The 57,474-nt window shown below is 62.7% G+C and carries 50 protein-coding genes and 1 tRNA gene (2 of these 51 running past the window's edge); 24 read left to right on the forward strand and 27 right to left on the reverse strand.

Going from position 1 to position 57,474, the window contains the following annotated elements; genetic code table 11:
- Positions 1–1,070: the 5' portion of a sn-glycerol-3-phosphate ABC transporter substrate-binding protein UgpB gene (gene ugpB / locus GC125_RS01900; RefSeq protein WP_151983605.1), read on the reverse strand. Its footprint begins 244 nt before the window's first position; 1,070 of the gene's 1,314 nt are visible here — the first part of the coding sequence; its start codon is at positions 1,068–1,070; its stop codon lies off the left edge, out of view.
- A 298-nt stretch (positions 1,071–1,368) separates the two neighbouring features.
- Here ugpB and GC125_RS01905 point away from each other — a divergent pair, with 298 nt between their 5' ends.
- On the forward strand, positions 1,369–2,340 hold the full coding sequence (locus GC125_RS01905; protein WP_151983607.1) for an ABC transporter substrate-binding protein: 972 nt from the start codon (positions 1,369–1,371) through the stop codon (positions 2,338–2,340).
- A gap of 98 nt (positions 2,341–2,438) precedes the next feature.
- On the forward strand, positions 2,439–4,106 hold the full coding sequence (locus GC125_RS01910) for an ABC transporter permease (RefSeq protein ID WP_151983609.1): 1,668 nt from the start codon (positions 2,439–2,441) through the stop codon (positions 4,104–4,106).
- A 47-nt stretch (positions 4,107–4,153) separates the two neighbouring features.
- On the opposite strand, the gene GC125_RS01915 is transcribed toward GC125_RS01910, so the two are convergent.
- Together GC125_RS01915 and GC125_RS01920 are read right to left on the reverse strand one after the other, a co-directional pair.
- Entirely contained in the window at positions 4,154–5,197 is a 1,044-nt protein-coding gene (locus GC125_RS01915) for an ABC transporter ATP-binding protein (protein ID WP_151983611.1), read from the reverse strand.
- Positions 5,198–5,374: 177 nt separating this feature from the next.
- Positions 5,375–6,259 (reverse strand): LysR family transcriptional regulator, encoded by an 885-nt coding sequence (locus GC125_RS01920; protein ID WP_151983613.1) that lies wholly within the window; start codon positions 6,257–6,259, stop codon positions 5,375–5,377.
- Between the two features lie 95 nt (positions 6,260–6,354).
- On the opposite strand from GC125_RS01920, the gene GC125_RS01925 reads away from it, so the two are divergent.
- The 3 genes from GC125_RS01925 to GC125_RS01935 all read left to right on the forward strand — a co-directional run bounded on the left by GC125_RS01925 (position 6,355) and on the right by GC125_RS01935 (position 10,614).
- A complete protein-coding gene (locus GC125_RS01925) occupies positions 6,355–7,194 on the forward strand; it encodes an SDR family oxidoreductase (protein ID WP_151983615.1) in 840 nt (279 codons plus the stop codon).
- Between the two features lie 211 nt (positions 7,195–7,405).
- Positions 7,406–8,860 carry an aldehyde dehydrogenase family protein gene (locus GC125_RS01930; RefSeq protein ID WP_151983617.1) on the forward strand — a complete coding sequence of 485 codons (1,455 nt, stop codon included), beginning with the start codon at positions 7,406–7,408 and terminating at the stop codon, positions 8,858–8,860.
- Positions 8,861–8,871: 11 nt separating this feature from the next.
- Positions 8,872–10,614 carry a thiamine pyrophosphate-dependent enzyme gene (locus GC125_RS01935; RefSeq protein WP_151983619.1) on the forward strand — a complete coding sequence of 581 codons (1,743 nt, stop codon included), beginning with the start codon at positions 8,872–8,874 and terminating at the stop codon, positions 10,612–10,614.
- Here the strand turns inward: GC125_RS01935 and GC125_RS01940 are convergent.
- Entirely contained in the window at positions 10,572–11,525 is a 954-nt protein-coding gene (locus tag GC125_RS01940; protein WP_151983621.1) for a LysR substrate-binding domain-containing protein, read from the reverse strand. The two genes, GC125_RS01935 and GC125_RS01940, sit on opposite strands and share 43 nt — an antisense overlap.
- Positions 11,526–11,619: 94 nt before the next feature.
- Here GC125_RS01940 and GC125_RS01945 point away from each other — a divergent pair, with 94 nt between their 5' ends.
- The 3 genes from GC125_RS01945 to GC125_RS01955 all read left to right on the forward strand — a co-directional run bounded on the left by GC125_RS01945 (position 11,620) and on the right by GC125_RS01955 (position 15,323).
- Positions 11,620–12,366, forward strand: a complete 747-nt coding sequence (locus tag GC125_RS01945; protein ID WP_126012087.1) for a class II aldolase/adducin family protein — start codon at positions 11,620–11,622, stop codon at positions 12,364–12,366.
- 62 nt (positions 12,367–12,428) lie between these two features.
- Positions 12,429–13,382, forward strand: a complete 954-nt coding sequence (locus GC125_RS01950; RefSeq protein WP_199864403.1) for a TAXI family TRAP transporter solute-binding subunit — start codon at positions 12,429–12,431, stop codon at positions 13,380–13,382.
- A 9-nt stretch (positions 13,383–13,391) separates the two neighbouring features.
- Positions 13,392–15,323 carry a TRAP transporter permease gene (locus GC125_RS01955; RefSeq protein ID WP_151983625.1) on the forward strand — a complete coding sequence of 644 codons (1,932 nt, stop codon included), beginning with the start codon at positions 13,392–13,394 and terminating at the stop codon, positions 15,321–15,323.
- Between the two features lie 465 nt (positions 15,324–15,788).
- Here the strand turns inward: GC125_RS01955 and GC125_RS01960 are convergent.
- Positions 15,789–15,875 (reverse strand) — tRNA-Leu (locus tag GC125_RS01960).
- Between the two features lie 958 nt (positions 15,876–16,833).
- Between GC125_RS01960 and GC125_RS19880 the strand changes: the two genes are divergently transcribed.
- From GC125_RS19880 to GC125_RS02005, 9 genes are all read left to right on the forward strand, one after another.
- Positions 16,834–17,247: a DUF2325 domain-containing protein gene (locus tag GC125_RS19880; RefSeq protein ID WP_199864665.1), complete on the forward strand. Its 414-nt coding sequence runs from the start codon at positions 16,834–16,836 to the stop codon at positions 17,245–17,247.
- Positions 17,248–17,472: 225 nt separating this feature from the next.
- Positions 17,473–18,774 carry a polyhydroxyalkanoate depolymerase gene (locus GC125_RS01970; protein WP_151983629.1) on the forward strand — a complete coding sequence of 434 codons (1,302 nt, stop codon included), beginning with the start codon at positions 17,473–17,475 and terminating at the stop codon, positions 18,772–18,774.
- Positions 18,775–18,923: 149 nt separating this feature from the next.
- The gene (locus tag GC125_RS01975) at positions 18,924–19,373 is read left to right on the forward strand and encodes a DUF2852 domain-containing protein (protein ID WP_151983631.1); all 450 of its coding nucleotides are present in this window, start codon (positions 18,924–18,926) and stop codon (positions 19,371–19,373) included.
- A gap of 150 nt (positions 19,374–19,523) precedes the next feature.
- On the forward strand, positions 19,524–20,288 hold the full coding sequence (locus tag GC125_RS01980) for a M48 family metallopeptidase (RefSeq protein ID WP_151983633.1): 765 nt from the start codon (positions 19,524–19,526) through the stop codon (positions 20,286–20,288).
- Positions 20,289–20,340: 52 nt separating this feature from the next.
- Positions 20,341–21,030, forward strand: a complete 690-nt coding sequence (locus GC125_RS01985) for a phosphoribosylanthranilate isomerase (protein WP_151987440.1) — start codon at positions 20,341–20,343, stop codon at positions 21,028–21,030.
- Entirely contained in the window at positions 21,027–22,247 is a 1,221-nt protein-coding gene (gene trpB / locus GC125_RS01990) for a tryptophan synthase subunit beta (RefSeq protein ID WP_151983635.1), read from the forward strand. Before GC125_RS01985 ends, trpB begins: the two co-directional genes overlap by 4 nt.
- Before the next feature lie 84 nt (positions 22,248–22,331).
- The gene (gene trpA / locus GC125_RS01995) at positions 22,332–23,171 is read left to right on the forward strand and encodes a tryptophan synthase subunit alpha (RefSeq protein WP_151983637.1); all 840 of its coding nucleotides are present in this window, start codon (positions 22,332–22,334) and stop codon (positions 23,169–23,171) included.
- A 204-nt stretch (positions 23,172–23,375) separates the two neighbouring features.
- Positions 23,376–24,386 carry an acetyl-CoA carboxylase, carboxyltransferase subunit beta gene (gene accD / locus GC125_RS02000; RefSeq protein WP_151983639.1) on the forward strand — a complete coding sequence of 337 codons (1,011 nt, stop codon included), beginning with the start codon at positions 23,376–23,378 and terminating at the stop codon, positions 24,384–24,386.
- A 31-nt stretch (positions 24,387–24,417) separates the two neighbouring features.
- Positions 24,418–25,761 (forward strand): bifunctional folylpolyglutamate synthase/dihydrofolate synthase, encoded by a 1,344-nt coding sequence (locus GC125_RS02005; RefSeq protein WP_151983641.1) that lies wholly within the window; start codon positions 24,418–24,420, stop codon positions 25,759–25,761.
- 61 nt (positions 25,762–25,822) lie between these two features.
- On the opposite strand, the gene trxA is transcribed toward GC125_RS02005, so the two are convergent.
- The 12 genes from trxA to GC125_RS02065 all read right to left on the reverse strand — a co-directional run bounded on the left by trxA (position 25,823) and on the right by GC125_RS02065 (position 43,374).
- Positions 25,823–26,146: a thioredoxin gene (gene trxA / locus GC125_RS02010; RefSeq protein WP_151983643.1), complete on the reverse strand. Its 324-nt coding sequence runs from the start codon at positions 26,144–26,146 to the stop codon at positions 25,823–25,825.
- Positions 26,147–26,220: 74 nt separating this feature from the next.
- The gene (gene addA, locus GC125_RS02015) at positions 26,221–29,754 is read right to left on the reverse strand and encodes a double-strand break repair helicase AddA (protein ID WP_151983645.1); all 3,534 of its coding nucleotides are present in this window, start codon (positions 29,752–29,754) and stop codon (positions 26,221–26,223) included.
- A complete protein-coding gene (gene addB / locus GC125_RS02020; protein ID WP_286165331.1) occupies positions 29,751–32,921 on the reverse strand; it encodes a double-strand break repair protein AddB in 3,171 nt (1,056 codons plus the stop codon). Before addB ends, addA begins: the two co-directional genes overlap by 4 nt.
- 13 nt (positions 32,922–32,934) lie before the next feature.
- Positions 32,935–33,675 (reverse strand): nucleotidyltransferase family protein, encoded by a 741-nt coding sequence (locus GC125_RS02025; protein WP_151983649.1) that lies wholly within the window; start codon positions 33,673–33,675, stop codon positions 32,935–32,937.
- Complete coding sequence (gene tsaE, locus GC125_RS02030) at positions 33,665–35,185, reverse strand: tRNA (adenosine(37)-N6)-threonylcarbamoyltransferase complex ATPase subunit type 1 TsaE (protein ID WP_151983651.1); 1,521 nt, start codon at positions 35,183–35,185, stop codon at positions 33,665–33,667. Before tsaE ends, GC125_RS02025 begins: the two co-directional genes overlap by 11 nt.
- Before the next feature lie 12 nt (positions 35,186–35,197).
- Complete coding sequence (locus GC125_RS02035; protein WP_151983653.1) at positions 35,198–37,744, reverse strand: sensor histidine kinase; 2,547 nt, start codon at positions 37,742–37,744, stop codon at positions 35,198–35,200.
- A 225-nt stretch (positions 37,745–37,969) separates the two neighbouring features.
- Positions 37,970–39,394: an adenosylhomocysteinase gene (gene ahcY, locus GC125_RS02040; protein WP_151983655.1), complete on the reverse strand. Its 1,425-nt coding sequence runs from the start codon at positions 39,392–39,394 to the stop codon at positions 37,970–37,972.
- A 145-nt stretch (positions 39,395–39,539) separates the two neighbouring features.
- A complete protein-coding gene (locus GC125_RS02045; protein WP_151983657.1) occupies positions 39,540–39,827 on the reverse strand; it encodes an HPr family phosphocarrier protein in 288 nt (95 codons plus the stop codon).
- Position 39,828: 1 nt separating this feature from the next.
- Positions 39,829–40,230 (reverse strand): PTS sugar transporter subunit IIA, encoded by a 402-nt coding sequence (locus tag GC125_RS02050; protein WP_151983659.1) that lies wholly within the window; start codon positions 40,228–40,230, stop codon positions 39,829–39,831.
- Between the two features lie 107 nt (positions 40,231–40,337).
- Positions 40,338–40,817: an HPr kinase/phosphorylase gene (locus GC125_RS02055; RefSeq protein ID WP_151983661.1), complete on the reverse strand. Its 480-nt coding sequence runs from the start codon at positions 40,815–40,817 to the stop codon at positions 40,338–40,340.
- A 5-nt stretch (positions 40,818–40,822) separates the two neighbouring features.
- Complete coding sequence (locus GC125_RS02060; protein WP_151983663.1) at positions 40,823–42,613, reverse strand: sensor histidine kinase; 1,791 nt, start codon at positions 42,611–42,613, stop codon at positions 40,823–40,825.
- 47 nt (positions 42,614–42,660) lie between these two features.
- The gene (locus tag GC125_RS02065) at positions 42,661–43,374 is read right to left on the reverse strand and encodes a response regulator transcription factor (RefSeq protein WP_151983665.1); all 714 of its coding nucleotides are present in this window, start codon (positions 43,372–43,374) and stop codon (positions 42,661–42,663) included.
- Between the two features lie 381 nt (positions 43,375–43,755).
- On the opposite strand from GC125_RS02065, the gene GC125_RS02070 reads away from it, so the two are divergent.
- From GC125_RS02070 to GC125_RS02085, 4 genes are all read left to right on the forward strand, one after another.
- Entirely contained in the window at positions 43,756–45,366 is a 1,611-nt protein-coding gene (locus GC125_RS02070) for a phosphoenolpyruvate carboxykinase (protein ID WP_151983667.1), read from the forward strand.
- A gap of 107 nt (positions 45,367–45,473) precedes the next feature.
- Complete coding sequence (gene arfB / locus GC125_RS02075) at positions 45,474–45,905, forward strand: alternative ribosome rescue aminoacyl-tRNA hydrolase ArfB (RefSeq protein ID WP_151983669.1); 432 nt, start codon at positions 45,474–45,476, stop codon at positions 45,903–45,905.
- Positions 45,898–46,554 (forward strand): alpha-ketoglutarate-dependent dioxygenase AlkB family protein, encoded by a 657-nt coding sequence (locus GC125_RS02080; RefSeq protein WP_151983671.1) that lies wholly within the window; start codon positions 45,898–45,900, stop codon positions 46,552–46,554. The genes arfB and GC125_RS02080 overlap by 8 nt, the downstream gene beginning before the upstream one ends.
- 44 nt (positions 46,555–46,598) lie before the next feature.
- The gene (locus tag GC125_RS02085; RefSeq protein WP_151983673.1) at positions 46,599–47,675 is read left to right on the forward strand and encodes a phosphatase PAP2 family protein; all 1,077 of its coding nucleotides are present in this window, start codon (positions 46,599–46,601) and stop codon (positions 47,673–47,675) included.
- Here GC125_RS02085 and coaA read toward each other — a convergent pair.
- The 7 genes from coaA to hisB form a co-directional block, all read right to left on the reverse strand.
- Entirely contained in the window at positions 47,662–48,654 is a 993-nt protein-coding gene (gene coaA, locus GC125_RS02090) for a type I pantothenate kinase (protein WP_151983675.1), read from the reverse strand. The genes GC125_RS02085 and coaA overlap by 14 nt on opposite strands.
- A complete protein-coding gene (locus GC125_RS02095; RefSeq protein ID WP_151983677.1) occupies positions 48,651–48,986 on the reverse strand; it encodes a phosphoribosyl-ATP diphosphatase in 336 nt (111 codons plus the stop codon). Before GC125_RS02095 ends, coaA begins: the two co-directional genes overlap by 4 nt.
- Positions 48,987–49,115: 129 nt before the next feature.
- Entirely contained in the window at positions 49,116–49,892 is a 777-nt protein-coding gene (hisF, locus tag GC125_RS02100) for an imidazole glycerol phosphate synthase subunit HisF (protein ID WP_151983679.1), read from the reverse strand.
- On the reverse strand, positions 49,889–50,632 hold the full coding sequence (hisA, locus tag GC125_RS02105; protein ID WP_151983681.1) for a 1-(5-phosphoribosyl)-5-[(5-phosphoribosylamino)methylideneamino]imidazole-4-carboxamide isomerase: 744 nt from the start codon (positions 50,630–50,632) through the stop codon (positions 49,889–49,891). Before hisA ends, hisF begins: the two co-directional genes overlap by 4 nt.
- Positions 50,629–51,279 carry an imidazole glycerol phosphate synthase subunit HisH gene (gene hisH, locus GC125_RS02110; RefSeq protein ID WP_151987442.1) on the reverse strand — a complete coding sequence of 217 codons (651 nt, stop codon included), beginning with the start codon at positions 51,277–51,279 and terminating at the stop codon, positions 50,629–50,631. Before hisH ends, hisA begins: the two co-directional genes overlap by 4 nt.
- Before the next feature lie 2 nt (positions 51,280–51,281).
- Positions 51,282–51,779, reverse strand: a complete 498-nt coding sequence (locus GC125_RS02115; protein ID WP_151983683.1) for a DUF2628 domain-containing protein — start codon at positions 51,777–51,779, stop codon at positions 51,282–51,284.
- A gap of 34 nt (positions 51,780–51,813) precedes the next feature.
- Positions 51,814–52,434 (reverse strand): imidazoleglycerol-phosphate dehydratase HisB, encoded by a 621-nt coding sequence (gene hisB, locus GC125_RS02120; protein ID WP_151983685.1) that lies wholly within the window; start codon positions 52,432–52,434, stop codon positions 51,814–51,816.
- A gap of 197 nt (positions 52,435–52,631) precedes the next feature.
- Here hisB and hslV point away from each other — a divergent pair, with 197 nt between their 5' ends.
- The 3 genes from hslV (at position 52,632) to GC125_RS02135 (ending at position 55,656) form a co-directional block, all read left to right on the forward strand.
- Positions 52,632–53,192 (forward strand): ATP-dependent protease subunit HslV, encoded by a 561-nt coding sequence (gene hslV, locus GC125_RS02125; protein ID WP_151983687.1) that lies wholly within the window; start codon positions 52,632–52,634, stop codon positions 53,190–53,192.
- A gap of 56 nt (positions 53,193–53,248) precedes the next feature.
- Positions 53,249–54,553 carry an ATP-dependent protease ATPase subunit HslU gene (gene hslU / locus GC125_RS02130; protein ID WP_151983689.1) on the forward strand — a complete coding sequence of 435 codons (1,305 nt, stop codon included), beginning with the start codon at positions 53,249–53,251 and terminating at the stop codon, positions 54,551–54,553.
- A 137-nt stretch (positions 54,554–54,690) separates the two neighbouring features.
- Positions 54,691–55,656, forward strand: coding sequence for a DUF1402 family protein (locus tag GC125_RS02135; protein WP_151983691.1), 966 nt, complete (start codon positions 54,691–54,693; stop codon positions 55,654–55,656).
- Positions 55,657–55,756: 100 nt separating this feature from the next.
- Here the strand turns inward: GC125_RS02135 and GC125_RS02140 are convergent, their stop codons facing one another.
- The 3 genes in view from GC125_RS02140 to mltA are tightly spaced (each overlapping or abutting the next) and all read right to left on the reverse strand, a layout consistent with a single transcriptional unit that may run on beyond the window.
- A complete protein-coding gene (locus GC125_RS02140; RefSeq protein ID WP_151983693.1) occupies positions 55,757–56,116 on the reverse strand; it encodes a helix-turn-helix domain-containing protein in 360 nt (119 codons plus the stop codon).
- The gene (locus GC125_RS02145) at positions 56,113–56,706 is read right to left on the reverse strand and encodes a Smr/MutS family protein (RefSeq protein WP_151983695.1); all 594 of its coding nucleotides are present in this window, start codon (positions 56,704–56,706) and stop codon (positions 56,113–56,115) included. The genes GC125_RS02140 and GC125_RS02145 overlap by 4 nt, the downstream gene beginning before the upstream one ends.
- A protein-coding gene (mltA, locus tag GC125_RS02150; RefSeq protein WP_151983697.1) for a murein transglycosylase A crosses the window boundary here: on the reverse strand, positions 56,703–57,474 show its 3' portion. It continues 329 nt past the right edge of the window; only the last 772 of its 1,101 coding nucleotides appear in the window; its start codon lies beyond the right edge, outside the window — the gene reads right to left on this strand; its stop codon occupies positions 56,703–56,705. The genes GC125_RS02145 and mltA overlap by 4 nt, the downstream gene beginning before the upstream one ends.

The raw sequence follows: 57,474 nt of genomic DNA on the forward strand, positions 1-57,474 counted from the left end.
CCAAGATCGTAGGCAGCCTGCGTGATCGGCAGATAGCCCGAATACTGATGCCAGTCAGCCTGGACCTCAGCCGACGACAGGTAGGAGAAGAAGTTGGCGACGCCGGCGTATTCCTCTTCTGCCTTGCCCTGCAGAACCCACAGCGTCGCACCGCCGATGATCGAGTTCTGCGGAGCGCCTTCGACGTCCTCATAATAGGGCAGCATGCCGTAACCGACTTCGAACTCGGTTGCATTCTCCACGACACCGGCGCGCGAGGCGGACGAGTTCATGTAGATGGCGCATTCCTGGGCGTAGAATTTCGGCGGGGCATCGTCACCACCAACCGGGCCGCCATACTGGAAGATGCCTTCTTCCTGCCAGCGGGCGAGATTTTCCCAGTGACGGTTCTGGAGGTCGCCATTCACGGCAAGTTTGGTGCCGAGGCCGCCGAAGCCGTTCTCCATCGTTCCGATCGGCTGGTTATGCCAGGCGGAGAGGTTTTCCAGGTGGATCCAGGAAATCCAGCCGGTCGTGAAGCCGCAAGTGGCCGCACCCGATTCGATGATCTGCTGGGAGAACTGCTCGAGCTCTTCCCAGGTGCGCGGCGCCTGCTCGGGATCGAGCCCGGCCTCTTCGAAGACGTCCTTGTTGTAGTAAACGATCGGAGTCGACGAGTTGAAGGGCATCGACAGCATGTTGCCGTCCGTGTCGGTGTAGTAGCCGACGACCGAAGGCAGGAAGTCGGCGGGATCGAACTCCTCGCCGGCATCGGCCATCAGTTCGTAGACCGGATAGACGGCGCCTTCGGCAGCCATCATGGTGCCCGTGCCGACTTCGAAGACCTGGACGATATGCGGCTGCTCGTTGGCGCGGAACGCCGCGATGGCTGCGGTCATCGTTTCGGGATAGGTGCCCTTGTAGGTCGGGACGACCGTGTGCTCGTCCTGGCTCTCATTGTAGGCAGCGACGATTTCTTCGAGCTTTGCGCCCAATTCGCCACCCATCGCATGCCACCACTGGATTTCCGCGGAGTTGGCTTGCGTCATGCTGGTCGACAGCAGCAGTGCTGCCAGAAGTGCTTTCTTCATGGTTCTCTCCTGGACCCTGCGCGCCGAGACAGCCGGCGACGCTGGGGCAGCGATAGAGCCGAAGCATGACAGTGGGTTGAACCTGAAATGACGCTTGGGTGACAGTGCGACAGTCGGCCGAGACGGCATTTCGACATCCCGACACAGGAGAGTTCGTCATTCGCGCAATGATCGCACGCCTGAGTGCGGCGGCGGCATCTGCTGCAGCGTCACGCAACCGTTATAGAGCGCCACTAGAAGAGCCGCAGTCGGACGGGGCCCTCATGCCGCGCCTCCCTTGCACAACGGAGCTTTGAACATGCGCACACTTCTCGCCGCCCTGGTGCTTGCCGCCGCATCATCGTCCGCCCTCGCCGCCGAGGGCACGCTTGTTCTTTATACGAGCCAGCCGAACACGGACGCGCAGCAGACGGCCGATGCATTCATGGCCAAATATCCGGACGTGACCGTCGAATGGGTGCGCGACGGAACGCCGAAGATCATGGCGAAGCTCGCCGCAGAGATCGAGGCCGGACAGCCGCAGCCAGATGTGCTTCTGATCGCCGATATCGTCACGATGGAAGGTCTCAAGGCCGATGGACGCCTTCTCGAATTCCCGGAAGCCGAGATCGAAGGCATTGATGAAGCGCTCGTCGACGCCGACCGCACCTATTTCCCGACCAAGCTGATCACCACCGGTATCGTCTACAACACCAATGCACCTATGGTGCCGACGAGCTGGCTCGATCTCACCAAGCCGGAAGCGGCCAACATGGTCGCGATGCCGAGCCCGCTGACGTCGGGTGCAGCCATGATCCACACCGTGACGCTCAGCGGAAACCTGGACAATGGCTGGGATTTCTACAGTGCCCTGGCGGAAAACGGCGCGCAGGCATCGGGCGGCAATGGCGACGTTCTGCAGGCCGTTTCGGGCGGTGACAAGCTTTACGGCATGATCGTCGACTTCATGCCCATCCGCGAAAAGGCCAAAGGCGCTCCGGTGGAATTCGTGTTCCCGACCGAAGGCGTGTCGGCCGTCACCGAGCCGGTCGCCATCCTGTCGACCGCACAGAACCCTGAGGCGGCCAAGGCCTTCGTGAACTTCCTGCTTTCCGAAGAAGGCCAGTCGCTCGCGGTCCAGCAGGGATACATTCCCGCACGGGCTGACGCAGGTCTGCCCGAAGGCTATCCGGACCGGTCGACCATCAACGTGCTGCCCTACGACGCCGCTGCCGCCCTTGCCGACGACGCGGCGAACAAGGAACGCTTCTCCGAACTGATGGGCCAGTAAAGCATCGCCTGCGGCAGATGCTGGAACGTTCGAACCGATCAGCCAGACAAGCCGTGCCCCCGCTTACGCTTCGCACGCGGGGGACGGCAACTGCCGACATGGCCGGGCCGTCCATCGCGGCATTTCTCGTCGTCTGCGTCATCCTCGTCCTCGGCCTTTTGCCGATTGCGCGGATCGTCCTTGCGGCCATCGCGCCGGGCTTGGTGTTTGATCTTTCGATCATCGGCGAGCAATGGACGCGGCCGGTAACCCTGCGCGCCATGTGGAATACGCTCGACACCGCCTTCTTCGGTGCCGTCATCGCGCTTCTGATCGGCGGGCCTTTCGCCTTCGCCGTGGCGATGACGGACCTGCCGACGCGGCGTTCGCTCGGGTTCCTGCTGCTTCTGCCACTGATCATCGCCCCGCAGGTGACGGCGCTTTCCTGGCTGCACATGACCGGCCCGTCCAGCACCCTCCTCAATATGCTGGGGCTCGCCCCGGCGCCGGGCACGCCGAACCCGATCCTCGGTCGACAGGGCATTATCCTCCTCTTCGGCGTGCAGCATGCGCCCATCGTCTTCATCACGCTTCGAGCCGGCCTTATCGGACTGCCGGGGGATCTGATCGAAGCCGCACGCGCCTCCGGTGCAACTCCGTTGCGCGCATTCTACACGATCGTTCTTCCCCTGATGCGGCCGTGGATTGCCGCAGCCGGCGCGCTCGCCTTCGTCTCCGGGATCGGCAATTTCGGCATCCCGGCGCTTCTGGGACTGCCCGTCAACTACCTGACCTTGCCGACGCTCATCTACCGCCAGATGTCGAGCTTCGGGCCTGGCGTCCTGCCGGAGATGGCAAGCCTTTCGGTCCTCATCGGCGTGCTCGCTCTTTTCGGTATCCTGGCGCAATCTCTGGCGATGCGCGGCCGCGCGACCCGGTACGGTCAAGGGCGAGTGGCCAACATCAGTCTCGGGAAATGGCGCTATCCCGCTGCCGGTCTTGCATGGGTGCTTTTGACGGTCGTGCTTCTCATGCCGGCGCTCGCGCTTTTGACGACATCGCTCGTGCCGGCCTTCGGCGTTCCGCTGACCTGGCAGACCATGACCTTTGCCAATTTCGAAGAAGTGATCCTGCGGCAGGCTTCCACGATCCGGGCGTTCCGCAATTCCGCGATGCTCGCTGGTACCGCGGCACTGATCCTGGCGGCGATCGCCATTCCCATTGCAATCGTTCTGGAACGTTTTAGCAGCCCGTCACGCCGGATCCTTCAGGGGATCGCCGAACTTCCCTACGCTCTGCCGGGCATCGTGCTCGCCATTGCCTGCATTTTGCTTTTCCTGCGCCCGTTGCCGATGATCGGCAGCCTTTACGCAACGGCCTGGATCATCCTGATCGCCTATCTCATGCGGTTCCTGACGCTTGCCATGAAGCCGGTGGCCAATGCCGTGACGCGCATTCCGCTGGAATTCAACGAAGCAGCGGCAACCTGTGGAGCCTCGCCACTGCGCCGGCTCCTGACCATCACGGCGCCGCTTGCAGCGCCTGCCGCCGTCGCTGCCGCGCTTCTGGTGTTCATGAGCGCCTTCAACGAGCTCACCGTGTCAGCGTTGCTGTGGTCGAGCCGAAACGAGACGCTCGGCGTCGTTCTGTTCAGCCTCCAGGAAGCGGGACTCGGGCCGCAGGCCGCCGCGATTGCCGTCGCTACCGTCGTCGTGGTGGTTGCCTTGCTTGCCGTGCTCGACCGGCTGGCGACAAGACTGCCACCAGATGTCCTGCCCTGGCGTTGAGGCTGCGCTTCAGCCTGGCAGTTTTGCGCAGTGCAACGGTTATCGCCTCAGCGCGGGATGATCCACGCATCGGACACCGCGACCCGAACGTTCGAACCCGGCATCGGCGGCTCGGTGCAGTCAATGACCACCTGCTCACGCTGCCCCGGGATCTCGAGAGACACTTCAAAGACCGGTCCACGATAAATGGACGATACGACGCGCGCTGGTATACCTGTCTCGGCAAGCGATAAGGCTTCGGGGCGCAGGAGGACGCGGACCTTGCGGCCGCCGATATGACCGGCGGAGCGCGCGGAAATCCGGTGCCCGCCGATCTCGATGTCCGCCGTGCCCTCTCCAGCCGATAGCCACGTCGCATCGAGGCGGGCGCCGCGGCCGACGAAGCCTGCCACGCTCTCGTCGACGGGGGCGCGATAGATCTCCGTCGGCGCCGCACATTGCAGGATGCGGCCGGAGTCCATGACGGCGATGCGATCAGACAGCGCCAGCGCTTCCGACTGGTCGTGCGTCACGTAGACCATGGTTGCCGCCAGGCGGTGATGAATGTCGCGGAAGACATCGACCATGCTGGCGCGCAGATGCATGTCGAGATTGGCAAGCGGTTCGTCGAAAAGAATGATCCGCGCCTCGGCCACGACGCAGCGCGCCAGCGCCACCCGCTGGCGTTGGCCACCGGAGAGTTCTTCGACGCGCCTCTTGCCGAAACCGGCAAGACCGACGGTCTCAAGCACCTCGGCAACGCGCCGTGCGCTCTCCGCGCCCGTCACGCCTCGGGTCGCAAGCGGATAGGTGATGTTGGCTTCGACGTCCATGTGCGGCCAAAGCGCGTAGGACTGGAACACGACGCCGACGCCGCGCCGTTCCGGCGGCACATGACCATCCCGATCGGCAACCGTCTGCCCGTCGAACTTAATGGTTCCCTCATCGGGTCTGTCGAAACCCGCGATCAGCCGCAGCATCGTCGTCTTGCCGCAGCCCGACGGACCAAGCAACGAGGTGAAGGATCCGGCAGGCAGATCGAGGCTGATCGTGTCGAGCGCGCGTTCGGTTCCGAAGCGTCGGGTAATGCCGGCAAGGCTGATATGGACCATCAGCGCTGCATGCCAGCCTTTTGTGACAGTCGAGCGACACCGACGTTAACCCCCGCCGCCGAAATGGCCAACTCCATTGCAAGGCGCGGGACTGGCGCAATCTGGATCGGCGAGGAGCGAGCAAGATCCGACGCAGTAAGGTAACACCAGCCCGAACGCCGACGGTTTGTCGGCTGGTCACCGGCGCCGGATTTCAGAGATCAGAGCGCGCAGCGTGACGGAAGCTGCGCGCTGTTTTGGGTAATAAAGGCAAATGCCGGGGAATGATGCGCACCAATCGTCGAGAACCGCCGCCAGCCGTCCGGCGATCAGATCAGCCGATGCCGCCTGCTCTGTAACATAAGCAAGGCCGCACCCGAGACGCGCCGCCTCCAGCGCCAATGCGTTGTTGCCCAGTGTCAGCATTCCGGTGACCGGGACAGTCATCTCATTGCCGTTGCGCGCGAATTCCCATTGGATCACCCGGCCGGACGGCTTGCGGGCGCGTATGCAGACGTGATGCGCTAGGTCCGCAGGTCGCTGCGGCGCGGGGTTCCGTTCCAGATAATCCGGCGCACCCACCACGATGAATCGCTGATCGGGCCCAACCGGCACCGCGACCATGTCGCGTGGCACGTCCTCTGCCAAGCGGAGGCCCGCGTCGAAACCCTGGGCCACGATGTCGGAGAGCTGGCCATCCTCCACAAGATCGATCTCGACACCGGAATACCGGCGCTGCAAGCGTGCGACGACCGGTAGGAGAAGCGCGAGCCCGGATTCCGCGCCGTTGATGCGCAACAAGCCGCCCGGCTCGGCGCGGCGTGTCGTCATTTCGGTCATCGCGCTCTCGATCTCGCGGAGAGCGGGCGTCGCACGGGCCAGAAAGGCGGTTCCGTCTTCCGTCAACGCCACGCTGCGGGTGGTGCGATTGAAGAGCCTGACACCCAGACGTGACTCCAGCCCCGCCACCTGACGGCTGAGGGTCGAGGGTGGCATATCCAGCCGCATGGCTGCGGCGCGGAAGCTGCCTTGCTCCACGATTTCAACCAGCAGGCGGATTTGCGACAGGGTCAGATCAGTCATTGTGCCACCGGATGCACCACCAGATGCCGGATTATACCGATTATCGGAGGGCGGTCACGGTTGTAGTCAGGGTCAGTCTCGAAAAAGGATCACCCATGACCATCGCTTCACGAACCGTCCTGATTACCGGCACGTCCTCCGGCTTCGGCGAGGCAGCCGTACACCGCTTCGCAGCCGAGGGTTGGAACGTCATCGCTACGATGCGCAACCCTTCTGCGGCACCTGCATTCCCCAAGAACGTACTGGTCATGCGACTGGACGTACAGGATCGGTCCAGCGCCGAAACGGCTATCGCCGAGGGTATCGCGCAGTTCAGCGCTATAGATGCGCTTGTGAACAATGCGGGCTTTGGCCTCCACGGCTTCTTCGAGACCACGCCACGCGAAAAGATGCTTGAGCAGTTCGAGGTCAATGTCTTTGGATTGATGGATGTCACACGTGCCGTGCTGCCGCTGATGCGTGCACAGCGGCATGGCGTGATCGTGAACGTCACCTCGGGGGCTGGCGTCTTCGGACTACCGATGATCTCGCTTTACGCAGCCTCGAAATTTGCCGTTGAGGGGTTCTCCGAAGCCCTGATGCATGAGGTCGCGCCGTTCGGCATCGCCGTGAAGCTCGTCGAGCCGGGTGGGGTTCGGGAAACCCGCTTCGGGCAGCGCGCCGGTGCCGAAGCGTCCGGGGCTCTGGACGTTGCGGACTACGCACCCCTGGGCGAGCGTGCAGCCCAGGTGTTTGCCGCGATATCCGATAGCCGCAGCCATGGCAGCTCGGACGAAGTTGCCGATGTCATCTTTGCCGCGGCTACCGATGGCAGCAAGCAACTGCGCTATGTCGCGACCGAAGGCATCAAACCTTGGGTCGAAGCCCGGCGCAGGGATGGCGAAGAGGCTTATATCGACATGATGCGCGCGGCGGTCGGATTGGGAGCGCTCTAGATCCCAGGGCGCTTGTTCTAGCATCAAATGGCAAATCTAGCTGGTGCCCAACCACCGTTCGCCGCGGGCACGAGGCCAGGCATCGATGGGCCTCCACCGCCAATTCAAGCGACGTTTTATACCCTCAGCAGTATGAAAGGGGAGGGATCTATATATTTGACTGATCGTTCCCGACACGCAATTCCTCTCCTGTCATCAGGGAGGCAATCTTATGGAGCGGATCACTCAGGCCGAGCGCATGCTCATCGGCGGGGAACTGGTCGAGGGTGGAGGCGGTGAATGGTCGACTTCGGTCAATCCAGCCACTGAAGAACCGATCGGCCGCGTGCCCGTTGCGACCCGCGATGACGTCGAGCGCGCCGTGGTCGCCTCAGAGAAGGCGTGGCCCGAATGGGCGGCGCGCACGCCGATGGATCGCGCCCAGGTCATGAACCGATTTGCCGACGCGATTGCGGCCCGGGCTGACGAGATCCTGCGCGTCGAGGTGACGGATACCGGCAACACGATCCGTCCGATGCGGATGATCGACGTTCCGACTGCGGTCGAGTCCCTGCGCTACTATGCCGGCCTTGGTCCGGATCTCCGCGGCGAAACGATTCCCGCCACGCGCGATCATATCCATATGACGATGCATGAGCCCTATGGGGTCGTGGCGCGCATCGCGCCATTCAACCATCCCGTAATGTTCGCCGTTGCGCGGACTGCCGCAGCATTGGCAGCCGGCAACGCCGTGATCGTCAAGCCGCCGGAGACGTCGCCGCTATCGGCCATGATCCTTGCCGAGATCGCCAAAGAGGTTCTTCCGGCCGGTCTGTTCAATATCGTCACCGGCGACGGGCGCGGCGCCGGCGATGCCATCGTTCGGCATCCGCGCATCAAGCGCATCGCCTTCATCGGATCGCCGGTCACGGGCCGCGCCATCCAGCGCGCCGCAGCCGAGGTGACGGTCAAGCACATCTCATTGGAGCTCGGCGGCAAGAACCCGATGATCGTCTTTCCCGACTGCGATCCGGAGAAGATTGCGGATGCAGCGGTCGCCGGCATGAACTTTTCCTGGCAGGGGCAAAGTTGCGGATCGCTGAGCCGGCTCCTTCTGCACGAGGACATTCACGACCGGGTGCTCAAGGCGGTGGTCGAACGGGTGTCGGCGCTTAAGCTCGGCGATCCCTTGAGCGAAACCACGGATGTCGGACCGGTCAATTCCGAGGTCCACATGAAGCGTATCCTGGAGCATTGCGCCGCCGCTGATGCCGATGGAGCGCGCAAGATGCTCGGCGGCGGAAGGCCGGCGGGCAAGCAATTCGAAAAGGGCTATTGGGTCGCCCCGACCGTCTATGCCGACATCACACCAGCGCACCGGCTTTGGCAAAACGAAGTGTTTGGCCCGGTGCTCGCCGTCAGCAAATGGAAGTCCTTCGACCAGGCCGTGGAAATGGCCAATTCCACCGAATACGGGCTGACCGGGGCGATCTGGACCAACGATATCCGCGATGCGCTCCGCATGGCGCGCAAGGTCCGCTCGGGTCATTTGTGGATCAACGGGGCGAGCATGCACTTCCTCGGCGTCCCATTCGGCGGGATGAAAACCAGCGGCGTCGGTCGAGAGGAAGGTCGCGAAGAACTTTACAGCTACACCGAGACGAAAACCATCAACATCATGCTCTGACGGGATCCGCCATGCAGGACAAGACACAGAACCAGACGCCTGAATGGGGCTCCGACGTGATCGCTGAGACGCTGCGCGCGCTCGACATGCGCTATATCGCGCTCAATCCGGGCGCCAGCTATCGCGGCATTCATGACAGCCTGGTCAATTTCACCAGCGACGACCCGGAAATTCTCCTTTGCATCCACGAGGAAGCAGCTGTCGCGATCGCCCACGGCTGGGCCAAGATCACGGGCCGGGCCATGGCCGTCGCTCTTCATTCGAATGTCGGGCTGATGCACGGGTCCATGGGGATCTTCAACGCGTTCTGTGACCGGGTGCCAATGATGGTGATCGGCGCGACGGGACCACTCGATGCTGCCAAGCGGCGGCCTTGGATCGAGTGGATTCATACCGCTCAGGACCAGGGCGCGCTGGTGCGCGATTTCATCAAGTGGGACGATCAACCCGGCAGCGTCGCGGCGGCACGCGAAGCCTTGCTCCAGGGCACAGCGATCGCGGAGACCGCGCCGCGCGGCCCGGTCTACGTCAATATCGATGCGGCGCTTCAGGAAGAAAAGGTCGGGACGGCCCTCGCTCCGATCGATGTACGACGCCGCGGCGCACCCGTGTCGACGGACCCGGCCGCTGAGCTCGTTGCGTCGGCTAAGGCAATGCTTGGAGATGCCAAAAGCATCGTGATGCTGATGGGTCGCATGTCGCGCGATCTCGACGACTGGAACCGCCGCGTCGCGTTGGCCGAGCATCTCGGGGCCCGCGTCATCACCGACTTCAAGACCGGATCCACATTCCCGACAACGCACGCGGCGACCATTGGCAAAGCAGGCTATTTTCCAGATGCCGATGCAAAGGCTGCGCTTGCGGCGGCCGACGTGATCGTCAATTTCGACTGGCTGGATTTCGGCGGAACATTACGGTCGGTCTTCACCGATGGCGTCGTGTCCGCCAAGATCATATCGGCATCGCTCGACAGTTACGCGCATCGCGGCTGGTCGAAGGATGGCGGCGCGCCGTTTCCGGCAGACATCGCCTTCATGAACGAACCGGACCGAGTGATCGCGGCGCTCGCTGCGGCCTTCGGCCTGGCCAGAGCGACCTTGCCTGGCCTTCCGTCACAACCGGAACTGCCGACAGGCGATATCCTGACGCCACAGGACATCGCCGCCCTTCTCCGTTCCAAGCTCGACGCTCACAAGCCCTGCCTCATCCGCGGACCGCTGAGCTGGACAGGAGCGGACTGGCCGGTGGATCATCCGCTCGGGGCGCTTGGCTACGACGGTGGCGGCGGTATCGGCTCGGGCTGCGGCATGGCCGTGGGCGCGGCGCTTGCGCTGCGCGACACCGAAAGCGACCGTCTGCCGTTGGCGGTTCTCGGCGACGGGGATTTCCTGATGAATGCCTCCGCACTCTGGACCGGTATCAACAAGAAGGTTCCGCTTCTCGTCATCGTCCTCAACAACCGGTCGTTCTACAATGACGAGGTGCATCAGGAGACCGTGGCGAAGCACCGTAGCCGTCCTCCTGAAAACAAGCATGTCGGCATCGTGATGAACGACCCGGATATCGACATCAGCGCCATTGCGCGCGGGTTCGGAGCTTTCAGCCCGGGACTGGTTCGTGGCGCGGACGCACTGCTTCGAACGATTGACGAGGCACTTGCCGTCGTTGCGGATGGAGGAACCGCGGTCATCGAGATCGATACGGCGAAAGGCTATGCGCCTTCCATGGTCGGGGCTCTGCGAAGCGGCTCCTGACCCTTCAATCCGCGGGTCAGCTCTTCCATCAGCGATACCTGGAAATGGGAGAGCTGCTTGCCCCTTCGCCTGACGAGATAGACCGGGACGCGCAGTTCCATCCCGGGTGTCATGATCACGCGCAACGTTCCCACATCCAACTCGTCGGATACAGACGAGCGAAACAAAAAGGCAGCGCCGGCGCCGGCGCGAACAGCCTGCTTGATCGATTCGGCGTGCCCGAATTCCATGGCGATATGCTCCCGCTTCACACCGTAGCGCGCGAGGCAATGCTCCTCGATCTCGCGCCGCGGCGTGCCGGATTGCGCGGTGATGAAAGGCAGCTTGGTCAGTTCCGACGAACTGAGATCGTTGCCACCAATCTTGGATTTGCCGGATGCGACGAGAATTAATTCCTCGTCCATGACCTTATCGACGTCGAGCCCCGCAGTCTCGTGGCGCGGATCCAGAATGGTGTAGGCGAAATCACAGTCGCCGATATGGACGGCATCCGTGACGGAAACTGGCGTCGCAATACGGACCGATATCTCTCCCTTCGGATAGATTTCGTGGAATTTCGAAATCAAACCCGGCAGCACATAGGAGCCGAGCGTCATGGATGCCCCGACCGTCGCTTTGCCCACGAAGCCGCGCTGGAAGTCCGCCATTTCCCGTTCCATTTCGCGGGTCCGGCTCACTATTTCACGCGCCCAGCTGTAAACGCGCTGTCCCTCCTCCGTGAGGGTGATCTTGCGTCCGGTCCTGCCCGTCAACGGCGCACCGAACTTCTCGGCGAGCGCTTTCACATGGGCCGAGACCACCGGCTGAGCGATGCCCATGCGTTCGGCGGTGCGCGAGAAGCTGCCGAGTTCAACGACGAGGCAAAAGACCTCGAGCTTGTGAATCGAGATCTGCGAGATCAGTGAACGCATGATAGCTTCCAAGCTATAGTTTGATCGGAACTATATATTCGATACCAGGCAGGCGGCAAGTTTGGCTCTCTTCAGTAGATGGAGGGCCACAAGCATGAACCAGCAAATCACGCGTCAGGGCGACGCAGCAGTTTTGGACGCGACCTTGACCGCTTTGGTCATCGCGAACCGGATTCTCGCGCGAGAGGACGTCATCGACGATTTCGGGCATATCAGCGTCCGCAATCCGCTCAATCCGAATACCTATTTTCTGTCGCGGTCGCGCAGCCCTGCCGTCGTGACCCGCGGCGATATCATGGAATTTACGCTGGACGGCGAACTCGTCGGCGACGATCACCGCCGGCCATATGCCGAGCGTCACATCCATGGCGCAATCTACAAGGATCGCCCGGACGTCAACTCGGTGACACACCACCATGCCCGGTCGGTTCTGCCGTTCACGATGGTCGACATCTCGCTGCGGCCGATGTTTCACATGGCATCGGTCATCGGCAAGGATATCCACACCTGGGACAGCCAGGACGAATTCGGCGACACCAACATGCTCGTCGACAGCATGGAAATGGGCCACTCGCTGGCGCGAACGCTCGCGAACAGCCGCGTTGCGCTCTTGCGTGGCCACGGCTGCATCTGTGCCGCCGCCGACATTCGCTCGGTCATCATGATTTCCATCGCGCTGAAGGATAACGCCGCACTCATCCAGCAGACGAGGCAACTGGGAGAAGTGACGTACCTGACCGATGGCGAGATCGACATGGCCAGCAAGATGCTGCTCAGCGAAATGCCCCTGGCACGCGCCTGGGACTACTGGGTCGGCCGCGCCGGTTTCAGCGGTCTTTAGAGAATGAAGGCCGCTGGATGGGAGATCCGCCGGCCGATCTTGGAAACATGGAGGAGACCAACATGAACTATCACATTCTTTCGGGCGTTTGCTTCGCGGCAGGCCTCACATTGACCGGCCTGGCGCATGCACAGTCGCTCGGCATCGGCGCTGGCACCCAGGGCTCGCAGAATTATGCCGTCAATGCCGGCTTTGCCGAGTTCCTGTCAGAGGAACTGGGTCTGGACGTGCGCGTGCAAGCGTATGGTGGAACGGGCCAATCCATGCCCCTGATTGACGCCGGCCGTCTGGATTTCCAATTGGTACCCAGCCCCGACTTTGCGGCCGCTGTCTTTGGCGATGAACCCTTCGAGGGACGACCGCTCGGAAATCTTCGCGCCATCGGCTCGCTCAGTTCCTCGGCCTACGGCTTCATGGTCCGTGCTGATTCCGACTACCACGACGTTTCCGAAATCGGTGGCCTGACGATCACTTACGGATACGCAGCCCAGCCGACGCTGCGGCTGCAGGTCGACGGCATCCTCGCCGCCGGTGGTCTTTCGATCGACGACATGAGCGCAAGCAACGTGCCTTCGGTCCCGAATGGCGTCGACGATCTGATCGCCGGCAATGCCGACGTAGCCTTCTTCGCGCTGCAGGGCGGAAAGACGCGCGAAGCCGATGCCGCGATCGGCATCCGATGGCTCGCCGTCGAGGAGACACCCGAAGCCGAAGCTGCAATGCAGGAATTCGTGCCGACCTCATACATCAAGGTCGTTCCGGGAGGATCAGCGCCGGGTGTCGAGGAAGACACGCCGATGATGGGATACGATTACGTACTCACGGGCGGCGCCCATCTCGACGACGCGCTCGTGCGTCAGATCGTCGAACTCCTGCACGACAATCCCGACAAGGTCAGAGCCATCCTCAATACCTTTGCCGAGTTCGCGCCCGAGGACATGGCGCCTCAGATCGAGGGGATCGAGTATCACCCGGCAGCGTCCGCTTACTACGAAGAAATCGGGTTGGTGGACTGAGGAACCGACATGTCACTGGAAGAGAGCAACGTGGAAGAGCCGCATCGCGGACCACTTCTCTGGCTGGAGCGATTGAGCGGCACGCTGATCGTGCTGCTGTCGATCGGCTATGCCGGAGATCTACACCGATATCTCGGCGTTTCCGTATACGATGCGCAGCTTCTGGCGGCAGGCCTGACATTGGCACTGACCACCGGCTTCCTGGCAATTGCCAGGACGTCGGTGGGCGGGCTGCTTAAAGTGGCGAGCCTCATCGCCGCCGCCGTAACCCTCGGCGTCGGTTTCTATCTCGCCATCGACTACATCAACATCACTATGGAGGCGCCTTACCTGCCTTTCTGGCTGGTGGCTCTTTCCGGCGCCGTGCTCGCTGCGCTCATGCTCAACGTGGTGCCTTCGGTCGGCATGGGCATCTTCGTCGTGGTCATGCTTTTCATTGCCTACGGCCTGTTCGGACATCTCATGCCCGGCGAGTTTCGCAGCCGCGAGACATTGTTTTCCGAGCTCGCGATCTACCTTGCGACCGACGCAAACGGCATGCTTGGCCAAGCGCTCAAAGTCGCCGTCGTCATCGTCGTGCCGTATCTCTTGTTCGGCAAGCTGCTCTCGGCGTGCGGCGCTGCAAATTTTTTCAATGACGGCGCGCTAGCGCTGATGGGTCGCTTCCGTGGTGGGCCAGCGAAAGTAGCGGTCACCGCCTCTTCGCTTTTCGGCTCGATCTCCGGGAATGCGGTAGGGAACGTTGTCGGAACCGGGGTCGTGACCATTCCGATGATGAAGCGCGCGGGCTTTTCGCCCGCTTATGCCGGTGCGGTAGAAGCGACGGCATCCACCGGCGGACAATTGGTGCCTCCTGTCATGGGCGCAGCCGCCTTCATCATGGCCGACATGATCCAGGTCGACTATGTCGAGATCATGCTGGCCGCGCTGCCTGCCGCGATCCTCTACTACGTCGCGATCTTCATCAACGTGGACCTGAGGGCGGGGAAGCGCAATCTCCTGGCCGTGCCCGCGGATTCGATCCCGAGCGGCTGGGGCGCACTGAAGGCCGGCTGGCATTTCATCATCCCTTTCGCGGTGCTGTTCTACGCGCTCTTCGCTCTCAACATGCGGCCTGAACGGGCGGCAGTGCTGGCGACCGTCGTTCTTCTCGTGCTCAGCTTCGTGATGGGCTACAAAGGCCAGCGCATGCGGGTCCGCGAAATCCTGCCCCTGATTGCCGACACCGGACGATCGGCACTCGACCTGATCATCGTCTGCGCAGCGGCCGGCATCATCATCGGCGTGCTCAACATCTCCGGCCTCGCCTTCAATCTGACAATGAACATCGTCGCAGCCGCCGGCAGCAATGTCATCGTACTCGCCATCATCACGGCGCTGATCAGCGTGGTGCTCGGCATGGGCATGCCGACAGTCGGTGTCTACATTCTGTTGGCGACGCTCGTTGCACCTGCTCTGGTAGAAGTCGGCGTGCCGGTCATCGCGGCGCATCTCTTCGTCTTCTATTTCGGTCTGCTGTCGATGGTGACGCCGCCGGTGGCGCTCGCCTCCTTCGCGGCGGCAAACATCGCAGGCGCATCATCCTGGGCGACGAGCATCGAATCCATGAAGCTTGCCTGGCCGGCCTATATCGTGCCGTTCCTATTCATTTTCACGCCGGCGCTGATCTTCGACGGCACTTGGCTCGAAGTGATCTGGACCTTGGCCACCGCCATCCTCGGCATCTATATGGTGACCGCGGGGATCGTCGGCTTCTTCCGACGGTCGGTCACGCTGGCCGAACGGGGGATGCTGGTTGTGGCGGGCATTCTTGCGCTGCTGCCGGCGAGCATCCTGCCGGGCTTCATCTGGACGGATGTCGTTGGAGTGATCGGCTTCGGAATCCTGTGGGCGATGATACGACCCAAGCAGACGTTGGCAGTCGAAGTGGCCGCACGCTGACGACATGCACATGGCCCGCCCATGATCGGCGGGCAGTCATGTCCGCGCGGTCATGAGTCCAACGAAGGACGCAATCCTCCGTGAATAAATCTCCATGTCCTCTTATTCGATCCGGGACATCGCTCCTCCGATGTCCAGATCGAATTGTTTGGTCACTGATTCAACGGTGATGCTGACGCCGCATCAATTGGTAGATTCAGTCAGAGCACGGCGATGTCGAAGACCCGCTTTGGCGGCCTAGGCGCGCGAATCCTGACGGAGACAGGGGAGCGTTCTTCCGGGATGAATGTGACGCTTCGACGTTGGTGCGATGTCGGTGAGAACCAAATCCCGGGTATGGAAAGTGCCGTTGCAGCCAGCGCGAAGCGACGGTCGCATCAAGGCGTCCGGCAACAGTTGCCGTTGCAACTGGGATCCCGGGGGCAGTCCTAAATTTCTTGAATATTCAAGATGTTATCATCTTGCTGGTGCCCAGAAGAGGACTCGAACCTCCACACCCTTGCGAGTACCAGCACCTGAAGCTGGCGCGTCTACCAATTCCGCCATCTGGGCAACTGGCGCCGATGTAAGGGGCGCAGGTTGCACTGTCAACGGCTTTTCTCGGCAGTACGCAACAAGCGACCGTCTTGATTGAGCGACGATAACATGACTATCATACTCATGTTTTAACGCTGATCGTCGGAGATGGTGCATGTGCGCGAGTTGCAGCGGAGCGGGACGAGACGAGGCGCGCAAGGCCGGGGCTCGGCTGCGGTTGTGGGCGTTCGACGACAATGCGCATTGCCCGGTCATCGGGACCTGCCTGACCCATGAAGATCTCACGCGGATCGCCGCGACGCTTCGGATGGTGTTTCCGAAGGAGGCGCAGGACTATGACACCCACGGCCATTTCGTCCGTGCCGCTACGACCGATACACCGGAAGCGCGGGCCGTTTCGAAACTGCTCGACGACCGACATGCCGGGCTTTTGCGGCGCGTCCGTCGCGAACAGTGCCAGGAAGCATTGCTGAAGCTCTGGGACGAGATGAAAGCCGACGGGCGAATCGCCGGCGGGTTCTGGGCCTTCATGACCTCGTCCAACGTGGGTACCGCGCTGCGCGGCCACATCTTCGGCGAAGTCCACATGCTTTCGCATCTGATGGGCAGTGCCAGCCGCCGTCAGAGCGAGGAAAGCGCACGCCTCAAAGCGGAGCTCGAGGAGTTGCGCATGCGGGCGAGCCGGCAAGAGGCCCATGCACGCCAGACCATCGCGGAGCGCGATGCGCAGATCACCCGGCTGGACGGCGCGCTGGCGGAAGCCCAGCGGGCGCTTGCGGCCAAGACCTCGAATCACCCGACGGAGACGAAGGGGGCCGCTGGCTCCCTGTCACCGGCACGCCGCCAGAAGCTCGAACGGGCGCTCGCGGTCGCCCGTGGCCGCGCACGGGCGGCGGAAACGGAGGTCAAGAATTTAAACACCGCTGCGGCGCAGGCGCGAGGTCGTCCCCTGACGCAGTCGGCCGAGCCGGAAATGCCATCTCCGGCTCAGCCGCAGCTGCGTCCGATGATGCGCCTTCAAGGCCTGAACGTGCTCTATGTCGGCGGGAGAAACGGACAGGCGCACCATCTGAAGGCGCTTGCCGAGACTTTCGGAGCGCATTTCCACCACCACGACGGTGGCCTGGAAGATGCGGTGACGCGGATCGACGACGTGCTGCCTTCGATCGATTGCGTCTTCTGCCCGATCGACTGCGTCAGCCACGATGCCTGCCTGCGCGCCAAGCAGGGCTGCAAGAAGCTCGGCAAATCCTTCGTGCCGCTACGCAGTGCAAGCCGCGCATGCCTCAGACATGCCCTGGTTTCGATGATCGGATCCGACGAAACACCCCACCAATCGGCCATAGACGGGCGGAACCCTACGGAGAACCGGGGCGTTTACGCCTAAAGTCCAGTGCGGCAATGTTGCAGAGCAGCAAAAGCGTGCTAACTTCTTTTTACACAATCGCTGTCATAAAGACTCTAACGAACCGGGATCAGCGGTGCATTGGAGCGGAGGCTCAGGCCGACGCTTCCTTCTAGGGCTGGGTGGAATAGCGGATGGCGGGAAACCGCCAGCGAGCGAGAGCCTGAAACACCTCTGCGGCCGGGTCCTCAACAAGGGCTCTCGCCAATGTTCTATCAGTTCTACGAAATGGGCCATGCGGCGGTCGCGCCTTGGCGCGCTGCGGCGGACGCCATGAAACTCGCCTATCAGAACCCGCTCAATCCGCTGTCGCACACCGCTTTCGGGCGCGCCGTCGCCGGTGGCATGGAAGTGTTCGAGCGCACCACAAGGCGCTACGGCAAGCCGACATTCGGCTTTGAGACCACGCGGCTGAACAGCGGCCCCGTTTCGGTTCACGAGAAGACCGTCTGGTCGCGCCCCTTCTGCAATCTCATTCATTTTGAACGTGCGCTGCCGGCAAACCACCGCGCCGAGCCGAAGATCCTGATCGTCGCGCCGATGTCGGGCCATTATGCGACGCTGCTACGCGGCACCGTGGAAGCGCTGCTGCCCAAGGCCGAGGTTTATATCACCGACTGGATCGACGCCCGGATGGTGCCGGTCACGGAAGGGCATTTCGATCTCGACGACTACATCGATTACGTCATCTCGATGCTGCATGCGCTCGGACCGGATACCCATGTGATGGCGGTCTGCCAGCCATCCGTGCCGGTGCTCGCGGCGGTAGCTCTCATGGAAGCGCGCGGCGATGCCATGGCGCCTTCCTCGATGACCCTGATGGGCGGCCCGATCGACACGCGCCGCAATCCGACAGCCGTCAATCAGCTGGCGCAGGACAAGCCGCTTTCCTGGTTCGCCGACAACGTCGTGATGCAGGTGCCGTGGCCACATCCCGGCTTTGGGCGCGATGTCTATCCCGGCTTCCTGCAGTTGTCGGGCTTCATGTCGATGAACCTCGACAAGCACATGGACGCGCAGAAGGATTTCTTCTGGCACATGGTGCAGAACGATGGCGATTCGGCAGAAAAGCACCGCGAATTCTACGATGAGTATCTCGCCGTGATGGATCTGACCGCCGAATTCTACCTGCAGACGGTCGATGCGGTTTTCATCAAGCATGCGCTGCCGAAGGGCGAGATGATGCACCGCGCCGAGCGGGTGGATTGCAGCGAGATTCGCAACGTGGCGCTCCTCACCATCGAGGGCGAGAACGACGACATCTCCGGCATCGGTCAGACCGAGGCCGCGCAGACGCTTTGCAGCAACATCCCCGATACGATGCGCCACCACTACATGCAGCCGAAGGTCGGCCATTACGGCGTGTTCAACGGCTCGCGCTACAGGGCGGAGATCGCGCCGCGCATTTTGGATTTCATGCGCACCCATTCCGCTGCCAACCGCAAGGCGGCTGCAGCCAAGGCAAAATCGCCTGTACGCAAGGTGATCCAGGGCGGCAAGGGCAATTGAGGGAACGTGCTGCTTGACGAAAGTTGGTAGCGTTTGCCGGCACTTAGCGGTTTTGAATAGCGCTCGTTCTTGAACCGCCACAATCTTTTCCCCAACTCGATGTCAAGGGGCGGCAAGGGTGCCGCTCCCCCGCAACGACGAGGAAAGAGATGACCACTTCCCATGTGCATGCCGCTTCGGCCAGCAAGCCGGTAATCCGGCCTGAATGGACGCCCGCGACCATCGCGCTGATGGTGCTCGGTTTCATCGTTTTCTGGCCGCTGGGCCTTGCCATGCTCGCCTACATCATCTGGGGCGACAGGCTTCCGGCACTGAAGCGCGATGTAAACAAGGCGACAGACAGCATGTTTTCGACGTTCTCACGTACAACCGGCACGGCACGCACACCGACCGGCAACGTGGCCTTCGACGACTGGCGCTCCGAGGAACTGAAGCGTCTCGATGAGGAACGCAATCGCCTGGAAGCCATGCGCGATGAGTTCGAGGACTATGCCCGCGAACTGCGCCGCGCAAAAGACCAGGAAGAGTTCGATCGCTTCATGGCTCATCGCCGCACCAAATCCGGCGAACGCAGCGGTCCGACGATCGACGCGGAGTAACCGAGAAGACGGTCGCCTCATTCGGTTCAAGCTTCCCCTGCCCCATCCGATGACAAGACCGTTACACCGCGTCTGCGGCGCCTCGTGAAAGCGAGGCGCCGTTTCTCTTTTGAAGGCTCCACTTTCGGCGAATCATTTAGACTGGGCAGTATGTTCAAGGCGCTTTCCCCATTGTTGCGCGGCCGCAAGACGAAGCCTCGAGAAGCGCTTCGCGAGGTGCGGGTGCATGACCGCGTGCTGCCTCTCGTCATTGCCGAGCATGGGCGCAGCACACGCCTGACATTGCGCATCGAGCCGGGGGGGCGGGCGTTGAAGGTGACCGTGCCGCCGGGCGTCCCGTCGAGCGAGATCGATCGCTTCATCGAGCGCCAGCAAGGTTGGCTGTTGACGCGGCTTGCGCGGTACCCGGTCGGTGCGTCGATCGTCGATGGCGGACAGATCAGCCTGCGTGGCGTTGACCACGTGATCCGCGCGACCGGAAAGGTGCGAGGCCGCACCTCATCCATGGTGGAGAACGGCCAGGCCTTTCTCGATGTCGGAGGTGCGCCCGAACATCTTTCGCGCCGCATCCGCGATTTTCTCAAGAAGGAAGCACGGCAGGATCTGACCGAAGCGGTCGTTCGCCATGCGGGAACGCTGAAAAAGCGCCCCGGAAAGATCACGATCAAGGACACCCGGTCGCGCTGGGGCTCCTGCACATCGGATGGCAATCTCGCCTTTTCCTGGCGCATCGTCATGGCGCCGCCGCATGTCATCGACTATCTCGCGGCCCACGAGGTCGCCCATCTGGCCGAGATGAACCACGGCCCGCGGTTCTGGTCCACCTGCCGCGCGCTCTGTGCCGAAACCGATGCCGCGCGGGCTTGGCTGAAACGGCATGGCACGCTTCTGCATGCGGTCGACTTCGGCACGTGACCGACACCCTGCCGGCCTCGACTCCGGCGCCTTTTCATGGCACCTGACCGCGATGGACATCCAGGTCAAAATCTGTGGCCTTTCCGACGACACCGCGGTCAGGGCAGCCCTTGACGGCGGCGCGAGCCATATCGGCTTCATTTTCTTTCCGCCGAGCCCGCGGCATGTGAGCGTCGAAGCCGCCCGTGCGCTACGCGCGCAGGCCCGCGGCCGAGCGCTTGCTGTCGCCGTCACTGTCGATGCGGACGACGCTCAGTTGGATGAGATCGTTTCCGGCATGGCGCCAGACGTTCTTCAGCTTCACGGCAAGGAGACCCCCGAGCGCGTGCGCGCGGTCAAGGCGCGCTACGGTCTGCCCGTGATCAAGGCCTGCTCGATCCGCGACGCCGGTGACGTCGAAGCAGCACTGGCCTACGGGTCGGTCGCCGACCGGCTGCTCCTCGACGCGAAGGCGCCGGCAGGATCGAAACTGCCGGGCGGCAACGGCGTGAGCTTCGATTGGCGGCTTCTTGCCGCGCTTGACGAAAGCGTCGATTACATGCTTTCCGGTGGCATCACGATCGGCAATGTCGACGATGCGCTGAGCGTGACACATGCCCGCGCGCTCGACGTATCCTCTGGTGTCGAAAGCGCTCCGGGCGTAAAGGACGCTCAACTGATCTCGCAGTTTCTCCGAACGGTCGATGAGCGCGGACATGGCGCGCGCAGTCGTGCTGAGGTCGGGCAAGGGAGTTTCTCATGAACCAGCTTCTGAAGCCGAATTCCTTCCGGGCAGGCCCGGACGAGGACGGTCGTTTCGGCATTTTCGGCGGGCGCTTCGTCGCCGAGACGCTGATGCCTTTGATCCTCGACCTCCAGGACCACTGGACCACCGCAAAGACCGACCCTGCCTTCAAGCAGGAGCTGGAGTGGCTGAACAGCCATTATATCGGTCGTCCGAGTCCGCTCTATTTCGCCGAGCGGATGACGGAAGAACTCGGCGGCGCGAAGATCTACTTCAAGCGCGACGAGCTGAATCACACGGGCAGCCACAAGATCAACAATTGCGTCGGCCAGATTCTGCTCGCCAAGCGGATGGGCAAGACACGCATCATCGCCGAGACCGGTGCTGGCCAGCACGGTGTGGCGACGGCAACGGTTGCCGCACGCTTCAACCTGCCTTGCATTGTCTATATGGGCGCAACCGACATCGAGCGGCAGGCACCGAACGTCTTCCGCATGAAGCTTCTCGGCGCCGAAGTCCGCCCCGTCACGTCGGGCAACGGCACACTCAAGGATGCGATGAACGAGGCGCTGCGTGACTGGGTCACCAATGTTGACAGCACCTATTATCTCATCGGAACCGCGGCCGGCCCGCACCCCTACCCGGAAATGGTGCGCGACTTCCAATCGGTGATCGGGCGCGAGACGCGCGAACAGATGCAAGAGCGCGAAGGTCGCCTTCCCGACATGCTGGTCGCTGCCGTCGGCGGCGGATCGAACGCGATCGGCCTGTTCCACCCGTTCCTCGACGATCCGACGGTTCAGATCGTCGGGGTCGAAGCGGGCGGCAAGGGCCTCGATACAAACGAGCACTGCGCTTCGCTGACGGCCGGTGCGCCGGGCGTGCTGCATGGCAACCGCACCTATCTGCTGCAGGACAATGACGGGCAGATCGAGGAGGGCCATTCGATCTCGGCTGGCCTCGATTATCCCGGCATCGGCCCGGAGCATTCATGGCTGAAGGACAGCGGCCGCGTCGAATATGTCGCCATCACGGACCGTGAGGCGCTGGATGCGTTCCAGTTCCTCACCCGCGTCGAAGGCATTATCCCGGCGCTGGAACCCTCCCACGCGCTGGCCGAGGTGATGAAGCGGGCGCCGAAGATGGACAAGGATCAGATCATCGTCATGAATCTGTGCGGGCGCGGCGACAAGGACGTGTTCACCGCCGCCAAGGCCCTTGGCGTGGAGCTTTGATGCCGGGCATTCTTCGCCCAAACCATCGCCTATAGAAGACACTCGGCGCAGCATTTAGCTGTCGCAAAAAACGGTACCGACGCAATGACCGCACGCATGGACCAACGGTTTGCCGATCTGAAGGCTGAAGGGCGCCCGGCGCTCGTCACCTATTTCATGGGTGGTGATCCGGACTACCAGACTTCGCTCGACATCATGAAGGCGCTGCCGCGCGCCGGTGCGGACATCATCGAGCTCGGCATGCCGTTTTCCGATCCAATGGCGGATGGCCCGGCAATCCAGATGGCCGGACGCCGTGCGCTGGACGCCGGCCAGACGCTGGCGAAGACGATCGACCTCGCCCGCGCCTTCCGCGAAACCGACCAGAAGACGCCGATCGTGCTGATGGGCTACTACAATCCGATCTATCGCTACGGCGTCGAGCGCTTCCTGGACGACGCGCTGGAAGCGGGCATCGACGGGCTGATCGTCGTGGATCTGCCGCCTGAGATGGACGACGAGCTTTGCCTGCCGGCGCTCGCCAAGGACGTCAATTTCATTCGCCTGGCCACGCCGACCACGGATGCCAAGCGCCTCCCGATGGTGCTGCGCAACACCTCCGGTTTCGTCTATTACGTCTCGATGAACGGCATCACCGGCTCGGCCCTGCCCGATCCGTCCGGCATCGGCGAGGCGGTCAACCGCATCAAGGCGCATACCAACCTTCCCGTCTGCGTCGGTTTCGGCGTGAAGACGGCGGAACATGCGCGACGGATCGGCATGGCTGCGGACGGGGTCGTCGTCGGCACGGCGATCGTCAATCAGATTGCGAACACATTGGACGCGCAAGGTCGCGCCGGAGCAGACACCGTCGAAAGCGTCGCCACGCTGGTGCGCGGCCTCTCGACCGGCGTTCGCACCGCGCGTCTGGACGCGGCCGAATAGGCTTCCCATATCGGAAGCGACTTCGAGTAATTTGTCGCGTTTCCGAACGGTGAACCGGTACCCACTTCACCTGGAAGCGCTCTAGAGCAGTTTCGCGTTTCTTCGAATCGCTCAACGGCTCTAAGTTTTTGATTTGTCGCGTTTCCGACGGTGAACCGGTATCCACTTCACCTGGAAGCGCTCTAGACTTCAGGAGCCATTCGCTTGAACTGGATCACCAACTACGTCCGGCCGAAGATCAACTCCATGTTCGGCCGCCGAGAGGTCGCCGAGAACCTCTGGATCAAGTGTCCGGAGACCGGCGAGATGGTCTTCCATAAGGATCTCGAGAGCAATCAGTGGGTCATCCCCTCGTCGGGGTACCACATGAAGATTTCGGCCAAGGCGCGTCTCGGCTATTTCTTCGACGATGGCGCCTATGAGCTCATTCCAGCACCGAAGGTGCCGCAGGATCCGCTCAAATTTCGCGACACCAAGAAGTATGTCGACCGGCTGCGCGAGCACCGAGCGAAGACCGAGCTCGACGACGCGATCGTTGCCGGCATCGGCAAGGTCAGCGGCATCGAGGCGGTTGCTTGCGTGCACGACTTCAACTTCATCGCAGGCTCGCTCGGAGTGGCCGCCGGAGAGGCGATCATCGCCGCCTTCGAAATGGCCGTGAAGCGCCATTGCCCGCTGGTGATGTTCCCGGCATCGGGCGGCGCGCGCATGCAGGAAGGCATCCTGTCGCTGATGCAGCTGCCGCGTACCACTGTTGCGGTGGAAATGCTCAAGGAGGCGGGCCTTCCCTACATCGTCGTTCTGACGAACCCGACGACGGGCGGCGTTTCGGCTTCCTACGCAATGCTCGGCGACGTTCACCTTGCCGAGCCGGGCGCCGAGATCGGTTTTGCCGGCCGCCGCGTCATTCTTCAGACCATTCGCGAGCAGCTGCCGGAAGGCTTCCAGACATCGGAATACCTGCTCGAACACGGCATGGTCGACATGGTCACCCATCGTCACGACATCCCGTCGACGGTCGGACGGCTGCTCCGCATGATGCTCAACCAGCCGGCACTCGAAAAGCCGGAGATCTCAGAGACCGGCAACGGCATCGCGCTCAACGGCACCGGCGGCAGCGACCCGATCGTCCAGATCCTTGACGATCCAGGCACGGCGCGGGCCAAGCCCCCGCTGGTCGATGCGCGCCGTGAGGCAACGCCGGCGGCGAACTGAACCGCCCGCCGGACGCCCGAGGAGTGCATTCATGACGACGGCACCGGTTGAGACCGCAGCTCAAGAAATCGACAAGCTTCTGGCCCTTCACCCGAAGGGCTTCGATCTGTCGCTGGACCGCATCCGCGCGTTGCTCGCCAAGCTCGGCAACCCGCAGGACAGGCTGCCGCCGGTCATCCATATCGCCGGCACCAACGGCAAGGGCTCTGCATCCGCCTTCTGCCGCTCGATCCTGGAGGCCGCCGGGCTTCGCGTCCATGTTCACACGTCGCCGCATCTGGTGCGCTGGCATGAGCGCTACCGCATGGCCGGCCCCATCGGCGAACCCGGCGCGCTGGTCGATGATGCCATACTCGCCGATGCGGTGCGCCGCGTTGCCGAGGCCAATGGCGGTGCGACCATCACGGTCTTCGAGATCCTGACGGCGGTGACCTTCGTCCTCTTCTCCGAACATCCGGCGGATGTGGCGATCATCGAGGTCGGACTCGGTGGACGCTTCGATGCGACCAATGTGATCGCCAAGCCCGCGGTTTCGTTGATCATGCCGATCTCGCTCGATCACCAAGCCTATCTCGGCGACCGCGTGGAACTGATCGCCGCGGAAAAAGCCGGCATCATGAAACGCGGCTGCGCCGTGGTCATCGGACATCAGGAAGAAGATGCGGCACGCGAGACGCTCGTCGCGATTGCCGAGCGGCAGGGCTGCCCGACCACGATCTTCGGGCAGGATTTCTTTGCCCATGAGGAGCATGGCCGGCTCGTCTACCAGGATGAATTCGGCCTGGTCGACCTGCCGCTGCCGCGACTCGTCGGCCGGCATCAATATGCCAATGCCGGGGCCGCCATTCGCGCGGTGAAGGCCGCCGGGTTTCTCGTCGACAACGACGCGATCGAAAAAGGGCTGACAGGCGTCAAATGGGCCGGGCGCATGCAGCGGTTGACCGAGGGCCATCTGCTCGACTCGCTCCCGAAGGGCAGCGAGCTTTGGCTGGACGGCGGACACAATCCCGGTGCCGGCCAAGTGATTGCCGAAGCCTTTGCCACGCTGGAAGAACGCAACCCCCGGCCGCTTTATCTCGTCGTCGGGATGCTTTCGACGAAAGACCCGATCGGTTATTTCAGTGCTTTCAAGGGCCTGGCGAAGTCGGTCTTCACCGTCGCGATCGCCAATTCGGACGCGGCTCTCGATCCGCTGGTGCTCGCCGACGACGCGATCGATGCGGGCCTGACCGCGGAGCCGGTGTCGGACATCGTGGATGCGCTCGACCGTATTGGCAGGCTCGCCGATGGCGAAAACGCGCCGAGGGTTTTGATTGGGGGCTCGCTTTACCTGGTCGGCGAGGCACTCGACCTCAACGGCACGCTTCCGGACTGAACGAACGAAAAATGCCCGGCTCTTTCGAACCGGGCATCGAAGTCTCGAATTTTCCTCAAGATCAGGAAACGGCGCCGGAAATCCAGGAAGACAGAGCCGTCTTCGGCGATGCGCCAACCTTGATGTCGGCGACTTCGCCGCCCTTGAACATGGCGAGCGTCGGAATCGAACGCACGCCGTACTGGGCTGCCAGTTCCGGATTGTCGTCGATGTTCAGCTTGGCGACCTTTACGCGGCCGGCCATCTCATTGGAGATTTCTTCGAGGCTCGGTGCGATCATCTTACAAGGGCCGCACCATTCGGCCCAGAAATCGACCACGACCGGTTCGGCGCTGTCGAGAACCTCGGCCTGGAAATTATTCTTGTCGACTGTGACGGTTGCCATCAAGGCACTCCTTCATCGCGTTTTCGTTGAGCTCAATGTGCGCATCGGCGCGCAAGCTTTCAACGTGCGGTATCTCATTTTGTCGTGAGTTCGGCAATCGCTGCGTCGAGCACGGAGCCCGGAAGGGCGATGATGGACGGCGCCTGGGTGAACACCAACGCTGCAGAGACGGTCCGGCCCGGATAAAGCGGCGCTATCAGGTCGCGATAGAGCGCCATCTGCGCGCGATGGGCAAAGGACACATCCTCGATGCGCTGGATCGCCGGCCGGTTCGTCTTGTAGTCGATGATCAGAACCCGATCGGGCAGCACCACCATGCGGTCGAGCCGGCCTGAAACCACATGGTCGCGCCCGGCGAGACGCACGGTGCCCATGACGGAGACCTCGGCCCTGCTGCCCGGCGCAAAAACCTCGGCGAATTGCGGATCATGCAAAATGGCGAGCGCTTCGGCGGCAAGAGCGCTCGCGGCTTCCTCGTCCAGATGCGGCGCGGCACGCTCGATATAGCGATACGCGGCGGCTTCGCGGTCCTCCGCATCGATCGCCGGCAGCATCTGCAGCATGCGGTGCATCATGCGACCGCGTTCGAGACCTTCGGCGGCCCCTTTTCCGGAGCTGTCCGACCGATCGAAGAGCGGCGAGCGGACGGTGCCGCCGTCGTCAGCGCCGTCGATGATGGCGCTTGCACCGGATGGAACGAGCGGACGCGGCGGCCGAGCCGGCGGCGGCAGGGGCCGCTGCAGCACCACCGGCAGGTCGCGCAAAGAGTGCGACCCGGACAATGTTTTGGTGTCCTTGCTGATCGCAGGCTCCACCTCGCCGCCGAAACTCATCCCGCTCCACTGCTGATCGCCTGCAGAGAATTCGATCTTTTGCGCCTTCTCGCTCTTCGAGAGCGCGCTTGCGACCATCGAATGCCAGTGGGCGCCGCTTGGGGCGTTGATGCCGTGATAACCACACACGACCAGACGGTCGGCCGCCCGGGTCAGTCCGACATAGAGCAAACGGCGATACTCTTCCTCGGCGGAGGCTTCGAGCGACTGCCTTATGGTCCGCGTCAGGCTGTTCTCGTAGTCCTTGCCCGGGACCCAGAGGATCGGCTGCGGCGCCTCGCCGCCCATCTCGCGCAGTTTCGGGACGTGCGTTGCCTGCACCGCCGCGCCGCCGGAATCGACCAGAAACACGATCGGCGCCTCGAGACCCTTCGATGCGTGAACGGTCATGACGCGCACTTCGTCGCGCCCCTGCTCCATCTCCCGCTTGATCTCCGGCGACTGAGCCTCCAGCACGGCAAGAAATGCCTCAAGGCCGGGCAAACCGGTGCGTTCATGGTCGAGCGCGAAGGACAGGAATTCGTCGAGCAGATCCGCGGCTTCGTGGCCGAGCCGCGCGAGGAAATCTGCCCGCACGCCACCAGGACCGAGAAGTTCGGCATAGAAGTCATGGACCGACAGTTCACGCGCAGTCTGCCGCCAATGCTCAAGCCGTGCGAACGCGCGATCGAACGGCGCGACTTGCCGGTTGGCATGCTCGCACAAGGCGTCAAAGACGCCCCGATTGCCGGCACGTTCGTGGCAGAGCGCGAACAGATCGTCTTCCGACAGGCCGAAGAGCGGCGATTTCAGCACTGCTGCCAAGGCCAGGTCGTCATCCGGAAGGACGATCGCTCGACCGAGAGCAATCAGATCCTTCACCGCGATATGATCGGCGAGCTTCAGCCTATCCGCGCCGGCGATCGGCACTGTCGGGCTTTTCTTCAGTTCTCGCGACAGCGCGTTGACGAAGCCGTCGCGCTTGCGGACCAGCACGAGGATGTCGCCGGCCGCGATCGGGCGTGGCCCCTTCTTCGTCATGATCGTCTCGCGCGCGACCCATTGCCGGATCGTGCCAGCCACGCGACGCGCAAGCTGCGCCTTCGGGTCACTTTCAGGCGTGTCGTCGAAGGGGGCAGTCCAATCCTCGTCGTCGAGGCGCTTGTCCTTGCCGATCATCTCCCAGAGATCGACCCGGCCCATATCGCTGCCCCGCGCCGTGCTATGCTTGATCAGCTCGTCATGATCGCCGAGGCCGCGCTTGTGGTCGGCCTCGGCGAAAACGGCGTCTACCGCATCGAGGACATCTGCCGTGGAGCGGAATGACTGACGGAGAGCCACATTCTCGAACTGCCGCGCAGATGCCGTGGCCCTGCTCGCTGCATGACGCCCTTCCTCGCGGAACCGCTCGGGTCGCGCGCCCTGAAAGGAATAGATGGACTGTTTCTCGTCGCCGACGGCGAACAAGGTCCGCGGAACCCGCTGCTGTTCTTCGCCGGCAAAGAATTCCTCAGCCAACCGCCCGACGATCGTCCACTGCCTCGGACTCGTATCCTGGGCCTCGTCCACCAGAATGTGGTCAATGCCCTGGTCCAGCTTGTAATGGACCCACGCGCTCGCGCCCTTTTGGCCGAGAAGCGCCGTCGCGCGCTCGACCAGATCGTCGAAATCCAGCCGCCCGCGCTGGCGCTTCAGCCGCTCGTAGTCGGAAAGCAGCCGCGCTGCCAGCACATGCGCCGCCTTGGTCAGTTCCAGCATGCGCCAGAGCGCCAACCTGTCCTTGACAGCGACGATCTCGGCCGTCGCCTCAGCCAGTAGCTCCTCGATATCGGGGATGGAAGCGACGATGTCCGCGCTCGCGACGTTGCGGGTGGAGCGCGGTGAGCCGTCCTTGGTCAGGAAACACTGGACCAGCGCCGCGTAGCGCTCGGTAGGCGCCTGCTGTGCCGCGGATTTCAAACTCTCGACGAACTTCTTCGGCGAAGCGGCCTTGCCCGATCGGGCGACGCTTTCGAACAGATCGAGCAGACGGGCAGGAAACGCATGGAGCGGCCAGGCGCGTTGGGCGATCGTCTCTTCCGTCTCCTGCGGATCGATCGCGGTGCGCTTGTGCAGTTCCGCATCGATGCCGGCGCCGGCGCGGGCCGCATCGTGGAACCGCCCGATGAGCGTTCGCTGCCGGATCAGACCGTCCAGCAGTTCATCAAGCCCGAACTCGCCGACAGCTTCCAGGATGCGCTGAAAGGCAGCGGCCAGGTCCGCCTCGGTTTCGATCGTCGTTGCGCTCAGGAGGGAGCGTCGGGCCTCGGCAAGAAGCGTGGCGGACTCGCCGTCATCCATCACCTCGAAATGCGCGGCAACGTTGGCTTCCAGCGGAAACTGGTGCAGCAGCGCTTCGCAAAAGGCGTGGATGGTCTGGATCTTCAGTCCACCCGGCGTTTCAAGCGCGCGAGCAAAAAGACGACGGGCCGCGCTCAGCTTGATGGCATCGGGCGTTTGCCCTTCCAGCTTGTGCAACTCCGTTGCCAACGCTTCGTCGGATAACGACGTCCATTTCGACAGGCGTGAGAAAACGCGGTTCGACATCTCCGCCGCCGCTGCTTTGGTGTAGGTGAGGCACAGGATGCCAGAGGGGCGCGCGCCGGCGAGAAGCAGGCGGATCACCCGCTCGGCCAGCACATGCGTCTTTCCCGAGCCGGCATTGGCCGCCACCCAGGCGGAGGCGCGCGGATCGGAGGCGCGCGCCTGCTGCCGCGAGGTCCAATGGAGATCGTAGAGAGTCTCTGGCTCGCTCATGCCTCACCGCCCTCGTCATCGTCGGCGTCGCCATTGGCCCACTCTGCGACACGCGCGAGATGGTCGTACTCGCCCCCGTATTCGCGGGCCTTGGCGGGGATGATGCGTGAAGCGAAGCCACGCCTGCCGATTTGCAGGACCGCTACGAAGCCGGCTAACCGATCGAGCGACTGCATCCCGAGATCGGCCGCGGTCATATGCGTGCCGTCATCCGCGGAATTGGCGCCCCGGCGGTCTTTGCCCTCCAGTTCGTCCACCAGCAACCGGTCGGCGGGCTTAAGGCGCACATATTTCAGCGAGTTCGGCGTTCGTGGCCCGACCCGCTTGAAGCCGCCATCGAGCAGGGCTGCGGCCTCGAGCGGCAATTGCGGGTCGAGAAGAATTCGTGCCTGCTTTCGCGATGGCTCCGTACCCGACTTGAAGTCGATGATGTCGACCGTGCCATCTTCGCGCAGGTCGACGCGGTCGGCGATACCGGACAGCAGGACGCCGGTTTGCCGAACCGGGATTTCAGCGTGCAGCTCCGTATGGCGCTCGGCGATCTCTCCGTTTCGCTGCCTCTCCCAATCCAACCAGTGGCGCGCCACGTGATCGAAGCGCGGGCGCCACAGAACCTCGACGTGATGCGGCAGGCGCTGGGCGGCAAAGCACTCGTCGGCAATGCTTGCCAGCAGCAGATCGGCATCGGGATGATCGATGTCGGGGCAGCGGCTGATGAATGTCTCCAAAACCTCGTGATAGAGCGTTCCCCGCTCGGCCACGCCCGGATCGCGAATGAGCTCGGCCAAGGGGTCGAGACGCAGCACCTTGCGGGCATAGATGGCGTAGGGATCGCGCCGCAGCGTCTTCACTTCGCTGAAGGAGTAGCGCTTGGGCTGGGCTTCCAGGGGCGGACGCGGTTCTGGCCGTGATGCCTGCGGCACTGGATTGCGGCGATCGAGAAGCGCTGCCTGCGCAAGTATCTCCGCTCCGCGGAGGCGCATCGCAGCCGCCTCGGTCTCACCCGCAACCGCAAGCAGCCGTTGCAGCCAGCGCGACGCGACGGTCGGCGCGCCGCCGGAGCGGGTCGATCGGCTGAGAACGACGTTTTCTGCCCCGAGCGCCATCTGGAAATCATGGGCAGCCAGACCGATCCGCCGTTCGGGCGGCTCAAGCCCGATCGACGCCTTCATCGGCCGCGACAGAAACGGATCCTGGCCCGGCCGTTGCGGCCAGGAACCTTCGTTCAAGCCGGCCAGCAGCAGCGTGTCGACATCCTGCAGGCGTGCCTCGAGCGCACCCCAGATGAAGATGCGTGGATGGGCCGTCACGTCCGGTTTCACGACCTCGCCGGCGAGGAACGCGGCTGCAATATCGGCCCAGTCGGTGCCGTCCGCGGAAATCTCGGCTCGTGCCGCGATCAGGTCCGCGAAGAGACCCGCCAGCTTGTTGCCTGCCTCGCCGCCCCAGAGATTGCCGAGTTCGCCCCGGTCATCGGCAGCGACATCTTCGAGGACCCGCGCGGTCAGTTCAGCCCATTGCGCGATGGTTAGCCGTCCGGGGGCGGCATCGGTGCGGCGGCTCGTCAAGAATCGAGCGAAGCGGCCGGCAAGCGGCGCCACCGCCGCTTCGACGCGCCGCGTCATCACGCGGGCGGCAGCGATGTCCTCATCGGAGATCCGCCGTCGCCATGCAGGCTGGTGTCGGCGCTCCGACCGGGTCGCAGCCTCCGCATCCAGCAGCGCCGTCAACGCGGTGACATCGACATCGCCAAGCGTGCCACGCAGGGCGATGCGCTCGAAAATGCTGGCTGCCCGGCGCTTTTCGTCCGGCTCCATGCCGAAGCGGGCGAGCGGATGGCCGAGCAGCGCCGTCAGCGCGACCGGATCTCCCGGTTCCATGACGGTGTCGAGCAAGAGCCGCAGCAACGTGCCCTGAGGCGTCGAGAACAGCGGCAAGCCGCCGGAATCGTTGGCTTCAATTCCGAAACGGCGAAGCTCGATCGATACGCGGCGGGCAAGATTGCGATCCGGGGTGACGAGCGCCACGCGCTGTTTGGGATTTTCCGCCGCCAGCCGCATCGCCACCGCCAGAGCCGTTGCTTCTTCGCGCTCGCCGCCTGCTTCGATGACCGACACGCCTTCGAAGGCGGCAGGATCGATCGCGCCGACCCCATGCCAGTGATCGGTGGCCTGGGCGGGCAGCAGCGCTGTCGAAACCAGTCGGTTCCGCTCGGCAACCCTGTCCGACGTATCGCCGAGCGGCGTCACCATCTCACGCGCTGCGTCGAGGCGGTCGAGGAGACGGCTGAGACCGAATTGCGGATGGGCTGCGACCGCCGGGTCGGACAGCAGCCCGGCCTCTCCTCCGACCAGCGGCCAGATGTCCTCGGCAATGCCGAGATCGAGGCCGGGAAAGATGACAGCGCCCTGCTCCAGCTTCGCAATCGCGGCGATGAGGTCGGCCGTCGCTGGGATCGAACCGGTCGAACCGGCGACGATGACCGGCCCGTCCGGCGGATTTGCGAGCATGCGCGCGATTTCGGCCGACATGGCGGCATTTCGGTGCAGCGCCGGATCGGACCGGCTGAGTTCTTCAAGCCGCGCCGGCCAGAAGCTGCGGGCAATCTTCATGAATTCGAGCGTCAGCTGCCACCAGGTGCCGAAATCTGCCGCTTCCAGAGCATCGAGCGCAGCCCAGTCTCCGCCATGCGTGCCCATGGCATCGATGAGATCGCGCAGATCGCGCGCCAACCAAACCGCATCGGCAGGCGTTGCAGGCACGACCAGCGAATCGAAACGGCCATCGCCGAGTGCCGCCGGCAATGCCGCTTTCCAGCGTTCCACCAGGCTTGCAAGCTCGAGCACCGCCTCGACGGATCCGATCGACGGCGCGAGATCGAGTGTCGCCGGCATCTCGGCCTCGAAGAAGCCGCCATCCTCATCCAGCTCGCCGAGCGCCTTCAAAGTCGGCAGGATGGCGCTGCCCGTTCCGACGACGTCGACGAATTCGGAGCGCAACGACCGCACGGCGCGCCTTGTGGGCAGATAGATCGTCGCCCGCGCCAGCGATAGCGGATCGGTCGGGTCATAGCGAAAACCCGGTACAAGATCGCCCGCGCACAGGCTTTCGGCGAGGATGCGCAGGAACGGCGCACCGGGGGGAATCGTGAAAAGACGCTTCTGCATGGTTGCAGCCATATCAGCGCGTGACGGAAAAATCCGCAATGGCGGCTTCCGCGGCACCGATTGCCTCGGGCGTTCCCACCGTCAACCAGTGACCATTTAGCCGGATTCCATGCAGCCGACCGGCTGCAATGGCCGCATCAAAAAACCGGTTCAGCGAGAAGGGCTCGCGCGGCGCGTCCTGCAACAGCCGCGGATGCAGGATCATGGCACCGCAGTAGATCAGCGGATCGGCCAGCCCTTCGCGGTACCGGGATAGCCGGCCATCGCTCCGCACGACAAAATCGCCGCCGGCCTTTTCGTGACCCGTGCTCTGGCCCGGTTCGGCCAGGAGCATCAGCATGTCCATCGTATCAGGGTCGAAGGCGGACCAGAGGCGAGCGATGTTCGACTCGCCCGCATCCGCCGGCTCGAGCCAGAAACTGTCCGCATTGATAAGGAGAACGGGCGCCGCGCCGAGCAGGTGCGCCGCTTTGACGACACCGCCACCCGAATCCAGCAGGCGCTCCCGTTCATCGGAGATCGTCACCCATGGCATGAGAGGCGCGAGATGCGCTTCCATCTGATCGGCCAGATGATGAACGTTGACGACGACATGGTCGATGCCATCGGCCTTCAGGAGATCGATGAGATAGTCGATCATCGGCCGCCCCGCGACGGGCACGAGCGGCTTCGGCGTGGTCAAAGTCAGCGGGCGAAGGCGCGTGCCGAGCCCGGCTGCGAGGATCATCGCGCGCTTGCCAGCCTTATCCGCCATGTGGCTGTTCCGTCTCGCCCAAGACCCCTGCCCCCTCATACCATGCGCGCAACGGTGCGAGATCGGGGTGGCACAAAGCCTCCGCCAGATAGGCACGCATGCGGGGCAGATGGCGGAGATAACCCGGCTTTCCATCGCGCTGCTTGAGGCGAACGAAAATGCCGAGGATCTTCGAGGCGCGCTGCGCCTGCATCAGGGCCAGCGCCCTTCGAAACGCGGTCTCGTCGAAGGAGCCCAGTGCATGCCGTGCCGCCACATAGGCATCCACCAGCCGATCCGCCATCGGCTTCTCGATAGTGACGCGGGCATCCTGCACGATCGAGGCCACGTCGTAGGCCGTCGGCCCCAGCATAGCGTCCTGGAAATCGATGATGCCCAACCGGTCGACGCCGTCACGGTCCGCGCGCCAGATCAGGTTCGGCGAGTGGTAATCGCGCAGGACGACATGGGTCTCGTTGCCATCGAGCGAGGCGATCGCTTTGCGCCAGAGCGTGATGTAGTCTTCTCGTTCGGTGGCAGACGGTGGCGATCCACGCTCATGCGCCAGATACCAGTCCACCAAAAGCTCGACTTCGATCTGCATTGCTCCGATATCGTAAGCCGGCAAATGATATGTCCCGTTCCCCACAGGCAATGCGGCCGGAAGCGAGGTGGCGTGCAGATGCGCGAGTGCTTCAACGGCGGCAGTGTAGCGTTCTTCGATCGGGGCGCCCGATGCGTCAAGCAATCCTTCGGAGCCAAGATTCTCAACGACGAGAAAACCCTGCTCCAGATCTTCGGCGCGTATTTCGGGCGCACTGAAGCCTTCGCTTTTCAGCCATTTGGCCATGGCAACGAAGGGGCGAACGTCTTCGGCGAGATGTGCGATCCGCGAATAGGGCTTGCCATCCCTGATGACGGGGCCATCGGGCTGAGCGGGTGCATTCATCAGGATGGAAGGCGATGCGCCATGGTCCACCAGGCGCTCATAGGCCCGGCTCGAGGCGTCTCCGAGCAAGAAGCGTCGCTGGATGCCTTCAAAACCCGATGCGTCGAGGAAGGCACGCGCAGCCAGGGTCCGGTCGATGCGCGCGATGACCTGGTCTGGCGCCTGGATACGTACTGTTCGCGCGTCAGCTGTTTTACCTTCCGCGATCGTCAGGCGGACCGCACCTTCCGGAAGCATGTGACCGGCGCGCTCGGGCCACTCGACGAGCACCACGCCGGTTGCGATGGCTTCGTCGAAGCCGAGCTCTGCGAGTTCATCCGGGTCCGTGATCCGGTAAAGATCGAAATGCGCGATCGTCAGGCGCAGCTCGTAGGATTGTACGAGCGTGAAGGTCGGGCTCGGCACGTCGAGATCCGGATCGTCCGCAACCGCGCGGATCAAGGCCCGCGCGAAGGTGGATTTGCCGGCGCCCAGTTCGCCCGATAGCGCGAGCACGTCGCCGGCTCGGAGCATGACCGCCATGTCTTCGGCGAGCCGTTCCGTCGCCTGCTGGTCGGCGAGATGAAGGAGCCTTTCGCCCATGCGCCTGCTTCTCTATTCCGCGGCCACCGTTTCGAGCCGGCTCCCGGCGGGCAGGCGGCAAATGATCGTCGTGCCTCGTCCCTCGACGCTGTCCACCTCGACGCGGCCGTCATGCAGGCTGACGAAGCTGTCGACGATGGAGAGGCCAAGGCCGGCGCCGCGACGGCGGCCGCCCGAACCATGGCTTTCGAACCGCGAAAAGATCGTCTGCAGCATGTGAGCCGGGATGCCGGGGCCCTGGTCGGACACCGAAAAAACGATGTCGCCTGCTTCGCGGCGGCAGCGCAGCTGGATCTGCGAACCCTCGGGCGCGAAATTCGCGGCGTTGCTCAGCAGCTTCGACAGGATCTGGCGAACCCTCTGCCGATCGGCGACAAAGGTGCCCGGATGGGCCGGAGCATCGACGGCGAGCGTCAGATCGCCTTCCTTCAGCCGATCGCTCATCAGGTTCGCCGCCTCGTCGAGAAGTTCGGCAATGTCGATCTCGGTGCGCTCCAGCGTCATGATGCCGGCATCGACCGTGGCAAGATCAAGGATGTCGTTCACGATCATCAAAAGCACGGAGGAGGAGGTCGCGATGTGCTCCACATACTCGGCCTGCTTCGGATTGAGCGGCCCTGTCGTCTCGGTGCGCAGAAGGTCGGCAAAACCGATGATGTTGGTGAGCGGGGTGCGCAACTCATAGGAGACATGCTTGACGAAGTCGTTCTTCAGAGCGTCCGCCTTGCGCAGCGCGTCGTTCTTCTCGGTCAACGCCTTCTCGACGCGAGCGCCGTCCGTCACGTTGACGAAGGTCAGCATGGTCTGCGCGTTTGGCAGCGGCACGACGGCGTAGTCGAGAATCAGGCCGGTCTTCAGATCGAAGCGGCCGGAATAGCTGCGGCGTTCCTCGTCCAGACTGGTGATGATGGCCGAGAAGTTGCGCCAGCCATCGTCTTCCGGATAGGCCGGTTCGCACACGCGGGTGATGGTGCTGATATGCGTTCCGGGCTGCGCCTCGGCTTCGCCGATGCCCCAGAGAACGCGGAAGGCTGGGTTGGAAAGCCTCAGCCGGCCATCGGCACCGAATACGCACACAGCTTCGGCGAGATGATCGATGGTCTCGCCCTGCACCTTGACCAGCGTATTGTAGCGCTGCTCCAGATCAACCTGCTCGGTGAGATTTTCGAAGACCCAGGTGGCGCCGCCTTGTGGGTGTGCCGTCGCAAACACGTTCAGCGTGCGGCCATCGGGCAGGTACCAGAAATTCTGCTGCGGCTCGACACTGTGGTAGACGGCGAGCATCTGGTCCTTCCAGTCGCGCCAGGAGTGCTGCTCCGGCAGCTTTCCGTCAACGCGGAGGCGCTCCAGGAATTCCGCGTTGCCCGGCCGCGTTTCAAGGAAGGGCGTATCGAGCCCGAACAGCTTCTGGAACGCCTGGTTGTAGAATTGCAGGCGCTGTTCGCGATCGAAGATGGCGACGGCGGTTGCCAGATGGTCCAGCGTCTCGGAATGGCTTCGTAGCGTACGGGCGAGTTCTTCACGCACGGCCTCGACGTCGCTGATGTCGCTTGCCATGCCGGCAACGCCCATCACCGAGCGCGCTTCTACAACGTCGTAGATCGTCCGGTTGCCACGCACCACAGTCGATAGTTTGTCGGCAAACGGGCGATCGGGCGTTGCCGCCATGCGGATGCGCTCGCGCTGGTGGGTGCCAATCAACTCGAGTTCGCGGCGCACCGCATCTTCACCATCCACGGCCTCGACAGCGTGGGCGTAGGCACTGTTGACCCACAAGAGCCGGCCATCGGCCATGCGGACCCAGAAGGGTTGGTCGATCGCATCCAGGACTGTCTGTATGGTTTCCATCGTCGTGGCCAGGCGATCACGCTCGGTCTTCAATGCTGCTAGCTCGGCACGCAGATCGCCAAGGGCGAGGAACCGCACGAAGGCGCGGCCGCCTGAAACCCTGCCTTGCGCCTCAAGCAGCTGGCCGCGCTGTGTCTCGATCACCACGTCGAAGGTTTCGCCGCGGGCGCGCAGAAGATCGACGGCGTTTTCAAGCGACGCGGCGGACTTTGCCTCCAGCCAGCGCCCGAAAGCAAGGAAGGCGGCGCGGGTTTCAGGTGCTCCCGCTTCCGTCGGCAGATCTCCGAGAAGAACGGCGGACTGGTCATCGCCGTCCCAGACGATGATCCGGCGATCCTTGTCGACAATCAATGCGTCGTAGCGATCGATCTGCGTGTTCGCGTCGCCGAGCCGTACCTTGAGTTCGCCGTTCTCGGCTTCGATCTTCGCCTTCTCGCGGATGATCCAGATTGCCGACAAAAGCGCGGCCGAGACCGCGCCTATGACCGTTGCTCCACCGACGACGTCGATCGACGACAGCGCCCATCCGAAGGGAAGCGGAATTGCCTCTGCCGCAAATGCCAGATCCGGCGCCGCGATGATGGCGGAACCTCCGGCAAAAGAGCCGGTCCAGATCGGTTTTCGCAAGAGTTTGCGCGACGCGGCCGGTTGTGCCCCGTCAGCTGCACACCCATGCTCAGGCGCACCCTGTGTCCCGTCAGACCCCGACATTTCGTCGTCCTCTCCGCAGCCCGTTGGACCGGCCTTCCACTGAGATGAAAGAGCCCCATCACGCGGGACCCGTCGCGGCGCCCAGTCGTCCCCGTCAGGCGCGCGCGAATCGTATGGTCGAGGGTACCTTTTCGCTGAATCGCCGGAAAGGCCAAGGCGCCAAAAAGTAAGGCCGCGCCTTCTGCAAGGCGCGGCCTGGATGGGCTTAAGTCTTAAGACTGGAGATCAGTAGCGATAGTGTTCCGGCTTGAACGGTCCGGTCTGCGATACGCCGATGTAGTCGGCCTGTTCCGTCGACAACTCCGAAAGCGACGCGCCAAGCTTGGCCAGATGCAGCTTCGCAACCTTCTCGTCGAGGTGCTTCGGCAGGACGTAGACTTCGTTCTGGTACTGCTCGCCGCGGGCGTAGAGCTCGATCTGCGCCAGGACCTGGTTGGTGAACGAGGCCGACATGACGAAGGACGGGTGACCCGTCGCGTTGCCGAGGTTGAGCAGGCGACCTTCCGAAAGAAGGATCATTCGGCTGCCGCCCGGGAACTCGATCATGTCGACCTGGGGCTTGATGTTGTCCCACTTGAAGTTCTTGAGCGCGGTAACCTGAATTTCGTTGTCGAAATGGCCGATATTGCCGACGATCGCCATGTCCTTCATCTCGCGCATATGCTCGAGACGGATGACATCCTTGTTGCCCGTGGTCGTGATGAAGATGTCTGCCGTCGAGGCAACCTCTTCCAGCGTCACGACCTCGAAGCCGTCCATGGCAGCCTGCAGTGCGCAGATCGGATCGACTTCCGTGACCTTGACGCGAGCGCCGGCGCCCTTGAGCGAGGCAGCCGAACCTTTGCCGACATCGCCATAGCCGCAGACGACGGCGACCTTGCCGGCCATCATCACGTCGGTCGCGCGGCGAATGCCGTCGACCAGCGATTCCTTGCAGCCGTACTTGTTGTCGAATTTCGACTTGGTGACGCTGTCGTTGACGTTGATCGCCGGGAAGGGCAGCAGGCCCTTTTTCTGCAGCTGGTACAGGCGGTTCACGCCGGTGGTGGTCTCTTCGGTGACGCCCTTGATGGCGTCGCGCTGGCGCGCGAAGAAGCCCGGCGTTGCAGCCATGCGCTTCTTGATCTGCGCGAACAGAATTTCTTCTTCTTCGGAGCCCGGGTTCGACAGGACATCTTCGCCGGCTTCGGCGCGGGCGCCGAGCAGGATGTACATGGTCGCGTCGCCACCGTCATCGAGGATCATGTTGGACGTACCGCCATCGGTCCACTGGAAGATGCGGTCGGTGTAGGTCCAATAGTCTTCCAGCGTTTCGCCCTTGACGGCGAAGACCGGAACGCCGGTTGCAGCGATCGCCGCGGCAGCGTGGTCCTGCGTCGAGAAGATATTGCACGATGCCCAGCGGACTTCAGCGCCGAGAGCCGTGAGCGTCTCGATCAGCACCGCCGTCTGGATCGTCATGTGAAGCGAGCCCGTGATGCGGGCACCCTTCAAAGGCTTGGTCTCGCCGAATTCCTCGCGGCAGGCCATCAGGCCCGGCATCTCGGTTTCGGCAATGGTGATTTCCTTGCGGCCATAGGCTGCAAGCGACATGTCGGCGACGAGGAAATCGTCACCCTGGGCGAACTGCGTCTTGATGGCTGTGCTCATCGTCATCTCCGAAAGCGCGTCGAGGGCGAGCAACAATGCTGGCCCGGGACGGCAGAATGGCGTCATGGGCGCCCCATATCAGGGATCGGCGCTACCATCAACTCACATATAAAGATTTCTTTATGTCGTTATGCGATCAATTGGATCAGCATTCTTCGCCGAAGCGGTTGGCAACGAGTTCCGCCAGCGCCTCCAGAGCCTCGGGCGCCTCGGGGCCACTTGCTTCAACCGCGATATGGCAGCCGGGGCTGGCCGCCAGCATCATCAAGCCCATGATCGAGCTTCCACCGACGCTGACGCCGTCCTTGCTGACGACGATCTCGGCGTCGAACCGCTCTACGGTCTGGACGAATTTCGCCGATGCCCGCGCGTGCAGGCCGCGCTTGTTCACGATCGACAGCGTTCGCTTCAACGGCTGGTCGATGGTGCCCATATCATTTGCCACTGAGGATTCGGCTCGCGACATTGATGTATTTCCGGCCCGCATCCTGCGCCTCTTCGAGCGCGCGCTCCATGTTGCCATCGACCCGCACGCCGGCGAGCTTGATCAGCATCGGCAGGTTGACGCCGGCGATGACTTCGATCCGTCCGCCGTCCATCACCGAAATCGAAAGGTTGGAGGGCGTTCCACCGAACATATCGGTCAGAATGATGACGCCCGCCCCATGGTCGACACGGCTGACTGCATCGACGATGTCGAGACGGCGCTGATCCATATCGTCGTCAGGGCCGATACAGACGGTCTCCACCGACGCTTGCGGACCGACAACATGCTCGAGCGCATGCTTGAACTCTTCCGCAAGCTTGCCGTGGGTGACAAGCACCAAACCGATCATCAAATGAGGGCTCCCGTCATTCTTTCATTATCGCGGCACGCATCACATGCCCCGGAGCGTCGGCGCAAATCTTGTCGAGCGAACGCCCGAGTGCAAGCGCAAAAAAGTCACATCGAACCGCTGAATGCCTGATTCGTTGTCTGTTTCGATCCAAATGCGTCCAAAGCTGCCGCAAGGGTTGCAATCGCAACGGCCGGCTCGCCGTATCTGAGAGGAAGGATGGGCAGGGAAATGCCGTCCGCGAACGTCATTCGCGTCTCGTCAGGCACCCGCTCCGCGCTGATTGGCGCCAAAACATGATGCAGAACGGCGCTTTGAATGAACGGCAAAGGGACTATGCCCGTTCCGCGCACCTCGATCAGCCCGGCGATCGGTGCCGGCGTGCTGGCGATGACCCGGCCCGCCCTGACGGTGATCCAGACGCGGTCATCGGCAACCAGCCGCGAGAAAATGCCCTTCGAGGAGCATGCGTGGATGATGGCCAGTGCCAGCGCGCTCTTTCCTGACCCGGAGGAGCCGGTGATCAGGAGGCCGATCTCCCCCACGACGAGTGCCGTTGCATGGACATTGGAGGCGGGGGCGTCCATCGCGCTCAGCGGTGTTCGGCAGGCAGGCGGATCAGGAAGCGGGCGCCCTTGATCGGACCATCCTCGGTGTCACGCATGTTCTCGGCCGTCAGCGAACCGCCATGAACCTCGACGATTTGTCGGCTGATCGACAATCCAAGGCCGGAATTCTGGCCGAAATCCTCACCCGCCGGACGGTCGGTATAAAAACGCTCGAAGATGCGATCGATGTCTTCGGCCTGGATGCCGGGCCCGTTGTCTTCCACCGTGATCCGATACCAGTCGCCCTTGCGGTCGATCGTCACAAGGATTCTGCCATCCTGTTCCGGCACGAAGGACCTTGCGTTCTCGATGAGGTTTGTGACCACCTGTCCGAGCCGCAGATCGTGGCCGTGCACGATTGCAGCGTTGCGCTGGGACGGCTCTAGCTTGACGGCAAGGTCGATGCGGACCGGCTTGGCATTGGCATGGGCATGGCGGGCAAGCTCCACCAATTCGGTCAACAGCTTCACCATATCCACGCGCGACGCGTCCTGGCGCGCGAGTTCGGCATCCAGCCGCGAGGCGTCCGAAATGTCGCTGATCAGGCGATCCAACCGGCGCACGTCATGCTGGATGATTTCAAGGAGACGTTCCTTGTTCTCCGGTGTACGGGCCAAAGGCAGGGTCTCGACGGCGCTGCGCAACGAGGTCAGTGGGTTCTTGAGCTCGTGGCTGACATCGGCGGCAAAGCGCTCGATTGCGTCCATGCGATCGTAAAGCGCGTTCGTCATGTCGCGAAGCGCGACGGACAGGTTGCCGATTTCATCCTGACGATCGGAAAAATCCGGGATTTCCTCGCGTGCCCGCGCCCCGCGCTTGACGCGCACCGCTGCGGCAGACAAGCGGCGCAGCGGATTGCCGATGGTGCTGGCGAGAAGCAGGGACAGGACGATTGAGACGGTAGCCGCGACGGCGAAAATGCGCACGATCGCCAGCCGCTCGGCATGGACGATCTTGTCAATATCGCCGGCCTGCGTGGAGAGCAGCAGAACGCCGAGCACCGCGCGGAACCGCTGCACCGGCACCGCGACGGAAACGATCAGCTCGCCCTGGTCGGTAACGCGCACCACGGCGCCGCGCCCGCCGGTCAGGGCATTGACGACTTCGGGATAGATGGACCCGTCGCCGCCCGGCTCTTCGCGATAGGTCGGTAGGTTGCGCTGCTGCAACATGCGGTTCACGACATTGCCGACGCTGCCGAAAAGGCCTTCCTCCTCCGGCGCGACCGGTGGCAGATCGTAGCGCAGCACCTGGCCGCTCGAATAAAGGTAGCGGGAATCCAGGATGAGGTTCGCTTCGCCGTCATAGATGCGCGCCCGTGTGCGGGTCGGCGAAATCAACCGCCGCAGCACCGGAGCGACGCGTTCCGGATTGATCGGAAAATCGAGATTCTCATCCAGTGAATTGGGCGCAATGCTTTCGCCGGCCTGCAACTCGAGCAGCTTTTCCGGATCGATCGTGATCGAATTGGTTTCGACGGTCGCCGAACCGGCGATCGCGCCAGCGATGATCTCGCCTTGCGTCAAAAGACTTTCAACGCGCGCGTCGATCAGGCCTTCGCGGAACTGATTGAGATAGAGGATGCCGAAGACGAGGACGAGCAGGCCGGCGAGATTCAGGAAGAGAATGCGCCGGGTAAGGCTTGAGAAGACGATGTTGCCGAATAGGCGCCGGATCAGCATGAAAGGCAGACTCAGCGGACGCGGAGCACCGCGGCGCGGCCTTGCGGACGCCCCGGACGGTCTGGAACCGCCTTGCTGCGTTTCAGCGACCATGGCCGGTCGTCTTGCCTTTCATCCTCGCCCTCCGAAACTCAACGATGTCAGGCGGGCGTTTCGCGGAAACGGTAGCCGACACCGTAAAGCGTTTCGATCATGTCGAAACCGTCATCGACCATTTTGAACTTCTTGCGCAAGCGCTTGATGTGGCTGTCGATGGTGCGATCATCCACGTAGACCTGCTCATCATAGGCGGCATCCATCAACGCGTCGCGACTTTTCACAACGCCGGGGCGTTGGGCGAGCGATTGGAGGATGAGAAACTCAGTGACGGTCAGCGTGACGGGCTCGTTCTTCCACGTGCAGGTATGGCGTTCCTGATCCATGATCAGCGAGCCGCGCTCGAGCGTCTTCGAGGTGACCTGCCCAGGCTTTGCGGCGGCCGCGAGCTCGCGGTTGCTGGCTCGGCGCAGAACGGCGCGGACGCGCTCGACAAGAAGCCGCTGAGAAAAGGGCTTGGTGATGAAATCGTCGGCGCCCATCTTCAAGCCGAAAAGCTCGTCGATCTCCTCGTCCTTCGACGTCAGGAAGATGACGGGAATATCGGATTTCTGGCGCAGCCGTCGCAGCAACTCCATGCCGTCCATGCGCGGCATCTTGATATCGAAGATCGCGAGTTGGGGTGGCCGGGCCAACAAACCATCCAGCGCGGATGCCCCATCGGTATAGGTCTCGACGCGGTACCCTTCCGATTCGAGCGCGATCGATACGGAGGTCAGAATGTTCCGGTCATCATCGACAAGAGCGATGGTCTGCATTGGCAAAGTCTCCGTTGACATCCGGCGCGTCCCTTAGGCTGATTTCAGGTTGCTCGAAGCCCCACCCGCCCCGCGGCACGCCGCGCGCCACACACGCGCAGACCAACCGCCTGCGCTACATGGGTATGAAGTAAGAACAAAGTGTGGCACGCCAGCACTGCCATGTCACCCGCACCTTTGCGCACTGCCAAGGCCGCATGGCGGAAGCTGGAGATCCAACACCGGCAATACAACCGATTTAAACTGAAGGCGACATTTTTAAATCGATTAATACTCTGATATTATTGCGAAATTACTGATTCATCGTGTTGCGTTGTCCGAGCGTCGACACTATTGTCCGGCTCCTTTCAATCCGCCCCGCAAGCCAGGAGCAGGTGACATATGAAGCAGATCGGACGGCGCAATCAGGCCATCGACATTGCGACGATCGGGTTTTCCGATGTCGCCAGCGTGCATTACAATTTGCCGGAAGCCGCGCTTTACGAGCAGTCCATCTCCCGTGGAGAGGCCGAGTTGACGGTGCATGGCGCATTGCGGGCTCTGACCGGCCAGCACACGGGGCGCTCCGCCAAAGACAAGTTCATCGTCCGCGACGAGCACACCGATGGCGTCATCTGGTGGGACAACAACAGGGCGATGTCGCGCGATCATTTCGATGCGCTTCACGCCGATTTCCTTGCACACGCCAAGGATATGGATCTCTTCGTCCAGGATCTGGTCGGTGGCGCCGATGCCGAAAACCAGCTGCCGACGCGTGTCGTCACCGAATTCGCCTGGCATTCGCTGTTCATTCGCAACCTGCTGATCCGCCCTGCCGCTGAGACGCTGGACGACTTCCAGCCGAAGCTCACGATCATCGACCTGCCGAGCTTCCAGGCCGATCCAGAGCGGCACGGTTCGCGCTCGAGCACCGTGATTGCCGCCGATCTCACGCGTGGCATCGTGCTCATCGGTGGAACGTCCTATGCGGGCGAAATGAAGAAGTCCGTCTTCACCGTTCTCAACCATCTCCTGCCTGCCAAGGGCGTCATGCCGATGCATTGCTCTGCGAACACCGGTCTGGCCGGCGACGCAGCGATCTTCTTCGGACTTTCCGGAACAGGCAAGACGACGCTTTCGGCCGATCCGGCCCGCGTTCTCGTGGGTGACGACGAGCATGGCTGGGGCGAAAACGGCATCTTCAATTTCGAAGGCGGCTGTTATGCCAAGACGATCCGCCTTTCGCGCGAAGCAGAGCCGGAAATCTACGCGACTACCGAGCGTTTCGGCACGGTTCTGGAAAACGTCGTGCTCGACGAGCAGCGCCGTCCGCAATTCGACGACGGATCGCTGACGGAAAACACCCGCTGCGCCTATCCGCTGCATTTCATTCCGAATGCCAGCTCAACAGGGACGGCTGCGCATCCGAAGAACATCATCATGCTGACGGCGGATGCCTTCGGTGTGCTGCCTCCGATCGCGCGGCTGACACCAGCGCAGGCGATGTATCACTTCCTGTCGGGCTACACTGCCAAGGTTGCAGGCACCGAGAAGGGCGTAACCGAGCCAGAGGCAACGTTCTCGACTTGCTTCGGCGCTCCCTTCATGCCGCGGCACCCCTCCGAATACGGCAATTTGCTGCGTGAGTTGATCTCCCGCCACGGCGTTTCCTGCTGGCTCGTGAATACCGGCTGGACCGGTGGGGCCTACGGAACCGGCTCGCGCATGCCTATCCGGGCAACACGCGCTCTTCTTGCCGCCGCGCTCGACGGCTCGCTCAACGAGGCGAGCTTCCGGACCGATCCGAATTTCGGGTTCGAAGTGCCGCTCGCCGTCCCCGGCGTCGACGCGGCGATCCTCGATCCGCGCCGCACCTGGGCCGATGGCAACGCCTACAACCGGCAGGCGGAGAAGCTCGTTTCCATGTTCATCGCCAATTTCGAGAAGTTCGAAGAGCATGTGGGCGGCGATGTGCTGGGCGCAGCACCCCGGCTTCCCATGGCCGCCGAATAAGTCACGCCACCGATGCATCGGAAGGCCTGCGACCCCGGAACGGTCGCGGGCCTTTGTTTTTCTGTTCGCCGACTTTTCTTTTTGCGAGTCCAAGCGCAAATGGGGACATGGCCAGCGACGACCTCATCATCACACGCGCGATCACCATCAAGGGATGGGAGCTGACGGAGCAGTTCATCACGTCTGCCGGCCCCGGCGGACAGAACGTCAACAAGGTCGCCACCGCGGTTCAATTGCGGTTCAATGCCGCAAACTCCCCCTCGCTCACGGACCGGGTCAAGGAAAACGCGCTGAAGCTCGCCGGGCGCCGCGCGACCAAGGATGGCGACATCGTGCTGGAAGCAAGCCGGTTCCGAACCCAGGAGCGGAACCGGGAGGATGCCCGCGACCGGTTGCGCGAACTCATCGCCAAGGCAGCCGAGCCGCCGCCACCGCCGCGCAAGAAGACCCGGCCGGGGCGCGGCGCCATCGAGCGACGCCTGAAGGCCAAGTCAGAGCGCGGATCGATCAAGAAGATGCGCGGCAAGGTAGATGACTGAGGCATCGTCGGGGCGGGATCGCATTGCGGAAGGTTTCCGATACCTCCCAGCCCACCTCACGATGGACAATCAGCGCGCACTTTTGGAGGATATTCGGCTCGTCGTCGCGCAGGCACCACTCTACGTGCCACGCATGCCGCGCACCGGCAAGGCCCTCAGCGTGCGCATGACGAATTGCGGCGACCTTGGATGGGTGACGGACCAGGCGGGTGGCTACCGCTACCAGCCGCTTCACCCCGCGACCGGGCGACCTTGGCCGGCGATGCCGGGATCACTTCTCGATCTGTGGCGCGATCTCGCCGGCGTCGATTTTCCACCGGAAGCCTGTCTCGTTAATTTCTACGACGCCGATGCCCGGATGGGACTGCACCAGGACAAGGACGAGCAAAATCTCGACGCACCGGTCCTTTCCATTTCGCTCGGTGACGATTGCCGCTTCCGCATCGGCGGAACGGTGCGCGGCGGCTCCACCGCATCGCTTACGCTGAACAGCGGCGATGTCGTCGTCCTCGGCGGACCAGCCCGCCTCGCCTATCACGGCGTCGACCGCATCTACGCGGGCACGTCAACGCTCCTGAAAAACGGCGGGCGGATCAATCTGACGCTGCGGCGGGTGACGCCAATCCAGACCCCTGGAACCGAGAGTTAACGCTTGCGCCTTAATCTCGCGGCGAGACCCAGCGCGAGCCTTCCATGTCGACGATCGAGAGCATACCGACCAAGACGTCTTTGCGGATGCCGGCACGGTTTCTGATAGGCGAGAATGCTCCCGTCCTGCTGATCATCGCCCTGCATGGGGCAGCGGTTCTTGTCGTGCGGGGCTGGATCGGGTTCGAAGGGCTTGCTCACCCGCTCTACTTCAAACAGTGGATCCCTCTCTACCTCGTCATGTGCCCGATCCTCATGATCGCCGGCATCTTGTTCACGATCATCCACCGCACCAATGACTGGCGCGAACGACGACTTCTGCTGCAGGAGGCGACGTCGGCCGATCGTCTCGCAACGTTCACGTCCGGCCTCGTGCTGCTGATGGCGCTCATGCTCTTCATGGGCAGCTTCACGACGTTCAAGACGATGATGCCGACCCTTCGCGGCGGCTTTCTCCACGATCGCGCGCAGGCCGACTGGGATGCCTGGCTGCACTTCGGACATGAGCCTTGGACGCTCCTGCAGGGATGGCTCGCGAGCGACTGGGGCCGTCAGACAATCGAATTCAACTACAACGTCGTCTGGTTTCTGGTTTGCTTTCTGCCGTTGTTCTGGATTGCCGTGTCGCCACGTGCTTCGGCCTTCCGCGCCCGCTACTTCGCCTGTTTCACGCTAAGCTGGATCGTGATCGGCAACCTCCTGGCGCTCGCGTGGATTTCGGCAGGGCCTGCCTTCTACCATCACGTGACCGGCGACACCGAGCGCTTTGCCGGTCTCATGACGTTCATTGCCGGAGGCGAGGGTTCCGCTCATTCGGCCGCGCGGTTCCAGGAATATCTCTGGTCGACTTATACCCGAGGCGAGATGGCGTTTGGGACAGGCATTTCCGCCTTTCCGAGCATGCATGTCGGGCTCGCCGCGTTAAATGCGTTCTTCCTCTTCGACTACAGTCGCAGACTTGGTGCGATTGCCTTCGCCTATCTCGGGCTCGTGCTGGCGAGTTCAGTCTATCTCGGATGGCACTACGCGATCGACGGCTATGTTTCGATCGTCGTCGTTCTCGCGCTGCACATCGCACTTAAAGCGATCGAAGGGCGGCCAGGTAGGATCAAAGTTTCCTGAGCGCCACCTGTTCGATCAAGTGGTTCTCGCCCTTCTTGAGGATCAGGTCGGCGCGGGGGCGGGTGGGCAGGATGTTTTCGCGCAGGTTCTTCAGATTGATGTTCTGCCAGAGGCCTTCCGCGACGGCGCGTGCCGCGTCTTCGGAGATCGTGACGTAGCGGTTGAAGAAGGAATCGGGGTTTTTGAACGCCGTTTCCCGCAGGCGCATGAAGCGTTCCACATACCATTTGTGGATCAGGTCTTCGGACGCATCGATATAGATCGAGAAATCGAAGAAGTCGGAGACGAAGGGAACGATCTTTCCGTCTTCCGGCAATGTGCGCACCTGGAGCACATTGATGCCCTCGAAGATCAGGATGTCCGGGCGGTCGACCGTCTGGAACTCGCCGGGCAGAACGTCATAGGTCAGGTGCGAATACAACGGTGCCTGAACGTTGGGTTGCCCGGCCTTGATGGCCGACAGGAAGCGCAGCACCTGGCCGATGTCGTAGCTTTCTGGAAAGCCTTTGCGATCCATCATGCTGTCGCGCCGAAGCGCCGCGTTGGGATAAAGGAAGCCATCGGTCGTCACCAGGTCGACCTTGGGGCTCGACGGCCAGCGCTTCAAAAGCTCCTGCAGCACGCGGGCCGTGGTCGACTTGCCGACCGCGACCGAGCCGGCGATGCCGATGACGAAGGGCGTCTTGGTCGTGTTGTGCGCGTTGAGAAAGTGCGTGCGCTGCTTGAACAGCAACTGCGTCGCCTCGACATGCGCAGAAAGCAGCCGCGACACGGCCAGATAGATGCGGCTGACTTCGTCGACGTCGATCGGATCGTTGAGGGACCGAAGCCGGCCGATCTCGTCGGCTGTCAACGTCAGCGGCGTGTCGGCCCTGAAACGCGACCATTCCTCGGCGGAGAAGATGCGATAGGGCGAATAGGTGCCCGGCCTGAAATGATCGAGGCCGATATCCTCGCCAAACCCCGTATCGCGCTTCATCGCGGCGCGGCGCTCCCGTCGCGATCGGCCTTCTCCTGAAGGCCGGATTTTCCGGTGCGGCGCTCGAGTTCCGCCATGATCTCGGCGAGCGGAATATCGGCGATCTTCAGGACGACGAGCAGATGGTAGAGCAGATCCGCGCTTTCCCCGACCAGTTCCGCCCGATCCTGGCCGACGGCCGCGATCACGGTTTCAACCGCCTCCTCGCCGAGTTTCTGCGCCGCCTTTTCGCGGCCCTTTAACACCAATCGCGCAGTCCAGGATTCGTCAGGCGAGGCTGCAGCCCGCTCTGCAACGATCGCTTCCAATCGGGAAAGATCGAAACCATTCATACGTCACCGTCCCTGCCCTAAAGGAGCCTAGAGTAATTTCGCTTTTCTTCGAAACGCTCAATCACTCTCAGTTTTTCGTTTGTCGCGTTTCCGAACGGTGAACCGGCATCCATTTCACCTGGAAACGCTCTAATCGAGCCGCACCGCGATACCGGCGGCAGCCATGTGGCGCTTGGCTTCGTCGATGGTAAATGTACCGAAGTGAAAGATCGAGGCGGCGAGCACCGCCGTTGCATGGCCATCGCGGATCCCTTCGACCAGATGGTCGAGCGTTCCCACCCCGCCAGACGCAATGACGGGCGCGCGCACGGCGTCGGCAATGCTTCGGGTCAACGCGATATCGAAGCCGCTCTTGGTGCCATCCCGGTCCATCGAGGTCAGGAGCAGTTCACCAGCGCCGCGATCCACCATGTCGATGGCAAACTCGATCGCGTCAATGCCGGTTTCCTTGCGCCCGCCATGGGTGAAGATCTCCCAGCGCGCATCCTCGCCAGGACCCGAAACCCTCTTGGCGTCGATTGCGACGACGATGCACTGATTGCCGAACTTGTCGGCCGCTTCATTGACGAAGGCGCGGTTGTTCACTGCGGCCGTGTTGATCGAGACCTTGTCGGCGCCAGCCAGCAGCAATTTGCGGATATCGGCGACCGTGCGGACCCCGCCACCGACCGTCAGCGGCATGAAACACTGTTCAGCCGTGCGGGCGACGACGTCGAAGATCGTCTCGCGGTTGTCGGACGAAGCGGTGATATCGAGGAAGCAAAGTTCGTCGGCACCCGCGGCATCATAAGCCTTCGCCGCCTCGACCGGATCACCCGCATCGATCAGATCGACGAAATTGATGCCTTTGACGACACGGCCGTCCTTCACATCCAGGCAAGGAATGACGCGAGACTTGAGGCTCATTTGCCGGATTCCTTAGCCGACTTGAGAACATCGAGGGCTTCGGCCGGATCGAGGCGGCCATCGTAGAGCGCCCGTCCAGTGATCGCGCCTTCGAGCCTAACCGCATCCGGCATCGTCATGCGCACGACATCGGCGATGGAGGCGAGGCCGCCGGATGCGATGACGGGAATGGAGACCGCATCGGCCAATTCCAGCGTGCTGTCCCAGTTGATGCCCGTGAGGATGCCGTCCCGGTCGATGTCGGTGTAGATGATCGCCGCAACGCCGGCGCCTTCGAACTTGCGGGCGAGCTCGATCACGCCGAGCTCCGAGGCTTCCGCCCAGCCTTCAACGGCAACCTTGCCGCCCTTGGCATCGATTCCGACGGCGATCTTGCCGGGGAATCGCTTGCAGGCTTCGATGACCAGCGCGGGATCACGCACGGCAACGGTGCCCAGGATGACGCGGGCGAGCCCCTTGTCCAGCCAGGCGTCAATCTGCTCGATCGTGCGAATGCCGCCGCCGAGCTGCACCGGATTGTCGGTCGCCTCGAGAATGGCTTCCACTGCCGCGCCATTGACGCTCGATCCGGCGAAAGCGCCGTCGAGGTCGACCACATGCAGCCACTCGAAGCCCTGATCCTGGAATGCCCGGGCCTGTGCGGCCGGGTCGGTGTTGTAGACGGTCGCCTGCGCCATATCGCCAAGCTTCAAACGCACGCACTGACCCTCTTTCAGGTCGATGGCTGGAAAAAGGATCATGGGGCCCAACGCAGAAAATTGGCGATGAGAGCGAGACCGAGGGTCTGGCTCTTCTCGGGGTGGAACTGGGTTCCGGCACGGTTGTCGCGCGCGACGATCGCGGTCATCGCGCCACCGTAGTCGGTGGTTGCGACGACATCTTCCGGACGGCTGGCGGCAAGGTGATAGGAATGCACGAAATAGGCGTGCAGCCCGTCGCGCCCGGTCGGGATGCCGTTCAAAAGCGGGTGATCGCCGCGCTGGTCGATGGTGTTCCAGCCGATCTGCGGAATTTTCAGTGCCGGATCGCCTGGACTCATCTCGACGACGTCACCGGCGATCCAGTCGAGACCATGGGTTACGGTCTTTTCGAGCCCGCGCGTCGACATGAGCTGCATGCCGACGCAGATGCCGAGGAATGGCCGTCCGCTGGTAACGACGACTTCGTCCAGTGCCTCGCGCATGCCGTCGACAGCGGCGAGACCGGCGGCGCAATCAGCATAAGCGCCGACACCTGGCAGCACCACGCGGTCTGAGCGCCGGACCATTTCAGGATCGGCCGTCAGATGGATTTCAGCGGCAAGTCCGGCCTCACGGGCTGCACGCTCGAAAGCCTTCGTGGCCGAACGGAGATTGCCGGAGCCATAATCGATGATCGCGACCTGCATGGTCAGCGCACTCCATTCCATTCAAACATGCCGAAGCTTTCCGCGGGCCTTTGAAAGCCAGTTTTCGCGCCGTCGGACCGCATCTCATTCACATCACGCACATCCGGTTCAACGGTGCCGTCGACGGAACCGGTCGCAGCGTGCCTGGTGAAGAACACTTCCTCGGCCTCGTCGAGTGAGAACGCGTCGACCAGCGCTTCCATCCTCCAGCCGCGTGCTTCCAGCTTTGCTGTCCGCAGGCGGTTACCCTCGAGACCAGCGTAGAGCGATGTCGCGACCGAAAACGCAAAACCGGTTGCGAAGGTATCGCCCGTCGCCATCAGCCAGTTGGTGACGGCGGCGACGAGAAAAAAGGCCCCTGTCCAAAGCCACATGCGGTGCCAGAGGAACCAGAAGACCGGGAAGATGAAGGCGAGCGGCGCAAAGCCATCGCGAATGAAGCGCGTCTCGATCCCGTCCGGGTCGCCGCCTGGCGGCGTCATCACCACGAAGGTTTTCATTCGGTCATCTCTCTTCGTCCGAGCGGTCGTCCGCTCAGACGAGAATGCCCTTGGTGGACGGAATGCGATCGGCAGCGCGCGGGTCGATCTCCATCGCGGACCGCAGCACGCGCGCAACCGCCTTGAAGCAAGTCTCCGCGATATGGTGGCTGTTGGCACCCGCAAGATTGGTGACGTGCAGCGTGATGCCTGCATGCTGGCTAAACGCCTGAAAGAACTCGCGCACCAGCTCGGTGTCGAAGCTGCCGATCTTTTCGGTCGGGAACGTGACGTTCCAGACGAGAAACGGGCGGCCGGAGACATCGATCGCAGCGCGGGTGAGAGCTTCGTCCATGGCGAGATCGAGCGAGGCGTAGCGGGTGATGCCCTTGCGGTCGCCGAGCGCCTTGGAAAAAGCCTGGCCGAGCGTGATGCCGGTATCCTCGACGGTGTGGTGATCGTCGATGTGCAGATCGCCCTTAGCACGCACCTCGATATCGCTCATCGAATGGCGCGCAAGCTGGTCCAGCATATGGTCGAAGAATCCGACGCCGGTCTCCATCGAGGCCCGTCCGGTGCCGTCGATGGCGACACTCACCGAGATGTCGGTTTCGTTTGTCTTGCGCGAGATGCTGGCGCTGCGCCGCTCGTTCTCGCCCCTGTCCTTCGATGCCATGCTCAAGCTCCGCCGGGAATATCGGCGCTGCATATCAGGCCACTTGTAAAGAATCCAGAACAGCCGGGCTTCCCGGCCGCCAATTGCAAAGGCTTTGGCGCTTCTTACATAAGCTCTCGAATTCCATTGGCGGCTTACGGCCGATGATCTCCGGACCAGTCGAGCCTATTCTCCCGACGTTCAAGGACTGAATTTTCATGAGCGAGCACGATCCCTACGGCACCATGCATGCAACCACGATCATTACGGTTCGCAAGGGCGGACAGGTGGTCATGGCCGGCGACGGCCAGGTCAGCCTCGGCCAGACCGTCATGAAGGGCAACGCACGCAAGGTGCGCCGGCTCGGAAAAGGCGACGTCATCGCTGGCTTCGCAGGCGCGACCGCCGATGCGTTCACTCTTCTGGAGCGGCTTGAAGCGAAGCTCGAGCAGTATCCGGACCAGCTGATGCGCGCCGCAGTCGAGCTTGCCAAGGATTGGCGCACCGACCGTTACCTGCGCCGGCTGGAGGCGATGATGCTGGTCGCCGACAAGTCGGTCACCTTGGCGATCACCGGCAATGGCGATGTGCTCGAGCCCGAGCACGGCACGATCGCGATCGGATCCGGCGGCAACTACGCTTTTGCAGCGGCACGAGCGCTGATGGACACCGACCTTGGCGCCGAAGAGATCGCGCGCAAGGCGATGGGCATCGCTGCCGATATCTGCGTCTACACCAATGGCAACGTGGTGGTGGAGCTTCTGGACGACGCGGCCTGAGATTTCTCGGCCGCTCGCTTCGCCCCACGCATTGCACAGCACAGGACATACCCTCAATGACCGTTTTTTCTCCGCGCGAGATCGTTTCCGAGCTCGACCGGTTCATCATCGGACAGAACGATGCGAAGCGCGCCGTCGCCATCGCGCTGCGTAACCGCTGGCGCCGCCAGCAGCTCGACGAGAGCCTGCGCGACGAGGTGATGCCGAAGAACATCCTGATGATCGGACCGACCGGCGTCGGCAAGACCGAGATTTCACGCCGCCTGGCAAAGCTCGCCGGCGCACCGTTCATCAAGGTTGAAGCGACGAAATTTACCGAGGTCGGCTATGTCGGCCGCGACGTCGAACAGATCATCCGCGATCTGGTCGAGGTCGGCATCGGCCTTGGACGCGAGCGCAAGCGCCAGGAGGTCAAGGCAAAGGCCCATCTTTCGGCCGAGGATCGGGTTCTCGACGCACTCGTCGGATCGACGGCTTCGCCCGCGACGCGCGATTCCTTCCGCAAGAAACTGCGTGAAGGTACGCTCGACGAGAAGGAAATCGAAATCGAGGTGGCCGACACCGGGTCGGGCATGCCGCTCGATATTCCCGGAATGCCCGGCGCCAATATCGGCGTGCTCAACCTTTCCGACATGCTCGGCAAGGCCATGGGCAAGCGCACGAAAAAGATCAAGACGACCGTCAAGCAGTCCTACCAGCAGCTGATCGAAGACGAGGCCGACAAGCTTATCGACGACGAGCAGATCGCCCGCGAAGCCGTCCGGGCCGTCGAGAATGACGGCATCGTTTTCCTCGACGAGATCGACAAGATCGCCGCCAAGAACGGCGGAATGGGCGCGGGCGTTTCGCGCGAAGGCGTACAGCGCGACCTTCTTCCGTTGGTCGAAGGTACGACCGTCGCCACCAAGTACGGGCCGGTCAAGACCGACCACGTGCTCTTCATCGCGTCCGGCGCCTTCCATGTTTCGAAGCCCTCCGACCTGCTGCCGGAACTCCAGGGACGCCTGCCGATCCGCGTCGAGCTGCAGGCGCTGACGAAGGAAGATTTTCGCCGCATCCTGACGGAAACCGAAGCGAGCCTCATCAAGCAATATGTCGCGCTCATGGGCACGGAGCAGGTCGAACTGACGTTCACGGACGACGCCATCGATGCACTCGCAGGCGTTGCCGTCGATCTCAACGCCAGCGTCGAGAACATCGGCGCCCGGCGGCTGCAGACGGTGATGGAACGCGTGCTCGATACGATCTCGTTCGAGGCGCCCGACCAGTCCGGTGCGACCTATGTGATCGACGCCGAATATGTCCGCAAGCATGTGGGCGATCTGGCGAAGAACACGGACCTGTCGCGCTACGTCCTCTAGGGGCCGACAGGCCATTGTGGCGATTTGGCACCGCGTGGATACTTTCGTTCACGCGGTGCCCTATTCCATGCCTATCTGTCTCGACATCGAGGATGGCTGATCGCTATGCATCGCCTATTCTATGAGGGCTGAAAGCGATGATTCCCGGCGGCTGGACACGTGTCTTCTGCTTGACGGTGGGGCTTCTTGTTGCTGCGCTTCCTGCGCATGCGGCCGGACGTCCGGTGCCTGAAGGAAACCGCTTCGCCGAACAGCCGGCTGTGCCTGGCGCATCGAGCCGCCGGACATCCGGGCTCAACACCACGTTCGAAGCAAAATACAGACGGATCTACGATCTGCTCGCCTCGGACGAAGGGCTTCGCACGAAGATCCGTTCGGCAGGCCGTGCCTATGGCATCGACCCTATCCACATCGTCGGCGCGCTGGTCGGCGAGCATACCTACAATGTCGACGCCTATGACCGGCTCCAGTCCTATTACGTGAAGGCCGTCGCCTATGCCGGCGAGCGCTTCTCCTTCGGCCACGATGGCGAAAACGTGCTCGCCTTCGTCGCCCGAGAGCCTTTCGCGCATTGCGCTGAACTGACCGGCTCCTATGCGCTCTGGTCCTGCCGTGAACGCGTCTGGGACAACGTCTTTCGCGGTCGCACGGTGGATGGCACGCGATACCCGAACGATCGGTTCTCGGCCGTGTTCTTCCAGCCGTTCTTTGCAGGCCAGACTTTCGGTCTCGGGCAGATCAATCCCCTGACAGCGCTGAAAATGTCGGATCGCGTCAACAAGGTCTCGGGCCATCCGAAGCTTCAGGCAGACGACCCGATCGGGGTCTACCAGGCGATCATGGATCCGGACCGGTCGCTGGCCTACATGGCGGCGATTCTCGCCTCGTCGATCGAGGTCTACGGCCGCGTTGCGAATTTCGACATTTCCACCAATCCCGGCATCACGGCCACGCTCTATAATGTCGGCGATCCCGATCTTCGCGCGGCGGTCCTCGCCCGTCGTAACGGTGGCGGGGGCCGGCATCTGCCGGAAGAAAACTATTACGGCTGGCTGGTCAACGATCGTCTCGAGGAACTGCGCACCCTCTTCCCGGAAAGCTGAGCACCTAGAGCAATTTCGCTTTTTGCGAATCGCTCCGATTCCTCTGAGTTTTTGCCGCTTTCCGAACGGTGAACCGGTTTTCGCTTCACATGGAAACGCTTTATGGCTCCACCTGATCAAGCAGCGCGCTCAAGGTGGCCAGTTCCTTTTCGTTCATCTGCGGCAGCAAATGCGCCAGACGGTTTGCGATCTCGGTCTTTTGCTGCGACAAACCACTCGTTTCGAGCTTGATCTTCGGGTCCGACAGATAGGCGAGGCGCTGCAGTTCTTCGGCCTCGTCCCAGATGATGTTGAAGTAGCCGATGACCTTCTGCACGAATTCCCAGCTGGGGCGGCCACGGTGACCGTGTTCCAACGCCGACAGATAGGCGGGAGAGACGCCGATCGCTTCAGCCATCGCACGCTGCGTGATGCAGCGTTCGGTGCGCATCCGCCGCATGGCAGCGCCGAACGGCGTCATGGCGCGGACCTGCGCTTCTTCAGGCGCAGATAGATCGCCCCCTCGCCGCCATGGCCACGCGCGGCCTGTTTGTAGCCGGACACATAGGGCCTGAAATCCGACTGCGTCAGCCAGTGGGGCACGGCACGCTTTAGGGCACCTTCGCTGCCGAACGACGCGCCCTTGCCGGTGATGACGAGGACGTGGCGCAGGTCATCCAGATAGGCCCGGCTGAGAAAGCCGAGCAGACGACCGTGCGCCGCCGATTGATCGAGCCCGTGCAGGTCGATCGTAGCGTCGATCGGCAACCGTCCGCGCGCGATCTTTCGATGCACGGGACGCTCGATCGGGTGCAGCGAAGCGGCTGGCTGTTTCGCCTTGCGGGTCTCGTCGATCGGTGATTCGCGGAACGACGCGGCGAGTGCCTTGCGCATGCCTTCCGTCACCTTGGCAGGCTGAGGCGGTTGCGCATTGGGCGCGGGCGTCTTCGGCGCAAGATCGGCGCTGCTGCCGAGCAGGGTCTCCATGCGACCCGGCATAGGACGCGCGGTCTTCGCTACCTTGTTCCACAGCGCGTTCTCGCCGCGCGTCAGCTTGCGTCCCTTGCTCATAGGCCGAGCCTCGCCACGGCCGGGCGCGGGACGAGGACGTGGAATGTTGCGGAGTGCTTGATGCTTCCCGCCTCACCACCGGCAGAAGCACCAGAGCCCGTGAAGATGTCGGCGCGCGCAGGTCCGATGATGGCCGAACCCGTGTCCTGCCCGATCATCAATCGACAGAAGGGCTTGGGCCCGTTCACATGGGCCAGGCTTCGGGCTTCGATGAAGAAAGGCGTGCCGAACGTATGGGTCTCCCGATCCACGGCGATCGACCGACCCGCCGTCAAAGGCACCTTGGCGGCGCCGATCGGGCCACGCATCGGGTCGATCTCGGGATCTTCCCGGAAGAAGATGAACGACCGGTTCTGCCAGAGGATTTCATCCAGGCGCTCGGGGTTCTCCGCCAAGCACTGCCGGATCGTATCCATCGTCACCGACCGGGCCTCGATCTCGCCAAGGTCGATCAGGACGCGGCCGATCGCCGTGAACGGATGGCCTGACTTGCCGTCGAAGGTGATCCGCGTGACCGACCCATCAGGCTCGATGAGCCGTGCCGAGCCCTGTATATGCGTGAAAAAGACGTCGACGCGGGAACGCGCCCAAGCGATTTCGAGATTCCTGCCCGCCAACGCGCCGCGTTCGATCGATCCACGATCGGCAAATTCATTTAGACCTTCCGGACCCTGCTTCGCCCACGTGATGCCGGCTGACTGAAGATCAGGCGCCTCGCCGGCTTCGAGCTGACGCAGTTCGGAGGGGCGCCTCAGAAAGGGAAAACGG

Source organism: Rhizobium sp. EC-SD404 (assembly GCF_902498825.1).
Classification (GTDB): Bacteria; Pseudomonadota; Alphaproteobacteria; order Rhizobiales; family Rhizobiaceae; genus Georhizobium.

Excerpts from the sequence above, each read along its gene's own strand:
- GC125_RS01905 (WP_151983607.1), top strand. The coding sequence starts at position 1,369 with ATGCGCACACTTCTCGCCGCCCTGGTGCTTGCCGCCGCATCATCGTCC.
- GC125_RS01910 (WP_151983609.1), top strand. The coding sequence starts at position 2,439 with ATGGCCGGGCCGTCCATCGCGGCATTTCTCGTCGTCTGCGTCATCCTC.
- GC125_RS01915 (WP_151983611.1), bottom strand. The coding sequence starts at position 5,197 with ATGGTCCATATCAGCCTTGCCGGCATTACCCGACGCTTCGGAACCGAA.
- GC125_RS01920 (WP_151983613.1), bottom strand. The coding sequence starts at position 6,259 with ATGACTGATCTGACCCTGTCGCAAATCCGCCTGCTGGTTGAAATCGTG.
- GC125_RS01925 (WP_151983615.1), top strand. The coding sequence starts at position 6,355 with ATGACCATCGCTTCACGAACCGTCCTGATTACCGGCACGTCCTCCGGC.
- GC125_RS01930 (WP_151983617.1), top strand. The coding sequence starts at position 7,406 with ATGGAGCGGATCACTCAGGCCGAGCGCATGCTCATCGGCGGGGAACTG.
- GC125_RS01935 (WP_151983619.1), top strand. The coding sequence starts at position 8,872 with ATGCAGGACAAGACACAGAACCAGACGCCTGAATGGGGCTCCGACGTG.
- GC125_RS01940 (WP_151983621.1), bottom strand. The coding sequence starts at position 11,525 with ATGCGTTCACTGATCTCGCAGATCTCGATTCACAAGCTCGAGGTCTTT.
- GC125_RS01945 (WP_126012087.1), top strand. The coding sequence starts at position 11,620 with ATGAACCAGCAAATCACGCGTCAGGGCGACGCAGCAGTTTTGGACGCG.
- GC125_RS01950 (WP_199864403.1), top strand. The coding sequence starts at position 12,429 with ATGAACTATCACATTCTTTCGGGCGTTTGCTTCGCGGCAGGCCTCACA.
- GC125_RS01955 (WP_151983625.1), top strand. The coding sequence starts at position 13,392 with ATGTCACTGGAAGAGAGCAACGTGGAAGAGCCGCATCGCGGACCACTT.
- GC125_RS19880 (WP_199864665.1), top strand. The coding sequence starts at position 16,834 with ATGCCATCTCCGGCTCAGCCGCAGCTGCGTCCGATGATGCGCCTTCAA.
- GC125_RS01970 (WP_151983629.1), top strand. The coding sequence starts at position 17,473 with ATGTTCTATCAGTTCTACGAAATGGGCCATGCGGCGGTCGCGCCTTGG.
- GC125_RS01975 (WP_151983631.1), top strand. The coding sequence starts at position 18,924 with ATGACCACTTCCCATGTGCATGCCGCTTCGGCCAGCAAGCCGGTAATC.
- GC125_RS01980 (WP_151983633.1), top strand. The coding sequence starts at position 19,524 with ATGTTCAAGGCGCTTTCCCCATTGTTGCGCGGCCGCAAGACGAAGCCT.
- GC125_RS01985 (WP_151987440.1), top strand. The coding sequence starts at position 20,341 with ATGGACATCCAGGTCAAAATCTGTGGCCTTTCCGACGACACCGCGGTC.
- trpB (WP_151983635.1), top strand. The coding sequence starts at position 21,027 with ATGAACCAGCTTCTGAAGCCGAATTCCTTCCGGGCAGGCCCGGACGAG.
- trpA (WP_151983637.1), top strand. The coding sequence starts at position 22,332 with ATGACCGCACGCATGGACCAACGGTTTGCCGATCTGAAGGCTGAAGGG.
- GC125_RS02005 (WP_151983641.1), top strand. The coding sequence starts at position 24,418 with ATGACGACGGCACCGGTTGAGACCGCAGCTCAAGAAATCGACAAGCTT.
- trxA (WP_151983643.1), bottom strand. The coding sequence starts at position 26,146 with ATGGCAACCGTCACAGTCGACAAGAATAATTTCCAGGCCGAGGTTCTC.
- addA (WP_151983645.1), bottom strand. The coding sequence starts at position 29,754 with ATGAGCGAGCCAGAGACTCTCTACGATCTCCATTGGACCTCGCGGCAG.
- addB (WP_286165331.1), bottom strand. The coding sequence starts at position 32,921 with ATGCAGAAGCGTCTTTTCACGATTCCCCCCGGTGCGCCGTTCCTGCGC.
- GC125_RS02025 (WP_151983649.1), bottom strand. The coding sequence starts at position 33,675 with ATGGCGGATAAGGCTGGCAAGCGCGCGATGATCCTCGCAGCCGGGCTC.
- tsaE (WP_151983651.1), bottom strand. The coding sequence starts at position 35,185 with ATGGGCGAAAGGCTCCTTCATCTCGCCGACCAGCAGGCGACGGAACGG.
- GC125_RS02035 (WP_151983653.1), bottom strand. The coding sequence starts at position 37,744 with ATGTCGGGGTCTGACGGGACACAGGGTGCGCCTGAGCATGGGTGTGCA.
- ahcY (WP_151983655.1), bottom strand. The coding sequence starts at position 39,394 with ATGAGCACAGCCATCAAGACGCAGTTCGCCCAGGGTGACGATTTCCTC.
- GC125_RS02045 (WP_151983657.1), bottom strand. The coding sequence starts at position 39,827 with ATGGGCACCATCGACCAGCCGTTGAAGCGAACGCTGTCGATCGTGAAC.
- GC125_RS02050 (WP_151983659.1), bottom strand. The coding sequence starts at position 40,230 with ATGATCGGTTTGGTGCTTGTCACCCACGGCAAGCTTGCGGAAGAGTTC.
- GC125_RS02055 (WP_151983661.1), bottom strand. The coding sequence starts at position 40,817 with ATGGACGCCCCCGCCTCCAATGTCCATGCAACGGCACTCGTCGTGGGG.
- GC125_RS02060 (WP_151983663.1), bottom strand. The coding sequence starts at position 42,613 with ATGGTCGCTGAAACGCAGCAAGGCGGTTCCAGACCGTCCGGGGCGTCC.
- GC125_RS02065 (WP_151983665.1), bottom strand. The coding sequence starts at position 43,374 with ATGCAGACCATCGCTCTTGTCGATGATGACCGGAACATTCTGACCTCC.
- GC125_RS02070 (WP_151983667.1), top strand. The coding sequence starts at position 43,756 with ATGAAGCAGATCGGACGGCGCAATCAGGCCATCGACATTGCGACGATC.
- arfB (WP_151983669.1), top strand. The coding sequence starts at position 45,474 with ATGGCCAGCGACGACCTCATCATCACACGCGCGATCACCATCAAGGGA.
- GC125_RS02080 (WP_151983671.1), top strand. The coding sequence starts at position 45,898 with ATGACTGAGGCATCGTCGGGGCGGGATCGCATTGCGGAAGGTTTCCGA.
- GC125_RS02085 (WP_151983673.1), top strand. The coding sequence starts at position 46,599 with ATGTCGACGATCGAGAGCATACCGACCAAGACGTCTTTGCGGATGCCG.
- coaA (WP_151983675.1), bottom strand. The coding sequence starts at position 48,654 with ATGAAGCGCGATACGGGGTTTGGCGAGGATATCGGCCTCGATCATTTC.
- GC125_RS02095 (WP_151983677.1), bottom strand. The coding sequence starts at position 48,986 with ATGAATGGTTTCGATCTTTCCCGATTGGAAGCGATCGTTGCAGAGCGG.
- hisF (WP_151983679.1), bottom strand. The coding sequence starts at position 49,892 with ATGAGCCTCAAGTCTCGCGTCATTCCTTGCCTGGATGTGAAGGACGGC.
- hisA (WP_151983681.1), bottom strand. The coding sequence starts at position 50,632 with ATGATCCTTTTTCCAGCCATCGACCTGAAAGAGGGTCAGTGCGTGCGT.
- hisH (WP_151987442.1), bottom strand. The coding sequence starts at position 51,279 with ATGCAGGTCGCGATCATCGATTATGGCTCCGGCAATCTCCGTTCGGCC.
- GC125_RS02115 (WP_151983683.1), bottom strand. The coding sequence starts at position 51,779 with ATGAAAACCTTCGTGGTGATGACGCCGCCAGGCGGCGACCCGGACGGG.
- hisB (WP_151983685.1), bottom strand. The coding sequence starts at position 52,434 with ATGGCATCGAAGGACAGGGGCGAGAACGAGCGGCGCAGCGCCAGCATC.
- hslV (WP_151983687.1), top strand. The coding sequence starts at position 52,632 with ATGAGCGAGCACGATCCCTACGGCACCATGCATGCAACCACGATCATT.
- hslU (WP_151983689.1), top strand. The coding sequence starts at position 53,249 with ATGACCGTTTTTTCTCCGCGCGAGATCGTTTCCGAGCTCGACCGGTTC.
- GC125_RS02135 (WP_151983691.1), top strand. The coding sequence starts at position 54,691 with ATGATTCCCGGCGGCTGGACACGTGTCTTCTGCTTGACGGTGGGGCTT.
- GC125_RS02140 (WP_151983693.1), bottom strand. The coding sequence starts at position 56,116 with ATGACGCCGTTCGGCGCTGCCATGCGGCGGATGCGCACCGAACGCTGC.
- GC125_RS02145 (WP_151983695.1), bottom strand. The coding sequence starts at position 56,706 with ATGAGCAAGGGACGCAAGCTGACGCGCGGCGAGAACGCGCTGTGGAAC.